General features: G+C 42.5%; 53 protein-coding genes (2 of these 53 running past the window's edge). 13 read left to right on the plus strand and 40 right to left on the minus strand.

What is annotated here, in order from left to right:
• The 9 genes from miaA to cutA all read right to left on the minus strand — a co-directional run.
• A protein-coding gene (gene miaA, locus GZH31_RS15125) for a tRNA (adenosine(37)-N6)-dimethylallyltransferase MiaA (RefSeq protein WP_074989208.1) crosses the window boundary here: on the minus strand, nucleotides 1-133 show its beginning. Its footprint begins 785 nt before the window's first position; only the first 133 of its 918 coding nucleotides appear in the window; it begins with the start codon at nucleotides 131-133; the stop codon falls past the left edge of the window.
• A gap of 6 nt (nucleotides 134-139) precedes the next feature.
• Entirely contained in the window at nucleotides 140-1,993 is a 1,854-nt protein-coding gene (gene mutL, locus GZH31_RS15130) for a DNA mismatch repair endonuclease MutL (RefSeq protein ID WP_180311205.1), read from the minus strand.
• 23 nt (nucleotides 1,994-2,016) lie between these two features.
• Nucleotides 2,017-3,360 carry an N-acetylmuramoyl-L-alanine amidase gene (locus GZH31_RS15135; RefSeq protein WP_065979395.1) on the minus strand — a complete coding sequence of 448 codons (1,344 nt, stop codon included), beginning with the start codon at nucleotides 3,358-3,360 and terminating at the stop codon, nucleotides 2,017-2,019.
• A 35-nt stretch (nucleotides 3,361-3,395) separates the two neighbouring features.
• Nucleotides 3,396-3,866: a tRNA (adenosine(37)-N6)-threonylcarbamoyltransferase complex ATPase subunit type 1 TsaE gene (tsaE, locus tag GZH31_RS15140; protein ID WP_036973356.1), complete on the minus strand. Its 471-nt coding sequence runs from the start codon at nucleotides 3,864-3,866 to the stop codon at nucleotides 3,396-3,398.
• A 143-nt stretch (nucleotides 3,867-4,009) separates the two neighbouring features.
• A complete protein-coding gene (gene accC / locus GZH31_RS15145) occupies nucleotides 4,010-5,350 on the minus strand; it encodes an acetyl-CoA carboxylase biotin carboxylase subunit (protein WP_036973357.1) in 1,341 nt (446 codons plus the stop codon).
• Between the two features lie 23 nt (nucleotides 5,351-5,373).
• On the minus strand, nucleotides 5,374-5,835 hold the full coding sequence (accB, locus tag GZH31_RS15150) for an acetyl-CoA carboxylase biotin carboxyl carrier protein (protein WP_036973358.1): 462 nt from the start codon (nucleotides 5,833-5,835) through the stop codon (nucleotides 5,374-5,376).
• Nucleotides 5,836-5,865: 30 nt separating this feature from the next.
• Nucleotides 5,866-6,318 (minus strand): type II 3-dehydroquinate dehydratase, encoded by a 453-nt coding sequence (gene aroQ, locus GZH31_RS15155; RefSeq protein WP_036973359.1) that lies wholly within the window; start codon nucleotides 6,316-6,318, stop codon nucleotides 5,866-5,868.
• 350 nt (nucleotides 6,319-6,668) lie between these two features.
• Nucleotides 6,669-8,510 (minus strand): protein-disulfide reductase DsbD, encoded by a 1,842-nt coding sequence (locus tag GZH31_RS15160; protein WP_180311206.1) that lies wholly within the window; start codon nucleotides 8,508-8,510, stop codon nucleotides 6,669-6,671.
• Nucleotides 8,510-8,830, minus strand: coding sequence for a divalent-cation tolerance protein CutA (gene cutA, locus GZH31_RS15165; RefSeq protein WP_036973361.1), 321 nt, complete (start codon nucleotides 8,828-8,830; stop codon nucleotides 8,510-8,512). The genes GZH31_RS15160 and cutA overlap by 1 nt, the downstream gene beginning before the upstream one ends.
• 161 nt (nucleotides 8,831-8,991) lie before the next feature.
• Between cutA and GZH31_RS15170 the strand changes: the two genes are divergently transcribed.
• From GZH31_RS15170 to groL, 3 genes are all read left to right on the plus strand, one after another.
• Nucleotides 8,992-9,468 carry an FxsA family protein gene (locus tag GZH31_RS15170; protein ID WP_036973751.1) on the plus strand — a complete coding sequence of 159 codons (477 nt, stop codon included), beginning with the start codon at nucleotides 8,992-8,994 and terminating at the stop codon, nucleotides 9,466-9,468.
• 143 nt (nucleotides 9,469-9,611) lie between these two features.
• Nucleotides 9,612-9,899: a co-chaperone GroES gene (locus tag GZH31_RS15175; RefSeq protein WP_036973362.1), complete on the plus strand. Its 288-nt coding sequence runs from the start codon at nucleotides 9,612-9,614 to the stop codon at nucleotides 9,897-9,899.
• A 51-nt stretch (nucleotides 9,900-9,950) separates the two neighbouring features.
• A complete protein-coding gene (groL, locus tag GZH31_RS15180; protein ID WP_075594292.1) occupies nucleotides 9,951-11,597 on the plus strand; it encodes a chaperonin GroEL in 1,647 nt (548 codons plus the stop codon).
• Nucleotides 11,598-11,662: 65 nt separating this feature from the next.
• Here the strand turns inward: groL and GZH31_RS15185 are convergent, their stop codons facing one another.
• Both GZH31_RS15185 and GZH31_RS15190 read right to left on the minus strand, forming a co-directional pair.
• Nucleotides 11,663-13,165, minus strand: coding sequence for a S41 family peptidase (locus tag GZH31_RS15185; protein WP_180311207.1), 1,503 nt, complete (start codon nucleotides 13,163-13,165; stop codon nucleotides 11,663-11,665).
• 242 nt (nucleotides 13,166-13,407) lie between these two features.
• Complete coding sequence (locus tag GZH31_RS15190; RefSeq protein ID WP_180311659.1) at nucleotides 13,408-14,883, minus strand: NAD(P)H-hydrate dehydratase; 1,476 nt, start codon at nucleotides 14,881-14,883, stop codon at nucleotides 13,408-13,410.
• Between the two features lie 145 nt (nucleotides 14,884-15,028).
• Between GZH31_RS15190 and GZH31_RS15195 the strand changes: the two genes are divergently transcribed.
• The gene (locus GZH31_RS15195) at nucleotides 15,029-16,357 is read left to right on the plus strand and encodes a M24 family metallopeptidase (protein WP_036973369.1); all 1,329 of its coding nucleotides are present in this window, start codon (nucleotides 15,029-15,031) and stop codon (nucleotides 16,355-16,357) included.
• A gap of 52 nt (nucleotides 16,358-16,409) precedes the next feature.
• Here the strand turns inward: GZH31_RS15195 and speD are convergent, their stop codons facing one another.
• The 9 genes from speD to GZH31_RS15240 all read right to left on the minus strand — a co-directional run bounded on the left by speD (nucleotide 16,410) and on the right by GZH31_RS15240 (nucleotide 24,717).
• Nucleotides 16,410-17,222: an adenosylmethionine decarboxylase gene (speD, locus tag GZH31_RS15200; protein ID WP_036973370.1), complete on the minus strand. Its 813-nt coding sequence runs from the start codon at nucleotides 17,220-17,222 to the stop codon at nucleotides 16,410-16,412.
• Between the two features lie 88 nt (nucleotides 17,223-17,310).
• Complete coding sequence (locus GZH31_RS15205) at nucleotides 17,311-17,724, minus strand: OsmC family protein (protein WP_036973371.1); 414 nt, start codon at nucleotides 17,722-17,724, stop codon at nucleotides 17,311-17,313.
• An 88-nt stretch (nucleotides 17,725-17,812) separates the two neighbouring features.
• Nucleotides 17,813-18,160 (minus strand): DUF3802 family protein, encoded by a 348-nt coding sequence (locus GZH31_RS15210; RefSeq protein WP_065979400.1) that lies wholly within the window; start codon nucleotides 18,158-18,160, stop codon nucleotides 17,813-17,815.
• A gap of 130 nt (nucleotides 18,161-18,290) precedes the next feature.
• Nucleotides 18,291-19,760, minus strand: a complete 1,470-nt coding sequence (astD, locus tag GZH31_RS15215) for a succinylglutamate-semialdehyde dehydrogenase (protein WP_180311208.1) — start codon at nucleotides 19,758-19,760, stop codon at nucleotides 18,291-18,293.
• A gap of 18 nt (nucleotides 19,761-19,778) precedes the next feature.
• Entirely contained in the window at nucleotides 19,779-20,795 is a 1,017-nt protein-coding gene (gene astA / locus GZH31_RS15220; RefSeq protein WP_036973377.1) for an arginine N-succinyltransferase, read from the minus strand.
• Between the two features lie 81 nt (nucleotides 20,796-20,876).
• On the minus strand, nucleotides 20,877-22,082 hold the full coding sequence (locus tag GZH31_RS15225) for an aspartate aminotransferase family protein (protein WP_180311209.1): 1,206 nt from the start codon (nucleotides 22,080-22,082) through the stop codon (nucleotides 20,877-20,879).
• 368 nt (nucleotides 22,083-22,450) lie between these two features.
• The gene (locus tag GZH31_RS15230) at nucleotides 22,451-23,611 is read right to left on the minus strand and encodes an HDOD domain-containing protein (RefSeq protein ID WP_036973752.1); all 1,161 of its coding nucleotides are present in this window, start codon (nucleotides 23,609-23,611) and stop codon (nucleotides 22,451-22,453) included.
• A gap of 47 nt (nucleotides 23,612-23,658) precedes the next feature.
• Nucleotides 23,659-24,237, minus strand: a complete 579-nt coding sequence (locus tag GZH31_RS15235) for an aminodeoxychorismate/anthranilate synthase component II (protein ID WP_036973380.1) — start codon at nucleotides 24,235-24,237, stop codon at nucleotides 23,659-23,661.
• Nucleotides 24,238-24,318: 81 nt separating this feature from the next.
• Entirely contained in the window at nucleotides 24,319-24,717 is a 399-nt protein-coding gene (locus GZH31_RS15240; RefSeq protein WP_036973381.1) for a thioesterase family protein, read from the minus strand.
• 36 nt (nucleotides 24,718-24,753) lie between these two features.
• On the opposite strand from GZH31_RS15240, the gene GZH31_RS15245 reads away from it, so the two are divergent.
• Nucleotides 24,754-25,458: a 2OG-Fe(II) oxygenase gene (locus GZH31_RS15245; protein WP_065979402.1), complete on the plus strand. Its 705-nt coding sequence runs from the start codon at nucleotides 24,754-24,756 to the stop codon at nucleotides 25,456-25,458.
• A 74-nt stretch (nucleotides 25,459-25,532) separates the two neighbouring features.
• Here GZH31_RS15245 and envZ read toward each other — a convergent pair whose 3' ends face one another.
• Both envZ and ompR read right to left on the minus strand, forming a co-directional pair.
• The gene (gene envZ / locus GZH31_RS15250; RefSeq protein WP_118844720.1) at nucleotides 25,533-26,828 is read right to left on the minus strand and encodes a two-component system sensor histidine kinase EnvZ; all 1,296 of its coding nucleotides are present in this window, start codon (nucleotides 26,826-26,828) and stop codon (nucleotides 25,533-25,535) included.
• 5 nt (nucleotides 26,829-26,833) lie between these two features.
• A complete protein-coding gene (gene ompR, locus GZH31_RS15255) occupies nucleotides 26,834-27,562 on the minus strand; it encodes a two-component system response regulator OmpR (protein ID WP_193329316.1) in 729 nt (242 codons plus the stop codon).
• 157 nt (nucleotides 27,563-27,719) lie between these two features.
• On the opposite strand from ompR, the gene greB reads away from it, so the two are divergent.
• From greB to GZH31_RS15275, 4 genes are all read left to right on the plus strand, one after another.
• Nucleotides 27,720-28,202 carry a transcription elongation factor GreB gene (greB, locus tag GZH31_RS15260; RefSeq protein ID WP_036973385.1) on the plus strand — a complete coding sequence of 161 codons (483 nt, stop codon included), beginning with the start codon at nucleotides 27,720-27,722 and terminating at the stop codon, nucleotides 28,200-28,202.
• A gap of 280 nt (nucleotides 28,203-28,482) precedes the next feature.
• Complete coding sequence (locus tag GZH31_RS15265; protein ID WP_180311210.1) at nucleotides 28,483-28,788, plus strand: hypothetical protein; 306 nt, start codon at nucleotides 28,483-28,485, stop codon at nucleotides 28,786-28,788.
• A gap of 52 nt (nucleotides 28,789-28,840) precedes the next feature.
• A complete protein-coding gene (locus GZH31_RS15270) occupies nucleotides 28,841-29,422 on the plus strand; it encodes a CBS domain-containing protein (RefSeq protein WP_065979404.1) in 582 nt (193 codons plus the stop codon).
• Nucleotides 29,423-29,558: 136 nt separating this feature from the next.
• Nucleotides 29,559-31,874: a Tex family protein gene (locus GZH31_RS15275; RefSeq protein WP_065979405.1), complete on the plus strand. Its 2,316-nt coding sequence runs from the start codon at nucleotides 29,559-29,561 to the stop codon at nucleotides 31,872-31,874.
• 90 nt (nucleotides 31,875-31,964) lie between these two features.
• Here the strand turns inward: GZH31_RS15275 and GZH31_RS15280 are convergent, their stop codons facing one another.
• The 5 genes from GZH31_RS15280 to bioH form a co-directional block, all read right to left on the minus strand.
• Nucleotides 31,965-37,505, minus strand: a complete 5,541-nt coding sequence (locus GZH31_RS15280; protein WP_180311211.1) for a S8 family serine peptidase — start codon at nucleotides 37,503-37,505, stop codon at nucleotides 31,965-31,967.
• Nucleotides 37,506-37,787: 282 nt separating this feature from the next.
• Nucleotides 37,788-38,519: an outer membrane beta-barrel protein gene (locus GZH31_RS15285; RefSeq protein ID WP_180311212.1), complete on the minus strand. Its 732-nt coding sequence runs from the start codon at nucleotides 38,517-38,519 to the stop codon at nucleotides 37,788-37,790.
• 106 nt (nucleotides 38,520-38,625) lie between these two features.
• Nucleotides 38,626-39,486 carry a putative metalloprotease CJM1_0395 family protein gene (locus tag GZH31_RS15290; protein ID WP_074989202.1) on the minus strand — a complete coding sequence of 287 codons (861 nt, stop codon included), beginning with the start codon at nucleotides 39,484-39,486 and terminating at the stop codon, nucleotides 38,626-38,628.
• A gap of 5 nt (nucleotides 39,487-39,491) precedes the next feature.
• Nucleotides 39,492-39,800 carry a hypothetical protein gene (locus GZH31_RS15295; RefSeq protein ID WP_036973397.1) on the minus strand — a complete coding sequence of 103 codons (309 nt, stop codon included), beginning with the start codon at nucleotides 39,798-39,800 and terminating at the stop codon, nucleotides 39,492-39,494.
• Nucleotides 39,801-39,900: 100 nt separating this feature from the next.
• Nucleotides 39,901-40,638, minus strand: a complete 738-nt coding sequence (gene bioH, locus GZH31_RS15300; RefSeq protein ID WP_036973398.1) for a pimeloyl-ACP methyl ester esterase BioH — start codon at nucleotides 40,636-40,638, stop codon at nucleotides 39,901-39,903.
• Nucleotides 40,639-40,696: 58 nt separating this feature from the next.
• Between bioH and GZH31_RS15305 the strand changes: the two genes are divergently transcribed.
• Complete coding sequence (locus tag GZH31_RS15305; protein WP_074989201.1) at nucleotides 40,697-41,398, plus strand: ComF family protein; 702 nt, start codon at nucleotides 40,697-40,699, stop codon at nucleotides 41,396-41,398.
• On the opposite strand, the gene GZH31_RS15310 is transcribed toward GZH31_RS15305, so the two are convergent.
• A complete protein-coding gene (locus GZH31_RS15310; RefSeq protein ID WP_180311213.1) occupies nucleotides 41,395-43,944 on the minus strand; it encodes a M14 metallopeptidase family protein in 2,550 nt (849 codons plus the stop codon). The two genes, GZH31_RS15305 and GZH31_RS15310, sit on opposite strands and share 4 nt — an antisense overlap.
• Before the next feature lie 144 nt (nucleotides 43,945-44,088).
• On the opposite strand from GZH31_RS15310, the gene nfuA reads away from it, so the two are divergent.
• Nucleotides 44,089-44,664: a Fe-S biogenesis protein NfuA gene (gene nfuA / locus GZH31_RS15315; RefSeq protein ID WP_036973401.1), complete on the plus strand. Its 576-nt coding sequence runs from the start codon at nucleotides 44,089-44,091 to the stop codon at nucleotides 44,662-44,664.
• A gap of 12 nt (nucleotides 44,665-44,676) precedes the next feature.
• The gene (locus GZH31_RS15320; RefSeq protein ID WP_118844723.1) at nucleotides 44,677-44,946 is read left to right on the plus strand and encodes a hypothetical protein; all 270 of its coding nucleotides are present in this window, start codon (nucleotides 44,677-44,679) and stop codon (nucleotides 44,944-44,946) included.
• A 4-nt stretch (nucleotides 44,947-44,950) separates the two neighbouring features.
• Here the strand turns inward: GZH31_RS15320 and dinF are convergent, their stop codons facing one another.
• Complete coding sequence (dinF, locus tag GZH31_RS15325) at nucleotides 44,951-46,222, minus strand: MATE family efflux transporter DinF (protein ID WP_231387291.1); 1,272 nt, start codon at nucleotides 46,220-46,222, stop codon at nucleotides 44,951-44,953.
• Nucleotides 46,223-46,261: 39 nt separating this feature from the next.
• Here dinF and GZH31_RS15330 point away from each other — a divergent pair, with 39 nt between their 5' ends.
• Nucleotides 46,262-47,293, plus strand: a complete 1,032-nt coding sequence (locus GZH31_RS15330; protein ID WP_036973405.1) for a polysaccharide deacetylase family protein — start codon at nucleotides 46,262-46,264, stop codon at nucleotides 47,291-47,293.
• Here GZH31_RS15330 and GZH31_RS15335 read toward each other — a convergent pair.
• The 11 genes from GZH31_RS15335 to GZH31_RS15385 all read right to left on the minus strand — a co-directional run.
• A complete protein-coding gene (locus tag GZH31_RS15335) occupies nucleotides 47,283-48,314 on the minus strand; it encodes a chemotaxis response regulator protein-glutamate methylesterase (RefSeq protein ID WP_118844725.1) in 1,032 nt (343 codons plus the stop codon). The genes GZH31_RS15330 and GZH31_RS15335 overlap by 11 nt on opposite strands.
• An 8-nt stretch (nucleotides 48,315-48,322) precedes the next feature.
• Nucleotides 48,323-48,940 (minus strand): chemoreceptor glutamine deamidase CheD, encoded by a 618-nt coding sequence (gene cheD / locus GZH31_RS15340; RefSeq protein WP_036973407.1) that lies wholly within the window; start codon nucleotides 48,938-48,940, stop codon nucleotides 48,323-48,325.
• Nucleotides 48,924-49,754 carry a protein-glutamate O-methyltransferase CheR gene (locus GZH31_RS15345; RefSeq protein ID WP_036973409.1) on the minus strand — a complete coding sequence of 277 codons (831 nt, stop codon included), beginning with the start codon at nucleotides 49,752-49,754 and terminating at the stop codon, nucleotides 48,924-48,926. Before GZH31_RS15345 ends, cheD begins: the two co-directional genes overlap by 17 nt.
• A 258-nt stretch (nucleotides 49,755-50,012) precedes the next feature.
• On the minus strand, nucleotides 50,013-52,340 hold the full coding sequence (locus GZH31_RS15350) for a methyl-accepting chemotaxis protein (protein ID WP_065979414.1): 2,328 nt from the start codon (nucleotides 52,338-52,340) through the stop codon (nucleotides 50,013-50,015).
• A gap of 29 nt (nucleotides 52,341-52,369) precedes the next feature.
• Complete coding sequence (locus GZH31_RS15355; protein WP_065979415.1) at nucleotides 52,370-52,855, minus strand: chemotaxis protein CheW; 486 nt, start codon at nucleotides 52,853-52,855, stop codon at nucleotides 52,370-52,372.
• The gene (locus GZH31_RS15360) at nucleotides 52,852-54,930 is read right to left on the minus strand and encodes a chemotaxis protein CheA (protein ID WP_118844726.1); all 2,079 of its coding nucleotides are present in this window, start codon (nucleotides 54,928-54,930) and stop codon (nucleotides 52,852-52,854) included. The genes GZH31_RS15355 and GZH31_RS15360 overlap by 4 nt, the downstream gene beginning before the upstream one ends.
• Nucleotides 54,931-54,945: 15 nt before the next feature.
• The gene (locus GZH31_RS15365) at nucleotides 54,946-55,308 is read right to left on the minus strand and encodes a response regulator (RefSeq protein WP_036973415.1); all 363 of its coding nucleotides are present in this window, start codon (nucleotides 55,306-55,308) and stop codon (nucleotides 54,946-54,948) included.
• 9 nt (nucleotides 55,309-55,317) lie between these two features.
• The gene (locus tag GZH31_RS15370; protein WP_036973417.1) at nucleotides 55,318-55,590 is read right to left on the minus strand and encodes a lipid asymmetry maintenance protein MlaB; all 273 of its coding nucleotides are present in this window, start codon (nucleotides 55,588-55,590) and stop codon (nucleotides 55,318-55,320) included.
• A gap of 172 nt (nucleotides 55,591-55,762) precedes the next feature.
• On the minus strand, nucleotides 55,763-56,377 hold the full coding sequence (locus tag GZH31_RS15375; RefSeq protein WP_118844727.1) for an SCO family protein: 615 nt from the start codon (nucleotides 56,375-56,377) through the stop codon (nucleotides 55,763-55,765).
• Nucleotides 56,374-57,282 (minus strand): heme o synthase, encoded by a 909-nt coding sequence (gene cyoE, locus GZH31_RS15380; RefSeq protein ID WP_074989193.1) that lies wholly within the window; start codon nucleotides 57,280-57,282, stop codon nucleotides 56,374-56,376. Before cyoE ends, GZH31_RS15375 begins: the two co-directional genes overlap by 4 nt.
• A gap of 9 nt (nucleotides 57,283-57,291) precedes the next feature.
• A protein-coding gene (locus GZH31_RS15385; RefSeq protein WP_074989192.1) for a heme A synthase crosses the window boundary here: on the minus strand, nucleotides 57,292-57,671 show its end. 610 nt of this gene lie beyond the right edge of the window; 380 of the gene's 990 nt are visible here — the last part of the coding sequence; the start codon falls outside the window, past its right edge; the stop codon is at nucleotides 57,292-57,294.

A 57,671-nucleotide genomic window follows, 5' to 3' on the forward strand; every position in this document is an offset into this window, starting at 1 on the left:
TCATATCTTTATATACAAGTGCGGAGTCAACACTGATAATTTCAGTGTTAAGGTGCTCGCATAATGCAATTGCCAGTTCGGTTTTCCCTGCAGCTGTTGGTCCCATTAAAAAAATGACGGGTAAGTTATTCAAGCCTGATTACCTTGCTTCGTTTAAAAACTGAGATAGTTCTATTTTAACTGCTTTTTCACGCAAACGTTGCATTGTTTGTGGATTATTTTCTAGTCGCGATATTTGTTCCAAAAAGACTTGGCTTGCAAAATACCGGGTCGGTATTTGGCTATCAAGCCAAATAAGCCAACCGTCTAATGTGCTATCAACACTCTGACAGGCACTAATAAGTCGAGCTATTGCATCACTCACATCTAATAAATACAAACAGGGCGGCAGTTTTTTCACCATCACAAAATGTTTTTCAATAACGAGGTCAAACCCTAATAACGTAAACCAAGATTGCTGCGCATTAAGCGCATTGACGTCATCATCACTCACATTAACACGCACAGGCAACAGCAATGCTTTGCCTTCAAGGTTTCCTGCTTGTTCAACCTGAGTGTGCCAGTCGAGGCTCAGTGCGTGCTTAAAGTGAGCTGCAAATAACTGGTTATCTTCACAAAATACACACTGCCCCTCTTGCACATGGATAAGCTGGGTCAATGCGGGTTGTGTGTCGGTTACCGCTGCAACACTGGGCTCAGGGCTAACATGGTCAAAATGTGCCGCGTGTTGCTCGCTAATTCCTTGATAAAACGCATTAACATCGTGATGAGTCGTTTTAGTTCGGGGCTCACTTGGCGCACTGCCCCCTGCACGCGATGCCCCACCCGACGATGAATACGAAGGGTGACGCGTTGGCTGTAATGCCGACTTAGGGTAATCATACTGCTCAGAATAGCTTGTAGCAGGGCGACTCACTGGCAACGTACTTGATTGAGTGAAATTAAGCGGCGTGTCTGCAACAGAGTGCGTGTTATTAGCACCTGACTCAAAATCGACGTCATGCTGAAGCGGCACGACCACTTGTTTAATCGCTTGTAGAATAAAATCATGAACCAAGCGCCCTTGGTGAAAACGCACTTCGTGTTTGGCCGGGTGCACGTTAACGTCAACTTGGCGCGGGTCAATATCAATATAAATAACGAAGCCTGGTAGCTCCTCAGACCCTGCGACCTCTTCAAAGGCCTGACGAATTGCATGCAGAATCAACTTATCGCGCATCATGCGATTATTTACATAGGAGTACTGCGTACTGTTGCTTGACCCTACAGGTAAAACCCAACCTCGCAGCATCAGCCCCGCTTCACCAGATTGAATATGTAAAGCGTGTTCGCTAAATGCTCTACCAGCGACTTGCGCAACACGGGTAATCGCATCCTCAGGGTTTGGTTTAGCACGGTACTGACGCACGACCTTGGCATTATGCGTTAACGTAATCGACACATCGAAGCGACTTAAAGCGATTCGCTTAATGAGCTCATCAATATGCGAAAACTCGGTTTTTTCGGTGCGTAAAAATTTACGTCGTGCTGGGGTGTTAAAAAATAAGTCTTTCACCTCAATGGTAGTGCCATCGGGGTGGGCTGTTGGCTTGACTTGCACCGCCATATCACGGCCTTCAGCAAACGCTTGCCATGCAGCCTCTTGCTCTTTTGGCTTCGAGCTCAATGTCAAACGTGATACTGAGCTGATCGAGGCCAACGCTTCACCACGAAAACCTAGCGAACAAATATTCTCCAGATCATCGAGTGACTTTAACTTACTGGTTGCGTGGCGAGATAATGCCAACGTGAGCTCGTCTTTATTAATACCCGAGCCATTATCTCGAATCCGAATAAGCTTATGACCGCCACGTTCAATATCTATTTGGATTCGCGTCGCACCGGCATCCAAACTATTTTCAACCAGCTCTTTAACGACTGACGCGGGACGCTCAACCACTTCACCCGCTGCAATTTGGTTAGCCAGTCGCGCGGGTAATATTTCTATACTCATAGTGTTCCTAACACGCTAATTGACTAGCTTTGGGGAATATCAAGCTCTTGCCCGATAAACAAAGTGTTCGATTTTAGGTTATTTACCGTTTTAAGCTTGCTCACAGATGTGCCATAACGACTCGCCAACATGCTTAGCGATTCACCCGGGCGTACCTTATGCTTGGTTGGGTATTGCGCTTTTAATTTAGCAAATAAAGAGTCATCAGGTGGATTTTGTAAATAATAGCTTTTAATTGATTTAAAGATTGCTTTAGCTAATCGCTCTTGGTGATTGGCTGTTTTTAGTAAACGTTCTTCACGCGGATTCGAGATAAACCCTGTTTCGACCAAAATAGAAGGAATATCTGGCGATTTAAGCACTGCAAGGCTCGCTGCTTGTGGTTCTTTTTTATGTAATTTAGCCACTTTTTTCAGCTCTCTAACCACCTCTTCAGCGACGTTAAAACCCGTTTTCATTGAGTGGTCCATCGACATATCAAGCAATGCTTGCGCTAAATACTTTTCACTAGCGGTGTCTTTTAACACCCCAGCTGCACCGCCTAAAAGCTCCGAATGCTTTTCTTTATCCTCAATCCATTTACCAATTTCTGAGTTTGCACGGCGCAGCGACAACACCCACACAGAGGCTCCATTCGGTTGCGGACTGGTGAAGGCGTCAGCATGAATAGACACAAAAAAGTCTGCTTTTTTCTCGCGTGCAATATTGGTACGCGTATTCAGGTTTACAAAATAATCACTGCGGCGGATCATACGTGAAATCATCCCGCGCTCAGCATCAATCATTCGCTCCAAGCGTTTAGCGATTTGCAACGTGATGTCTTTTTCATAGGTGCCTGATGGCCCTATTGAACCGGGGTCTTCCCCACCGTGCCCTGCATCAATCGCAATCACAATATCACGTTCTTGATTAAGCTCGCGCTTTTTGACACTGCTATTCGTACTCGCTATCGGCTCCGCTTTTGGTGTTTTATCAACAAGGTCAACAACTAAACGATGCTTATAAGGGTCAGTAGGTAATAATGCAAATACCACGGGCTTCGTCGCTCGGGTTAATTCAAAGACAAAGCGCACACTTTTGCTGTCTTTTGGTTTCGAATAACGCAGCTTAGAAACTATTTGGTGTTTATTTGGAATACTTGGCAGTGTATCTAACTTATCGGTGTCTTTGAGATCAATCACTAAACGCGATGGATTTTTCAGCATAAAGTAGCTGTAATCGGGTTTGTCGTTTAAATCAAACACAACCCGAGTACTGTCTGGAGAGGGCCACACACGCACGCTATTAATGGAATTTTGTGCCAGCGCAACATCACTAACAATCAAAAGCATCCAAAAAATTAATAGTTTAAATGTACAACGACCCATTTTTGATAACACACCTTTTATTGTTATTTATTTTATTATTGCGCGCTCTTTAATTGTCTAACTATAGACTGACCACGCTCAGTTAAACTCTTTATTTCAATAGCACGTGCCTCACCTTCATAGCGTAACGTGACATCTAAATCGGGCGTAGGGATAAACTCGCCCCCTTTCTCGGGCCATTCAACCACACAAATTGCCTGTGGTGAAAAATAGTCACGAATTCCCATATACTCAAGTTCTTCAGGGTCACCTAAACGATATAAATCAAAGTGATAGACATCTGCTTTCGTTAATTGATAAGGCTCTACTAATGTATACGTCGGACTCTTAACCTTACCTTGATGACCAAAACCTTGAACAATACCACGCGTTAAAGTCGTTTTGCCGGCTCCTAAGTCGCCGTGCAAATAAATTACCGCGCCTTGCTCCATTAACGCCGCAAGTTGCTTACCCATGTTTACCGTTGCAGCTTCATCAGCCAGTGGAAAACCAACACTGTCGGTCATTATTACCTCATGAAAAACTAAAAACACACTACTTTGTTAATCATACCAGATTATTTATGTAAGGCGAGAATCAGCCATGCCTTGAATTTGACACAAAAAAACCGGCAAAGTTGCCGGTTTGTTTTAGGTAAACATTATTATGTTTAAAGACCGAGCTTCTTCTCAAGGTAGTGGATATTAGTACCACCGTTTTGGAAGTTTTCATCTGCCAAGATTTTCTTATGCAGTGGGGTGTTGGTCTTAATGCCGTCGATAACTAATTCGTTTAACGCATTACGTGAACGCGCAATCGCTACATCACGGTTTTCACCGTAACAGATCAACTTACCAATCATTGAATCGTAATGAGGTGGTACAGTGTAATCAGCATAAATGTGGCTGTCCCAACGAATACCTAAACCGCCAGCTGGGTGGAATCGTGTGATTTTACCCGGTGAAGGAATGAAGGTTTCAGGGTCTTCTGCGTTAATACGACACTCAATGGCGTGACCACGAATAACCACATCTTCTTGAGTGAATGATAATGGTTGACCCGCAGCAATTTTTAGCTGTTCTTTAATTAAGTCAACACCTGTTACCATCTCTGTTACAGGGTGCTCAACTTGAATACGGGTGTTCATTTCAATGAAGTAGAACTCACCGTTTTCGTATAAGAACTCAAAAGTACCTGCACCGCGATAACCGATTTCGATACATGCACGTGTACAGCGATCACCGATGAACTTACGCATTTCAGCTGTAATGCCCGGTGCGGGTGCTTCTTCAACCACTTTTTGGTGACGACGTTGCATTGAACAGTCACGCTCACCAAGGTGAACAGCGTTACCTTGGCCGTCAGCTAATACTTGTACTTCGATATGACGTGGGTTTTCTAGGAATTTTTCCATGTAAACCATACCATTACCGAAGAACTGCTTCGCTTCTTGTTGTGTTAATGCGATTGAATCTACTAACTCTTTTTCGCTACGCACAACACGCATACCACGACCACCGCCGCCGCCTGCTGCTTTAATGATTACAGGGTAACCAATGCGCTTAGCGATTTGAATATTGCGTTCATTATCAGCCGTTAATGGACCGTCAGAACCTGGTACACATGGTACGCCAGCTTTACGCATTGCTTCAATTGCAGATACTTTGTCGCCCATTAGACGAATTGTGTCGCCTCTTGGACCGATAAACACAAAGCCGCTTTGCTCTACTTGATCAGCAAAGTCTGCATTCTCAGAAAGAAAACCATAACCTGGGTGAATCGCCACCGCATCCGTTACTTCTGCCGCCGCAATAATGCGCGGAATATCTAAGTAACTTTCAGACGCAGCAGGTTTACCAATACAAATTGTTTCGTCTGCCAGTAACACGTGCTTAAGATCACGGTCTGCCGTTGAGTGCACAGCAACAGTTTTGATCCCAAGCTCTTTGCAGGCGCGCAATACACGAAGTGCAATTTCACCTCGGTTTGCAATGACTACTTTATCTAACATAGAGTTGGCCTTTTGTTGCGCTATTATTCAATGATGAATAAAGGTTGATCGAATTCTACTGGCTCGCCGTTTTCAACTAAGATAGCTTTTACTGTGCCCGCTTTGTCTGATTCGATTTGGTTCATCATTTTCATTGCTTCAACGATACACAGTGTATCGCCAACATTTACTTTTGAACCTACTTCTACGTACGGCGCTGCTTCTGGTGATGCTGCTGAGTAGAAAGAACCTACCATTGGTGATTTAACTTGATGACCGGTTGGTGCTGCTGGTGCTGCTTCTGCCGCTGGTGCTTCAGCCACTGGAGCAGGTGCTGCTGCCGGCGCTGGTGCCGCAAAATGTTGAGGTGCATAATGCATTGCAGGACCTGCACTCATATTATTACGGTTAATGCGTACTGATTCTTCACCTTCAGTGATTTCTAATTCAGCAATACCAGATTCTTCTACTAGTTCGATAAGTTTTTTGATCTTGCGAATATCCATTAAACGACCCGCCTGTTAGTTTATTTAAAATTAATGTGTGTTTTGCAACCGATTAACCGCAGCTTCAAGTGCTACTTTATAACCCATTGCTCCTAATCCAACGATAACGCCTTGTGCCACATCCGAAAAATACGAATGATGACGAAATGCTTCACGTGCATGTACATTACTTAAATGCACCTCGTAAAAGGGAATGTTTACACTGAGTAATGCATCTCGTAAGGCAACGCTTGTATGTGTAAATGCTGCAGGGTTGATAATAATACAATCAACCGCTTGCCACGCTGCATGAATTCGCTCAATAAGCGCCGCTTCACTGTTACTTTGAAAATGCGTTAAATCAACATGGTAACGCGTCGCGACCGTGCTTAGTTCAGCCATAATCTCGTCAAGAGATTGTGTGCCATACTTTTCAGGTTCACGCTTGCCAAGCATGTTTAAATTTGGCCCATTTATAACTAAAAGTCTGAATTTTGCAGCCATAATACGCGATATATCCTTTAAGTAACTAGTTTAAACATATTCAACATAAACCCCTGCTTAACTTAAGAGGGTAAATGTAAAATAGCAACTATTTCTCACGTTAACCAACTATTATAGATATTTCGACGTAAATAGCAGCAAAATACTGGTCTAATCACTCTTAAACAAGGCGCATCGTACGTGTGACAAGGAGCTGCGACAAGTTATCCTTGTTGTTTTATTAGGGTGATTAATTATTCAAACCGTTTAAAATTAAACCTAATGTATTAGATTTTACATGAAGTGCTCTTTTAAAAATAAAAACGCCACTCAATTGAGTGGCGTTCAGCTTGTTCGATGCAATTAACCGTTTATTTTGCGTTATTTCGTACTTTTGCTAAATGTTCGGCAAAGTCTTTCGCATTTAAAAAGCCCGTGACTCGTTGCTCGGCTAACTCGTTACCTTGGGTATCAAAAAACAAAATACTTGGTAAACCAAACACCGTGTACTCTTCCATTAACTCAATGGTTTTTGCATCACTTTCGGTTAAATCAATTTGAATTAACTCAAAATGAGCAAACTCACTTTGCACATTGGCATCTGGAAAGGTGTAATGCTCAAATTCTTTACACGCAACACACCAATCGGCATACAGGTCCACCATCACTAAACGGCCTTGGCTATTTGCATCACTAATTTTATCTTTAAGCTCTGCTAGGTTCGCCACTTGTGTAAAGCCGTGGTTTTGCTCTACCACATTAGTAACCACTGCTTTAGTCGGCCAAAAGTAGTTTTTCGTTAACGAAGCCCCTGTAATGACTAATAACGTTGCCGCAAACCATAAAACCGTTTTTAGCTTACTTTGCGACTGACCACTTTGCCAATGGTGTAAATACAACGCGGTTGCAAGTGCAAGTAAACCGGCCATCAACCAAATGATTTCAATATCAACAATTCGCTCTAATAAAATGAGTGGCACAACCAACATAATAAAGCCGAACAAGATTTTAACCTGTTCCATCCAACCGCCAGCTTTAGGAAGTAATTTACCACCTGACGTGCCAAGTAATAATAACGGTAAGCCCATACCTAAGCTGAGTACATAAAGCGTCAAGCCGCCTACCAAGTAGTCGCCACTTTGTGCAACATAAAGCAGGGCTGCTGATAACGGTGCCGTGGTACAAGGTGACGCGATTAAACCCGACAACACCCCCATCATAAACACGCCAACATAGTTGCCGCCTTTTTGCTGGTTACTCACCTGAGTGAGCTTATTCATCATGCCGCTTGGCAATTTAATTTCGTACCAACCAAACATCGACATGGCCAGCAATACAAACAAAATACTAAAGCTAATCAGTACGGTTGGGTGCTGTAAATACCCTTGAACTTGTCCACCCAGTGAAGCAACCACCAAACCTAACGCAGCATATGTCACCGCCATACCTTGTACATAGACAAAAGATAATGAAAATGCTTTTTTCGTTGAAAGGTTTTGCTGGCCTGCTATTAAGCTCGATAAAATTGGAAACATCGGAAAAACACACGGCGTAAAGGCCAGACCCACACCCACCAAGAAGAAAATCACTAAATTAGTCAGTAATCCCTGTGAGGCTAATTTATCTGTATAAGACTGCTCCCCCTTGGGAGCTGCAGATGTATTTTTTTGTTCTGTTTTCGAAGGCTCTACATTTTCTAAAGACTCAGTATTGGCTGTTAATGCCGCTAATGCATTACCCGCAGATGCACTGTCGGTAACCTGCTCACCGGCGATGACTGAAAGAGGGATGGTTCTAACTTCTGGCGGATAACATAAGCCAGCCTCTGCACAGCCCTGAAATCGCACTTTTACAACGGCATCTTCTGTCACGTTGCTTAATTTTGAGATGATACTTAAGGAATCAAAAAAAACCTCGGTTCTGCCAAAAAACTCATCTTCGATTATTTCACCTTTGCCAAGGTCTGGAATTTCAATATCAGCTCCTTTGGCAATTATTTCGACTTTCTTTTTATATAAGTAATAGTCTGGCGCTATGTCCCAGCCAATGAAGAGGGTGTTACCTTGCTGATCAAAATCAAAAACAAAGGCCTGATCCACAGGAAGAAAAGTGTGTTCTGCTGGTTGTTGCAGTAAATTTCCGAGTAAATTGCTATTACTTGCACTGGCTGGCAATAACCACAGTGCGCAGAGTAATAAAAAGAACGATCGCATTAATTAAGTACCTCATCCATCCAATTAAAATAGGCTAAATTGCCTGTTGCGACATCAACGACCTGAATTTCTGGCACCTCATAACTATGCAACTTCTTGATAGTTTGGATCACCTCATTCATTTTTTCTGATTTTGTTTTGATCAGTAACTTACTCTCTTTGGCTTGAGTCACTTCACCTTCCCACATGTAAATAGATTCAATGGTCGGCAAAATGTTCACACAGGCCGCTAGCTTTTCTTTAACTAGGTGCTGAGCCAGCAGACGCGCTTCATTCTCATTTGCACAGGTAGTAAAAATTAGTCGAAAATGCGTAGTCATAAGGAACCTTTATTTGATTACATGAGTCGCACCATAGTAGCCGATAGTCACTACAATGTGTAGCGGCCTCAATGATCCTTGGTTCTACCTTGAAAAAAGACCTGATCACCCATATTTATATTTCACTGACTCAAAAAAGAGCGACATTTTTAGAGAGCGTTATGTTTAGATTTTTGTTTTTATTATTTATTTTAGTGCCGATTGTTGAGATTGCACTGCTCATTCAAGTGAGTGAAGTCATTGGCGGCTTTGCAACCATAGCGCTTGTCATTGTCACCGCGATTGTCGGTGCAAAACTTGTAAAGCAGCAAGGTATCGGTGCTATTCAAAACGTACAACTGCAAATGGCGCAAGGGCAAATGCCTGCAAAAGAGTTATTTACCGGTCTGTGTGTGATTATCGCCGGTGTCTTACTGATGACCCCTGGTATTATGACCGACGTGTTTGGCTTTTTATTATTAACGCCAGTAGTGCGCAATAAATTGGCGGCAGGCCTTGCCAGTCAAGCGACTGTGCGTATGAGCTCACAAATGAATCAAGGCGCTGCACACTTTCAATATCATAGTAAAACCAGCCAACATGAAGAGCCAACTCACCAGCCAACAACCATTGATGGCGAATTTGAGCGAAAAGATTAAAAATTTTTAATTTTTATACTTGGATTTTTTTAAGCCACCCCCATTATTGAAGGCAATGAAACGCAACGGGTGGCTTTAGCACTCCCCTGCATAACACAAGATTTTTTCTGTACTGTTCAGAAACTGTTAGGAGAACTAAATAAATGAACATTCGTCCTTTACATGATCGCGTCATCGTTAAGCGTCTAGAAGAAGAAACTAAGTCTGCTGGCGGTATTGTTTTAACTGGCTCTGCAGCTGAAAAATCAACGCGCGGAGAAGTTATCGCTGTTGGTAATGGCCGTGTATTAGACAACGGTGAGGTAAGAGCATTAGAAGTAAAAGCCGGTGACACTGTGCTGTTTGGCTCTTATGTTGAAAAAGCTGAAAAGATCGAAGGTCAAGAGTACCTGATCATGCGTGAAGATAACATTCTAGGCATTGTAGGTTAATCCTACTTTTCGTTTAGCAACCCGTTTACAGAATTTAAGAGGAATTAAATCATGGCAGCAAAAGAAGTACTTTTTGCAAGTGACGCACGTGGCAAAATGCTAACAGGCGTAAATATTTTAGCAAACGCAGTAAGAGTAACTTTAGGCCCTAAAGGCCGTAATGTTGTTTTAGACAAATCATTCGGTGCGCCAGTCATCACTAAAGATGGTGTGTCTGTTGCAAAAGAAATCGAGCTTGAAGACAAGTTCGAGAACATGGGCGCACAAATGGTTAAAGAAGTAGCGTCAAAAGCGAATGACGCTGCAGGTGACGGTACAACAACTGCAACCGTATTAGCGCAAGCTATCGTAAACGAAGGCTTAAAAGCAGTTGCTGCAGGCATGAACCCAATGGATCTTAAGCGCGGTATCGACAAAGCGGTTACAGCAGCTGTTGAAGAGCTTAAAGCATTGTCTGTTCCTTGTGCTGACACAAAAGCGATTGCCCAAGTAGGTACTATTTCTGCTAACTCTGATAGCGAAATTGGTAACATTATTGCTGAAGCAATGGAAAAAGTGGGTCGTGATTCAGGTGTTATCACTGTTGAAGAAGGTCAGTCACTAGAAAACGAATTAGACGTTGTTGAAGGTATGCAGTTTGACCGCGGTTACCTGTCTCCTTACTTCATCAACAACGCAGAAAAAGGCGCTGTAGAGCTTGATAACCCATTCATTCTACTTGTAGATAAAAAAGTATCTAACATCCGTGAGTTACTACCTACATTAGAAGCGGTTGCTAAAGCAAGCAAGCCTTTATTAATTATTGCTGAAGACCTTGAAGGTGAAGCACTTGCAACGCTTGTTGTGAACAACATGCGCGGTATCGTTAAAGTATCTGCAGTTAAAGCACCTGGTTTTGGCGACCGTCGTAAAGCAATGCTACAAGACATCGCAGTCTTAACGGGTGGTACTGTAATTTCTGAAGAAATCGGTTTAGAACTTGAAAAAGCAACAGTTGAAGACCTCGGTACAGCGAAGCGCGTTGTGATCACTAAAGATGACACAACAATCATCGATGGCGCAGGTGAAGAAGACGGTATCAATGGCCGTGTTGCACAAATCAAAGCACAAATCGAAGAAGCAACGTCTGACTACGATAAAGAAAAACTACAAGAGCGTATGGCTAAACTAGCTGGCGGTGTTGCAGTAATCAAAGTTGGCGCAGCAACTGAAATCGAAATGAAAGAGAAGAAAGACCGCGTAGAAGATGCATTACACGCAACTCGCGCAGCGGTTGAAGAAGGTGTTGTACCGGGTGGTGGTGTTGCATTAGTGCGCGCTGCAAACAAGCTGGTAGACTTAATTGGTGACAATGAAGACCAAAGTCACGGTATTAAAGTTGCACTTCGTGCGATGGAAGCACCACTGCGTCAAATCGTTACAAACGCAGGCGACGAAGCATCTGTTGTTGTTAACAATGTGAAAGGCGGTGAAGGTAACTACGGTTATAACGCAGCGTCTGGCGAATACAACGACATGATCGAAATGGGTATCCTAGACCCAACTAAAGTAACGCGTTCTGCACTACAGTACGCTGCTTCAATCGCGGGTCTTATGATCACAACTGAAGCAATGGTTGCTGAAATCCCAAAAGATGACGCTGGTGCCCCTGATATGGGTGGCATGGGCGGCATGGGTGGAATGGGCGGCATGATGTAGTCCACTCCAAGCACTTCGCTTAAAAAACCCAGCTTCGGCTGGGTTTTTTATCTCTACAGATCACTTTACTTTATAACACGCTCAATGTGTTCTAATAAAACCTCTGTTGTCCAGTCAACGCCATGGTATGGAATATCAGGCCAGTAAAAATCCCCCTTACCGCGCGCTCTGTTTACATAAACTTTGTTAGGGATTATCACTTTGCTTAATCCTGAGGGAGTATCAACAAATCGAACATCCATATAGGTTGAATCAGCACTGCTCGGCGCACCAAATAACACTGTATTTGAAAATAACTTAAAAGTATCGATTGCATCTAGACACGCACTGGCACATTGTCCGGGCACTATAACGATGGCTTTAGTGTTAAAATCGCTTTCAGATATTTCATCTAAGACCGGTGTCGTTGCTGGCTTCTTCTCAATATAAAAAGGTTCACCCATATCTAACGCCGTCTGCATACCTGCTGAGACTTGTTTTACTATAGCGAAGACCTCGGGCTGGTCTTGCACTTTTGTTTTTAATGACTCAAGGTATTGCGTATTATCTTTGGATGCTCGCCACCAAACGCGTGTATTTTTAACTAACTGCTCTCTTCGCGATGTCACATGCTGCGGCCCCCAAAGTTGCTCAGCAATTTTCATACTCCAATATGTTGAGCCGCCTTGATTATGGCGAAGATCGAATATCACCGCTTTAGCCGTTAGCAACTGTTCACGCTGCTCGGCTAAATCAGTGAAGAGTTGTCGGTAACGTGCTTTTTGTTCTTCATTTGGTGAAAATGAAGGCATTGCTACCCAAGCAATCTCTTGAGTTGCCCAGTGTAGGCCTACCTCGAGCTCATCACCATTGTAAGCATTTACTAAGTGCTGGCGAACATTTTTTGGGCGCTCAGACCATTCAAGTCTAATGCTATACGTCGCGCCACTGACTTTCACAAAATCACAACTTTTAAAGGGGGTTAGAAATGGGTTTCCATCATCCACTAATAATCGCCATCCTTGGTTCCACCAATGACCGGGTTGATCAACTTCACCATAAAATTTAAACAGGGTATCGCGCATTAAGGGTTCAATAGGCGTGTTATTACAGCGCACTATTTTATCCCCTTTCGTTACTTTATCATGCTCGCTGTAATACACTTTTAAGCCATCACCACGCCATACTGCAGAAAATCCGGGCCAGCGTCGTGGCAACTTAACGTCGTCAGGTAACAGTGCAACTGCCCCAGCGTGACCATCTTGCAAAACCGAATTAAAACGTGCAATTGCGGCTGCGTAACCTTGTGCATTTTCTACTTGGTCGGCAAGCATTAAAGCGTGTTGCTTGGCATTAAACAGTAATTGTGGAAACCCTGGGTTATCGCTATCAAACATGCCGGGGTGATTATCGACTGATTGCTGATAAGCAGCTTCAATATCTTTTTGTGTTGTGGCTTTCCACTGGGTTGCTGTTTTTGGAAAGTGTTTTACGGGATGAGAGCTGTCAGCTTGCACACTCACACTTGCAGTGACTAAGGCTATGCCACTCACGAGTAGAGGCAAGTATAAATTAACCGCTTTATTCATATAAATCCTTTTAATTATTTTAATCCAAACAGTGGGTATACATGTAATAGCAACGCGACGTTTAATCGTGCTACTTATTGTTTAATTTATAACTAATGACTAAAAAATAAAACCCACACTGTCGACACAAGAGCCCATCATTTTGAAACACTCTGATACAACCCGCAATAATACTCAATGATTGTGAGCTGTTTATGAGGCGAATGGGCATAAATGAAATTGGCCCTTTAATTTATGGCTTGTTAAGGTGAATTAACTAACTCTCTGACTATCATAAACAAATCACTTGGCAACATACCACGCTCACCATCGCGCTCAGCGGCGATATCACCCGCTTTTGCATGTAAGCAGACCCCTAGGCAGGCTGCTTGCTGAGTATCTAGCCCTTGTGCAATTAGGGCTGCAATAACGCCAGTGAGTACATCTCCACTCCCCCCAACAGCAAGGGCTGGATTACCATCTGTGCAGACCCAGGTTTTATTGTTATTGCTAATTAATGTGCCAGCCCCTTTTAGTACGCAGGTTGTGGTATAGCTGTGCGCTAAACGTTTGACCGCTGCAAAACGGTCAGTTTCTATGTCTGAGGTGCTGCAATTAAGCAGCCGTGCGGCTTCACCGGGGTGAGGAGTGATAACCGTGTTTGTCAGTGGAAATGACGACGCATGTTGGGCAATTAAATTAAGTGCATCGGCGTCAATAACTAAGGGTTTATTATTGGTGAAACAGTACTGCATGACTGTTTCAAAAGTAGCCTCAGACCAACTATCAAGCCCCAAACCGGGGCCTATGGCAATACAGCTTGCCCATTCAAGAGAAGCAATTAGATTAGCGTCTGTGACCATTAACTCTGGCCTTCCCATACTTACACTGAGAATTGAGCTGGTATGCGTATACACCTTAACCATACCCGCACCTGTTCTCAGTGCCGCTTCTGCCGTTAAGCGAATAGCACCTGCTGTACCTGCATTACCCCCAATGCACAATAACTTACCATGGCTGGTTTTGTGGCTATTGTTATCACGCGCTGGTAGTGAGTTGATTGTTTGCTGATTAATAAGCCAAGCACAGGGTGAGCACAGCAACGCAAATGCATCAGCAATGCCTAAATCTGCAAACTCACATTGCCCTGCATGCGCGCGCCCTTGCCCCGTTACCAAACCTTGTTTAATACCCACAAAGGTCACAGTAACAGTCGCTTTAATTGCAATACCTTGAACGGCGCCAGTATCGGCATGAATACCAGAGGGTAGATCGATAGCTATAATGGGCGCTTGGCTATTATTCGCCGCGTTTATCAGCTCACTAAATGGCGAGCGAACGTCACTTTGAATACCCGTACCAAGCAAACCATCAACGATAACATCAGCCTGTTCAAGCACAGCAAAGTCTGTCACGATTTCGCCTGTGGCATCTAACCAAGCTTGTTGTGCGGTGAGTGCATCTCCTGACAAGGGTTTGTCAGGTACAGCGGCTATCACTGTCACGTTTTTTCCTGCTTGTTTAGCCAAATTTGCAACGATGTAGCCATCACCAGCATTGTTTCCAACGCCGACCAACACCACGTAATGCAACGCGTCCGCAAAGTAGTTCACGCTATGCATAAACACAGCCTGACCAGCACGTTCCATAAGCGTGTACATCGCAACACCACAACGTTTAGCCGCAATGGCTTCATTCGTTCTTATTTGTTCGGCTTTAAATAACTGATGTTCAATCATTGGTTTAGTCATTCTTGAGCAATCTATCAATTTACTGTAGCAAGCAACCCCGTAGATATAAACCTGTTATTCATCTTAATCTTATCGTCTTGTCTATTTATTATTGCTATGTTCTAAAGACACTGACAATAAAAAGAGTTAACCCATGACTAATAACAAAAAAACGGTTATTTCATTATTTTGTGCCTTATTAGCCCTGCCATTAAGCGCAAATACGGTCGATATTTTACCAATGAAAGCGCGCGCTGAATTTATTGATAAAATGACTGAATTACGAGTAAAAACGTTACTGCCCCCATTAATGAAGCAGCATAATATTGATATGTGGCTGCTAATCAGTAGAGAATATAACGAAGATCCTATTTTAAAAACAATGCTGCCTGCGACTTGGTTATCAGCCAGACGCACCACCATTTTGGTGTTTGCTCGAAACCAACAAGGTGGGGTTGATGCGCACGCTATCGCGCCATATAAAATAGGCAAGGTATTCAAAAAGTCATGGGATAAACAAAAGCAACCTGATCAATGGCTTGCTCTAAATGACATAATTGAAACATACCAACCTAAAAATATTGCCCTAAACACCTCTCAAAACTGGGCACATGCCGATGGTCTTGTCGTCGGTGATTTTAATAATCTTAAAAGCGCACTCCCTAAAAAATACCTTGATAAGCTCATTTCTGCTGAACCTCTCGCTATTGAGTGGCTCGAGCAACGTTTACCTGAAGAAGTAGACATGTATAAAAAGGCAGTGGCTATTGCGCATCAAATTATTGCTGAGGGCTTCTCAAGCAAAGTGATAAAGGTAGGTGAAACAACCACAAACGATTTAGCCTGGTGGTTTAGAGAGCGGGTAAGAGAATTAAAACTGCAAACATGGTTTCACCCCAGTGTCAGTATACAGCGTGCCGATAAAACAACGTTTGATCATGAAACAAGCTTTAGCAAAGATAATGAGCACATTATTCAAGCGGGTGATCTACTGCATGTTGATTTTGGCATTACCTATTTGCGCTTGAACACTGACACTCAACAACATGCTTACGTGTTAAAAGAAAACGAAACGCAGGCACCAGACTATTTAGTGAATGCCTTAAAAAGTGGCAATCAATTACAAGATATTTTCACCTCACACTTTGCAGCCGGTAAAACGGGTAATGAAGTACTAAAAGAGTCTCGTGCAGAGGCGATTGCTCAAGGGTTAAAGCCCACAATATACACCCACCCTATTGGTTACCATGGCCATGCTGCGGGAACAACGCTGGGCATGTGGGATTCACAACAAGGGGTTGCTGGCGATGGCGACTATCCACTGCACTTAAATACCGCGTATTCGATTGAATTAAACAACGCCGTTTTTATAAAACAATGGAATAAAGAAATTCGAATTATGCTCGAAGAAGATGCGTTTTTCGATAAATCAGGGGTGTGGTATCTAAATGGCAGACAAACTGAGTTACTGCTTATAAAATAAAAAACGGCGCATAATAATTTTATGCGCCGTTTTTTTAATACGTTACCAGTGACTACTCAGTGTCAGGTAAGTTACGACCGTAGAAGATTTCTTGCATCTCGCGTGTTAGCTTAGAGCGGATCTCTTCTTCTTCGTCTTCTGACAAATCAGATGTAGATACACCGAATAAATAGGTATTTAAGTCGGTTTCTTTTAACATCATTTTAGTGTGGAACAAGTTTTCTTGATACACGTTTACGTCCATCATTTGGTACGCTTCTTTTGTATCTTCAGTCATGTAATTCTGAATAGAATTGATCGCATGGTCGATATAGTGTTTCACACCATCAACATCACGCGTGAAACCACGAACACGGTAGTCAATTGTTACTACATCTGACTCAAGGCTGTGAATTAAGAAGTTCAACGCTTTCAGTGGCGAAATAATGCCACACGTTGATACTTCGATATCAGCACGGAAAGTACAAATACCATCATCAGGGTGCGCTTCTGGGTAAGTGTGAACACAGATATGACTTTTATCTAAGTGTGCTACCACAGTTTCAGGAAGTGGACCCGGCGCTTCATCAACGTCGTACGTTGTTTGCTGCTCAATTGGCTCTTCTGAGATCAGAATTGTTACACTGGCACCTTGCGGATCATAATCTTGGCGAGAAACATTCAAAATGTTTGCACCAATAATGTCCACTACTTCACCTAAAATATCGGTAAGGCGATCAGCACTGTACTGTTCGTCGATATATTCAATATATTCTTTACGCTGTTGTTCAGTCTTCGCGTAGCAAATATCGTAAATACTGAAGCTTAAGCTCTTAGTTAAATTATTAAAGCCATGAAGCTTAATTTTATCGAAGGGTTTATTCATGCTAAACCAACCTTTAAACGAGTGAAACCTGCACCAGCAGAAATAAAAGTTCGCGGATTTTATACGAATTTTGCGTTTGGAAAAAGCGTTATTTTACTTGTTCTTCCACAACTTCATGGCTATGTGTAATTTCTACTGTTTTATCAAGCATTAAGGCTACAGAACAATACTTTTCTGCAGACAATTGAACAGCACGCGCAAGGTGTTTTTCAGACACGTTATCGCCAGTAACCACAAAATGTAGATGAATCTTGGTAAACACACGAGGAGCAGATTCAGCACGCTCAGCACTGAGCTTTACTTGCACGTCAGAAAATGATTGTTTCGCTTTTTTAAGAATACTAACAACATCAACAGATGAGCAACACCCTGCCGACATTAATACCATTTCCATTGGACTTGGTGCAGCACTGTCACTACCCGCATCAAAAACGACATTGTGACCTGAATTTGAAAGGCCAATAAAGGTATCACCTTCTACCCATTTTACATTCGCTTGCATTTATTTTATCTCTAAAAGTTATTTTGCTTGATTGTAAGCAAGTCACACTCAGATGCAATCGAAAAACGATATTAGGTGTTAAAGGAGATTACGCACTTTCAGCAACGGCTGTATCGAATAAGTTTTTTACAAGTCCAGCAAACTCATCTATAAAGGCGTGTTGCTCAACAGTAACAGGTTGATTTGTGACACTGCTTAGTACTTCTTGTAAGTCATAAACGATGCCATCGACTTCGCGAACGATTTGGCTGCGTTGTTCGGTGTTCAATTCTGTATGCTGTTCGCAAAGCAGCATGACATTCTCGGCAATCACGTCTTCAATTAGCTCTAGCACCGTTGGAGCTCCTGGCTTTATTTGACCTGGCTTCTCAAATAGCGCTAAATTTTGAGTGAGATACATGACAAGATCATCGTACCCTTGCCTATCTAAAACCATACGACTGCACACCTAATAAAATGACTAACTCTATAGATTTAAGCAGAAAGCGCTTTTAATTGCTACCTTTGCTATAAAGCCAATACAAAAAAAGCAGCCGAAGCTGCTTTTTATAATCATTAATACTGATTTAGTCTATTTTTAAGCCTGGGCTTAATGTGGCTGGCATAGCCACTTTTTCAAGCTCAACTGACGCAACAGGGTATGCACAGTAGTCTGCTGCATAATATGCGCTTGCTCTGTGGTTACCAGACGCACCAATGCCACCAAACGGAGCCGCACTCGATGCACCCGTAATTGGGCGGTTCCAGTTAACAATACCAGCACGAATACGACGTAAGAAGTGGTCGTAATCTGCTGCATTGTCACTTAATAGACCCGCTGATAAACCAAAGCTTGTGTCATTTGCTTTATCAATGGCAGCATCAAAATCAGTAAAGCGGAAAACTTTAAGAAGTGGACCAAAGTGCTCTTCATCAGGGAAATTAGTCACGTTTGTACACTCTAAAATGCCTGGCGTTACAAAGCCGGTATTTTCTGTATGCGTTAACTCAACTAATACGTCAGCACCTAGTTCTACTAATTGCTGTTGTGCTGCAGCCATACCCGCGGCAGCCGCAGCTGAAATCATAGAGCCCATGAACGGCTGTTCATCAGCATCATATTCACCTACTTTAATCGCTTTGGTTGCTTTTATTAGACCCGCTAAGATGGCGTCACCTTGCTCGCCCACAGGTAAGAATAACTTACGCGCACAGGTACAACGTTGGCCTGAAGAAATAAACGCAGATTGAACTATATCGTGAATAGCAGCTTTAGTATCCGCAACGTCAGTCACGATAAGCGGGTTATTCCCCCCCATTTCTAAAGCAAGGATTTTACCCGGTTGACCTGCAAATTGTTCATGTAGGATATGACCTGTACGCGATGACCCCGTAAAGAATAAGCCGTCAATGCCTTTATGCGCCGCAAGCGCCTTGCCTGTGTCAACTTCACCTTGAACAAGGTTAATAACCCCATCAGGTAAACCTGCTTTTTGCCACAGTTTTAAAGTCAGCTCTGCAACAGCGGGAGTAAGCTCAGAAGGTTTAAATACAACCGTGTTACCCGCTAGTAATGCTGGAACGATATGCCCATTTGGTAAATGACCTGGGAAGTTATACGGACCAAAAACGGCAACAACACCATGTGGCTTATGACGGATCATCGCACGGCCTTGTGGCATGGGGTTTTCAACGTCGCCGGTACGCTCTAAAAACGCTTTTTCAGAAATCGCAATTTTACCCACCATGGCGCCTGCTTCAGTGCGAGTTTCCCACAACGGTTTACCTGTTTCTTGCGCAATGATCAGCGCTAACTCTTCGCTATGCTCTTTAAGCGTTTCAGCGAACGTTTTAACAATAGCTAAACGTTCTGCAAATGATTTATCCGCCCAACTATAAAAAGCTTGGCGCGCGGCATTTACAGCGCTGTCTACTTGCTCAGCCGTGGCTGTATTTGCTTGCCAAATAACATCATTATTTGCAGGGTTTACAGAGTTGAATGCATGACCAAGGCCTGCTTGCCATTGACCATTAATAAATTGCGCTGCATGCGTCATTACTGTGTCTCCTAAATTCTATAGTTTTGCAACTGATACGGTGTCGCCAGCTTCTAAGTGAAGGGCTTTTGCAAGCTCACTTGAAAGGGTAATTGTATCGACATCACACGGTAGATTAATTTGTGTCACTGTGGCTCTAAAGTCAGTCAATTTATCATTAGCGAGCATCACGGTGGTGTCGCCTTGGCTTTGACCTATTTCGACCTGCACCTTTCTTGAATTACGAATCGTAGCGATATTATCCACTTTAGCTTCAACCGTAGGACCCGCATCGAAAATGTCAACGTAGCCGTTAAAAGTGAAACCTTCACTCTTCAACAGCTCAATAGCTGGGCGAGTATTATCATGCACATGACCAATAACAGCTTGCGCATCTTTGCTTAATAGATTCACGTAAATTGGGTATTTAGGCATTAACTCGGCAATAAATACTTTTTGACCTATTCCCGTCAGGTAATCGGCTGTTGGAAAATCCATTGAGAAAAAGTGCTCTTCAAGCCATTGCCAAAATGGGCTTTCGCCATTCTCGTTTGACACACCACGCATTTCTGCAATAACAGTTTCAGCAAAACGTTCTTTATGTTGATTAATAAACATAAAACGTGCTTTTGATAGTAATTTACCATTGTTATTTTTGCGGTAACCATCTCTCAAAAACAATGTACATAGCTCTGTTGCACCGGTGTAATCATTACATAGCGTTAAGATATCAACGGCTTTATAAACGTTAAGTGTACGCGATGAATGAATCGCTTTACTTAAATGATAATGATAAAACGCGTCATCTAAACCCACGGCGGCTTCGATGGCTGAAGTACCCACTACTTCGCCTGTTTCGCTATCTTCAAGAACAAACAGGTAACCTTCATCACCAGGCTGCTGGGCTACTTTTGCAAATGAGCTCAGTGAATGATCGATTTTCTTTTGTAACAACTCTTCATTATTAGGCAAAGATGTAAAACCATGCCCTGATTCATGGGCAATTTTAAGTAATGCTGGGTAATCACTTTGCTGGATTGGGCGAAGGATCATCATGAGTCCGCTTGCTCCCTTATAAATAACGGTAAATTATGAACGCGGGCAAGCAGTGCTTGCCCTGATATGTCAGTTGAATGATTAGCCGTTAACGACTTTAGCAACTGCTTTTTCGAAACGAGCCATACCTTCGCGGATATCAGCGTCAGGGATAACAAGTGAAGGAGTAAAGCGAACAACATCTGCACCCGCTACTAATGACATGACGCCTTCTTCGGTCCCTGCCACTAAAAACTCTTTTGCACGGCCTTTGAATTGCTCAGTAACCACTGCACCCAATAGTAGACCTTCGCCACGAATTTCACTAAATACGTTGTACTTGTCGTTGATTGCAGTTAATAGTTCGCGGAATAAAGCCGATTTTTCTTTAACGCCACTTAATACCTCTGGTGTATTCACCGTATCAAATGCAGCTTCTGCAACAGCACACGCAAGTGGGTTACCACCATAAGTAGAACCGTGTGTTCCTACTTTTAAGTGCTGAGCAATATCAGTTGTGGTGATCATTGCACTAATAGGAAAACCGCCACCTAACGCTTTAGCTGTGGTTAAGATATCAGGCGTGACATTTAAACCTTGATACGCATAAAGCTCACCAGTACGGCCGACACCTGTTTGTACTTCATCAAAAATTAACAGCGCATTGTGCTTAGTACACAGCTCACGTACACCTTTTACAAACTCTTTTGTTGGTGAAATGATCCCGCCTTCACCTTGTAGAGGTTCCATCATGACTGCACATGTATTGTCACTGATCAGTGCTTCGAAAGCCGCTAAATCATTGTAATCACAATGTACGATATCGCCCGGCTTAGGACCGAAGCCGTCTGAATAGGCAGCCTGGCCACCTACTGTTACAGTAAAAAATGTACGACCGTGGAAACCTTTATTGAATGAGATAATTTGTGATTTTTGCTCACCAAAGTTATCAAGTGCAAAACGACGCGCAAGTTTTAATGCGGCTTCGTTTGCTTCTGCACCAGAGTTAGCAAAATAAACTTTTTCTGCGAACGTTGCATCGGTTAACTTTTTAGCTAAACGCAGTGCTGGCTCATTGGTCATCACATTTGATAGATGCCAGATTTTCTCGCCCTGCTCTTTTAATGCACTTACTAAGGCCGGGTGACAGTGGCCAAGGCAGTTAACAGCAATACCACCTGCAAAATCGATAAATTCACGACCTTCTTGGTCCCAAACTCGAGAGCCTTCGCCTCGCACAGGAATAACACTTGATGGTGCATAGTTAGGAACCATTACGTGATCAAATAATTCGCGATTGACTGTCATTTTATATCCTCTTTATCGTAAGCACACGCCATCTTAAGCGGCGCTATAAAGCTAAACTAAGCTATTTTACTAAGCTAATTGAGCTTAGAGTAAAATCACCTTAATTACTCTTTGGTTCAATTTTCATTCATCCATTATTTCAGAAAAAAATCCATCTGTCTCTTAGAAAACTTTCATGCAGCCCTTGAAAATAAAGGGTTTGAGATATTTTTTCATGGATAGTGAATAACTATTTGAGGGGTATTTTTTATACAAAATACACTTAAAAGGCGCGCTGCTAGCAAACCACGCATGGGCACGTTATCTAAATATTGCTATCGCTCAGCATTTACAATGAATGAATAGTCGCAAAAAAATTAACAATTATTTTAATTAATTTGGATATGGAAGTTCTCAAAGTTGCATTTTGCCAGTTCATCAAGCTCATTTTGTGTAAAACCATAATGCGTAAACCAGCGTTGAACTTCATCTTTCTCAACTAACTGATGTTCGTTCAAGCTTAAAAACTGCGCATAGCACCGTGCTTTTAAAATCACTTGGGTCAGAGGAAGGTATTCATCATTTTTAGCAAGGGGTGTCGTTAATTGCTGCAAAACGGCGTTAAACGGCAAATACCGAAATGCCATTTGCTCAATCACGGTGGCTGTCACTTTAAGTGACAATTTGCTTAATAACGAACTTAAAAATAAAGGATCGGGTTTTAACTCTAATAATGCAGTATGCAAATCTTTCTTTTGTTCTTCGCGCGCCATTGCCACCTTGCGTTGCCACACTCGCTCAAAAGTGCGCAAATAGAGCCTTACTAAGGCAATTTTCCCTACATCCAATAACATGCCTAAAGTAAACGCGTGTTCTTCATTAACGCCGTTTAGCTTTGCTATTTCTTGTGCTGCAATAGCGCATGCCATTGAATTATCTCGTAAGCGGCGCTTTAATAAAGGAAAGGGTTCTGTGCTGTGAGGCATCCAGTGACGTACTGCGAATGTCGGGACCACAAATTTCAGGTTATCAAGACCAATATAACGCAATGCGAGTAACGGGTTATCAACTTTAACGGAAGTGTGTTTACTGCGTTGCTGGCGATAGTATGGCAAATTAACAAACGCGACGAGCTCACGCCCAAGCCAAGTTAAATCTTTAATTAACGGCTCTAAGCGACCTACCGATGCTGACCGTGTCGCAAGAATATCTAAAATAGCGGGCACACTGTCTTGAATGCCAATGGTTTCATGTACCACTGAATCAATATCTTCCAGCTGCTTGTTCATCGCATTTTCAATCACTTGATGTAATTGCTGACTCGCTTGAGCACGATACTTATGGTGCGCTGTACTGCTTTTTTGGCGTTTCTTTTGCGCTGCAACTTCAACTTCTAATAAAGTTCGCTGCTCCATTTGCTCGCCATAATCAATTTCTAAAGTATGAATATAGCCAATCTGACGCTGTGCAAAACTGTGGCCAAGCAAAAGATCATGCGCACGCTCATTAAGCACCATCGCAGTCCTTTGTTGTCGGATTTCATCGGTCATTTGCACAGCAGTATTGTCGTTCATATTTGTAAATAATTAGCTTAAGATTAGAAGCGAGTTAAAAAGTTGGCAAGTAATTCAAGCCCTTGTTGCGTCAAAATTGCTTCAGGATGGAATTGCACACCTTCAAGTGCGAGATCCTTGTGCATTATTCCCATTATTTCATCAAAATGCGTATTGTGTTCGGTCCACGCTGTAATACTCAGCTCACTGGGAAGACTCTGTTTATCAACCACCAGCGAATGGTAACGACATACCGTCAATGGGTTGGCTAAGCCTTTAAAAACACCTTGGTTTGTATGGTGCACTAAGGAGGTTTTACCATGCATAACCTGTCGTGCTCGTACGACCTCACCTCCCAATGCTTGCGCAATTGTTTGATGTCCCAAGCAGATACCTAAAATAGGCAGCTGCCCTTTAAACTCTTCAACCACTTGCAGCGAAATACCGGCTTCATTTGGTGAGCAAGGCCCAGGAGAAATGACAATATGTTCGGGCTTTAATTGCTTGATGTCGGCAACACTTATCTCATCGTTTCGTTTAACCAATACCTCTTGATCCAAGCGCTGAAAGTATTGCACTAGGTTGTAGGTAAACGAATCATAGTTGTCGATCATTAACAGCATTGCGTGTAACCCAAAATTACTCAGTCAAAATAATGAAGCGACATTTTACCCCAAGCGCCCAGAAATGTCGGCAAAAAACGGCTACTCAGAAACGAATAAGTGTGCAGAAAGTGCTGCTTTTTCTTGCTCATCTAACTTTTGCGAACATTTATTGGCAAAATCATACCGTACCAAGACCGTTTTACCCACCGCACAACATGTGCCTTGCTGCCACGCTTCTTGACGTAATACAAAGGAGCTTGAACCAATATGCTCAACACTCGTTTTTATCTCAACATCGTGGCCATAAAACAACTCTCCGACAAAGCTTACTTCAACCTTGGCTATAATCAATTTCCACTGATGTGGATTTAAATCCGGTGTAAAAAATCTAAAAATAGGCGCACGGGCGGCTTCAAACCACACGGGGAGTACGGTATTGTTGATATGCCCTAAGACATCCGTTTCGCTAAATCGGGGCGTGATTGATTCAATAAACATAGTAACCCTATAAAAAATATAAACTAAAGGTAGCTCATGACGGACTTTATTCGCGTATACGAAAACGCCCTTAGCAAAGAATTTTGCGATAATTTTATCACGGTATTTGAACAAAGCCCGCATTTAAAACAAGGCATTACCTCTGGTGGCGTTGATTTATCTAAAAAAGACAGCCGCGATTTATACCTAAATAATCACCCAGAATACGCCGAACAATTAAAACATATTCAACAAACCACCGCAGGGTACATCTTTAAGTATCTCGAAGAGCATATTTTTATGATGATTGGCGCGTTTGGATTAAAAGTCTATCACCCAAAAACCGGTCAACCCGTTGACTTAAACCAAGACAACTTTGAAGAAGTCGGCAAGCCGCAACTGCCTTTACTAGTCCAGCAAATCTTTAGAATGGGTAACATTCAGGCGCAAAAATACGACATCAATAAAGGGGGCTATCCATACTGGCACAGTGAGGTATACCCGCAAGTAGGTCATAACGAAGCGCTTCATCGCGTATTGTTGTTTATGTTTTACTTAAACGATGTAGAGGAAGGTGGTGAAACCGAATTTTACTATCAACAACGTAAAATATCGCCCAAGAAAGGAACGATGGTGGTGGCTCCTGGCTACTTTACCCACACTCACCGTGGCAATAAGCCAATCTCAAACGATAAGTATATTTTGACCTCGTGGATATTGTTTAATCGTGCCGAGCAAATTTACGGCCAACCACAGTCATAACGTTCAATAAGATAAGTGCGACACCCCTGTCGCACTTTTTAAGCAATCAGTCTTAATCTGTCACGTTATTTCATCTACAACGGTAAATAGATTTGTGCACTTAAGCCACCTTCGGGGCGATTAAGCAATTGCACTTTTCCGCCATGCATATCAACAATACGTTTGATTATTGCCAGCCCTAAACCGCTACCTTCACTACCACGCGCCGCATCACCTTGTTTAAACGGTTCAAACACGGTTTCAAGTTCACTCTCAGGAATACCAGGGCCTTGATCATTTACAACCACCATCGCGAATTTTTTATTGCTACTCAGGCGAGTTTCAACCTCAATATCACCCTGTGAATAACGTATCGCGTTTTCAATCATATTAGTGACAACACGTTTTATTGCCACCATGCTCACTGGTACATCATGAATACTGGGGTTTTCTTTAAAGGTGATGCTGCGATGATGCTTTTGCTCTGCTTCGACGACTTCTGCAACAATCGCATTTAAATCTTCAAGCGCAAGCTCTTCGCGCTTGTGATGACGCAAGTACTCTATAAATTGGTCAATAATCGCATTCATATCTTCGATATCATGGATTATCCCTTCGCGAAGGTAGTCTTCATCATCTGACATCATTTCTGTGGCTAAACGAATGCGCGTAAGCGGCGTTCTAAGGTCATGAGATACCCCCGCCATTAGTAAACGACGGTCGTTTTCTAATGCCGCAATACCCCGAGACATCTGATTAAAAGCACGCGTTACTTCAATGACTTCGGTTGAGCCCTGCTCTTCGAGTTTGGTGGAGAAGTCGCCCACCCCCACTTTTACAGCAGCTTGTTGTAGTGCTTTTAAAGGACGGTTCAAGTGACGCGCAAACAACCAGCCACCTAGCACACTTAAAAAACCTATACTGGACAAGTAAAAAGTTAAAAATTTCAGGTTGTTTTCTTGCAAACCTGTTAAGGGTACGCGCACCCAATAACCAGGGGCTTGCGGTGCTTCAACCCAATATACAAGCGGATCCGTTTGGCTAATGCGCACACGTGCTGAACCATTTAACTCTTTAGACATGCTGCGCGAAAGCATTGAATACTCACGTGTTTCAGCCAGCCCTTCGCGCATTGCTTGGCGCTGGGTCATGACTTCTATCCCTGTTATTTCAAAGAACTTTTCAGAGGCTTCTTTGCTCACTTCAACGCCTTCTTCCCACTCGATAAACACTGTTTTAATTTGCTTAGCGAGGATCAGATTTACTTGCTCTATGGTTGGCTTTACAACATAAAAGCTGACCGTGATATATGACACGATCTGGTTGATTAAAAGCAACGCTGCGACTAAAAATACGGTTTGCCCAAATGCGCTTCGCGGAAACATACCCATTATTGCTACTTTTCACCATCTGGTACAAATACGTAGCCTAAGCCCCATACAGTTTGAATATAACGAGGATTAGCAGCGTCAACCTCAATCATGCGACGCAAACGCGAAACCTGTACGTCGATACTACGCTCAAGTGCGCTGTAGTCTCGGCCTCGCGCAAGGTTCATTAACTTATCACGACTTAACGGTTCACGCGGGTGTGTGACAAGCGCTTTTAATACCGCAAACTCACCACTGGTTAATGACATGGTGTTATCACCTTGCGTCATCTCACGCGTGGCTAAATTTAATGTGAATTCACCAAAACTAATTTCGTTTTCCTCTGCAGCAGGCGCGCCTGGTACTTCTTTAGCGCGACGACGTAAAATCGCTTTAATGCGTGCCAATAGTTCGCGTGGGTTAAACGGTTTAGGAATATAGTCATCAGCACCGAGCTCAAGACCTATTATACGGTCTACTTCGTCACCTTTAGCTGTTAACATCACAATGGGTATATCGTTTTCTTTTTGTCGTAAACGGCGACAAATGGATAAACCGTCTTCGCCGGGTAACATTAAATCGAGTACGATTAAGTGGAAATTTTCACGCTCGAGTAAGCGATCCATCTGCTCTGAATTTGCTGCTGTACGAACAATAAACCCTTGCTCTACCAAATAACGTTCAAGCAAACTGCGTAAACGCATATCGTCATCAACAACCAATACCTTTGTCGTTTCGTGTCCCATAACTTTCATTCTTGTTGTAATGTGTTACTTGTTAATATAAATGAAAAACTTAAGAATAAAAATCGAATTGCACGCTTAGATTGTTACGGAACATTTCAAAATCCTACTCGACAAAGACAAAAGACTTTTATACCGTGCGGCAGGTTTTCTTGTGAGGCTAAGTAAAATGGCAAAAACAAATTTAATTACGCGTGAAGGTTATCAACAATTACAACAAGAACATGACTATTTGTGGCATGAGAAGCGTCCTGAAATTACCAAAATTGTCACGTGGGCAGCAAGCTTAGGTGACCGTTCTGAAAACGCCGATTATCAATTCAATAAACGTGTTTTACGACAAATAGATCGCCGCGTACGTTACCTAAGAAAACGTATGCCAGACCTAAAAATTGTTGACTACAATCCGCAACAAGCAGGCAAAGTATTTTTTGGCGCTTGGGTCGAAATTGAAAATGAACAAGGCGACATCAAACGATTTCGTATTGTGGGCCCAGACGAAATTTATGAGCGTAAAGATTATATTTCTATCGACGCACCTATGGCGCGTGCGCTATTAGGTAAAGAAGTGGATGACGAATTTTCGGTCATCACACCCGAAGGCACAAAAGAATGGTTCGTCAATGAAATAACTTACCCTAACGCACCCTAATTTATCTTTAATACCATTAACGCTTAATTAAGTGGTCTATTTTGAGGCAATAAAACCGCGTTGATAACAAGGCAAAAATTTAGTTATTTAGTTGTTCTAAATCAGAAATTTTTAACGCAGGTAGCGACTGGTTTAATCACTCAAAATGATTAAGTATTTTTGCGGAATGGTATAAATATTCAGAAAATATTAATTAGTGATTGTCTACTCTAAAAATGTGTTCTATAACTAAAGAGACTCAAGACGCATTTAGTGCTTGAGGTTTTAGAAGGTAGTAAGTATGTCAAACCTAATACATCGCATCATGAGTAATGCCATTGTATTCGCACTTTTAATGAGTGCGAGTTTGATATCTTACGCCAATGACATTGAAAGCCACTCAGACAGTGTTACGCCAACCGCACATTTCATTGCGTGCGACAGTACAGACCCAGCCAATACAGATACTGACTTTGACAAACATACCCCATCGCTGATTGCCAGTGCAGCTCAACCACTGCCAGATGGCCGTGTTGCGGTGTATGTTAATCCTTGTTCTGTTATTTCTGTGTTCAGCGCGCATCAGCGAGGTCCCCCTGCTTTTTAATTAACTCAAAATTGTTTCAATTAAAGTTTTATTAAAATGTATGGTGATCAAAATGAATAATTTCAAAGAATTACGTCTACAAGACATTTCAAATGGCGCATTATCTAATGCTGTAAATGAAGTTGAGCCAACCCTAGACCTAACCTCTCCGGCGCTTAAAGTATTAAATAGCTTCACCAGTAAAGACCCGTTACGCGCTCATTACGACACAACGATTGTTAATGCGCTGAAACAAACTAGCAATCACTGTTCTGACTTTATCTTAGTAATTGATAGTGAAGATAAGTTACTGGGTATTACATCAAGTGCTGACCTGCAAAGCTCTAAGATTATGATGCTTGCACAGCGCTTAAACCTGCACCGTGACGAGATTACATTACACGATGTAATGACACCGCTTAGTAATTTAGCGGGTGCAAGCTTACAAAGCATTAGTTACGCATGCATTGGCGATGTACTACAAACAATGGAGCATCAAGGTATGATGTTCTTGCTAGTCACCAGTAAAGAGCATGAAATTTGTGGGCTAATTTCTGCGCGTCAAATTGCTAAAAAGTTACATATTCCTGTTAATATCAACCCCATTGCTAATAGCTTCAGTGAAGTGATGCAACACATCGATCACCCTCACTAAGTATTAAAATTTGCGTTGTGAAGAACTATTTCAGCGGGCCTTAAAAGCAGTGCTTTTAAGGCCTTCTTATTGTGATATTATTCAGGCAATTAATCTTCAGTTTTACTGATTTTCTATTTTTTAAAAAGGTTTATGCATGAGCAATATCTCTGCACGCTTAGCGACTGAGCTAAATGCCCAGCAACCACAAGTTGTTGCTGCAATCAAATTACTTGATGAAGGTGCCACAGTACCTTTTATCGCGCGTTATCGTAAAGAAGTAACGGGTGGCTTAGACGACACGCAACTGCGTTTACTTGAGCAACGCCTATCGTATTTACGTGAACTAGAAGAGCGCCGTAGCTTTATACTTGCCACGATTAAAGAGCAAGGAAAACTAACAACCGAGCTCAGTGCGGATATTAATAACGCGGACAGTAAAACGGAGCTTGAAGATTTATATCTGCCTTTCAAACCTAAGCGCCGTACCAAAGGGCAAATTGCAATTGAAGCAGGTATTGAACCACTTGCTGATGCCCTGTTTAATGATCCAAACTTAGACCCTGAACAACACGCCACTGACTACATCAATGCCGATGCTGGTTTTGCTGATACGAAAACAGTACTCGATGGGGCTAAGTTCATTTTAATGGAGCGCTTTGCTGAAGATGCTAAGTTGCTTGCAAAATTCCGCAGTCATATAAGTCAACATGGTCAAATTGAGAGCCGCGTTATTGCTGGCCAAGAAAATGATGGCGCAAAATACCGTGATTACTTTGAACACCAAGAGCCACTAAAAAAAGTGCCTTCTCACCGTGCTTTAGCCATGTTAAGAGCACGAAATGAAGGCGTATTGCAGCTCAATATTAACCCTGAACCCAGTGCTGAAAATCCGGCACAAATCTGCGCACAAATGATTGCCGATCATTATCGCTTAGATGTTAGCAACTCAGCAGCGAGTGCATGGTTAATGAGCGTAGTGCAGTGGGCGTGGAAAATTAAATTAAGCTTACATCTTGAAAATGAGTTTTTAGGGGCGATGCGCGAAAAAGCCGAAACCGGTGCCATTGACGTATTTGCAAAGAACTTAAAAGACTTATTAATGGCAGCTCCGGCTGGTCCTCGTACAACATTGGGCCTAGATCCAGGTTTACGTACGGGCTGTAAAATAGCTGTTGTAGACAGCACTGGTAAACTATTAACGACACAAACTATTTTTCCACATGCCCCTCAAAATCATTGGGAAAAATCACTGCGCACGCTTGAACAGTTATGTCGCCAGCATAAAGTTGAGTTAATCGCCATTGGTAATGGCACCGCATCTCGTGAATCAGACAAACTCGTCGCAGAGCTTATAAAAGCAAACAGCGAGCTTAACCTTAACAAAATTATGGTCAGTGAAGCCGGAGCATCTGTTTACTCTGCCTCTGAGTTTGCTGCGAATGAATTCCCCAATCTCGATGTATCGTTACGTGGTGCTGTTTCAATTGCACGTCGTTTACAAGACCCCCTTGCAGAGCTTGTTAAAATTGAACCTAAGTCAATTGGTGTGGGCCAATACCAACACGATGTGTCACAAAGTCAGTTGGGGCAAACTTTGACTTCGGTGGTTGAAGACTGTGTAAACTCTGTCGGTGTTGATTTAAATATGGCTTCAGTGCCGTTACTTACTCGTGTATCGGGTTTAAACAAAACTCTGGCACAGAACATTGTTAACTACCGTGATGCGAATGGCTCATTCAGCAAGCGTTCTGAGCTTAAAAAAGTAGAGCGTTTAGGGCCAAAAGCATTTGAACAAGCCGCGGGCTTCTTACGTATCACTAATGGTACAGACCCTCTTGATAAGTCATCAGTTCACCCTGAAGCCTACCCGATTGTTAAGCGTATTTGCGAAAAGAACAACCTGGATGTCAATAGCTTAATCGGTAACTCAGATATACTAAACAAGCTTGTTGCGAACGACTATATTGACGACAAATTTGGTTTACCAACCGTCACAGACATCATTAAAGAACTTGATAAGCCAGGCCGCGACCCGCGCCCTGAATTTAAAACGGCCGAGTTTAAAGCCGGTGTTGAAACAATTAACGATTTAAAACCGGGCATGATTCTAGAAGGTGTGGTGTCAAACGTAGCAAACTTTGGTGCCTTCGTTGATGTAGGTGTTCACCAAGACGGTTTAGTGCATATTTCTGCTATCACGAATAAGTTTATCTCAGATCCGCGTGAAGTAGTCAAAGCGGGTGACATCGTAAAAGTAAAAGTGCTTGAAGTGGATGCTGCTCGTAAACGTATTAGCTTTACCATGCGCTTAGACGATGATGTTGATACCAGCAATAAAGCGGCAACTACAAGCAAACCTGCCGCGGCTCAAAAGGTAAAAAACACCTCTAAACCAAAACGTGACTTTGGTAATGCAGCCATGGGCAATGCCTTTGCCGATGCCTTTGCCAACGCTAAAGTTAAAAAGTAGCCATTATATTAGGCTAATAAAAAACCGCGTAAGTTAAGCTTACGCGGTTTTTTGTTTTTAAAGGCTCACTAAAATGAGCCTTTAAAGCGATTACTTACGACGACGTAGTGCAAGTAATGGAAGGAGTAACACGATGAAGTGACCGAATGAACCACTGTCATCATCTTCTTCTACTTCTGGGTATACACAGCTACCATCATCAGTATTAGCATTCGCATCGTAGTTTGTTGCAGCGGTATCTGTACAACCTAATTCAATACCGTCTGAAACAACTGTAAGTGCAAATTCTTCCATCAATGATTTTTCACCACTGGTTAAAGTGACTTTAACTGTCGTTGTACCATAGTAGTTAGCATCAGGCGTTACGCTGAATGACATGCCATCGACTGATGTCGTCGCATTATCAGCATCAACAGACAGTGTGAACTCTTCAGCTGTCTCACGCGTTAAACTAACCATAATATTGTCAACTGACTCGTTTTCCATCACCGACATATCTTCTAGCGCAACAATCGCAAGATCAACGGCGGTTACTGTAACCATAAAGTCAGTTGAGATAGTAGTATCTGTGCCCGTTAATGTCACTGTTACAGGGATCTCACCATAGAAGTCAGCGTCAGGTTTAAGGCTAAATGTCATGCCATCAACCATTGATGTCGCATTATCAGCGTCTACAGTAAGAGTGAACGCTTCTTCTGTTTCACGTGATAAAGAAACAGCAATACTTTCTAACATATCGCCTTGCATCACAGTCATATCTTCAATGTCGTTAACCATCACGGGGGCTTCTTCACCATCAGACTCAACAGTCAGTAAAAACTCTTTGCTTACTTTATCTGTTGGGTTTGCTTTGTCTTGCACTGTAACAGTTACAAAAGTTTCACCGAAGAAATAAGGTTCAGGGATCAGGTTAAACGACATACCGTTCACCTCAGCTGACACATGTTCACCCGTGATTACTAGCTCATTTGGCGATTGATCAGCATCAATAACCATCACTTCAATGCCATCAATACGACCATTTTCAGCAACCGTCATATCAGCAATATCTGCCATTTTAAGATTGCTTTGTACACCAATCGAGTGCATTAATGTACCTGACTCTTGACTACCTAATAGATAATCAAGCGCGATGTCTTGCATGGTACCTTTCGCTTCTGGCTTTATTGTCGCTGTAAAGTTAAATTCAACTTCACTTTGCTCAGGGCCCACGTAATCAAAACAAATGACTAAGTCATCTTGTAAGATTTTACCAAGGTCATCGAAACCGATCACATTGCTTAGAGCACCGTCTTTGTAGCCCGCGGTTGTAGCATAAACACTGTCACCACCTTCAATAAAGATAGTGCCTGTATCAATATCAGAACCTAGATTGTCGTATGCAAAAATCGCTTCAAACTTACCTTCATGGTCATCAATACCACTGCGTAAGATCACTTCATAATCATAAGTATCACCCGTATTCTTGTCGGTAACATTATCAAATTCCATGAACAGAAGGTCACCAAGATCAGGACGTTCTTCTGCATATTGACTTGCAATTGTTAACCCTGTTGGATCGCTTGGATCACGTAGATTAGTGATTTCAAATGAACCACGCCAGAACGGGGCTAATGCTTCAACTAAGAAACCTGGACCACGGTGCGCACTCATCATCCACCAAATTGGTGTAAATTGCATAGCACCTGTTGGGTGTAAACGTACTTCGTTGTTGTTTGCTTGATTATAAACTTCAAACTTAGCGCCTTGTTTGTAGAATAACCAATCAATTGGTACATCAAAGTAAACATTTGAGCCACCTTCATACCAAGAAGCATCTGGTTGAATGCGGAAGTCACCCCATAAATCGATGTAGCCACCTGTTGAGTACTCATCGATCATTGGCGTTTTACACATTTCATTGGTGATGTTATTCGTGACAACATAATCACGCTTCACATTGCGAGTAGCCTCTTGAGTCCCTTTAATTGTTAAAGTGTTGCCCTCTACTTCCAATGAAGCAGCAACTGACTCGTTGTTAGAAGTCAATGTATCAGGCCAAACTTCCATGCCCTCAGGAATGGTTAACGCTAAAGTGTAATCGCGCGCGTCAGATTCATAGTTAGCTTTGAGTTTCACGTTAACATTTACAAGATCCATAGCGCGTGCTGAGTCTTGATCAATATTAAGGGTTAACGCTTCAGCGTCACGTTTAAAGTTAACTGATGTAAACCCTAAAGTCCCTTCAGCACCTTCTGAATCACCCAGTTCAAAACCACCGTAATACACATCGTTTAGCTGCGCTTCTGGTAGGTTCCAATTAATCGCAATTTCATAGTTGCCATTACCTGAATGTTGTTGTGGAGCCGACACACTGAACTCACCCGTATTTTGCTCTTTCACAAATGCATAGTGAGTCACTGTTTGATAACCCACATCGCGTAAACCAGCTAACGCTGCGGTAGCGAACCAGTATTTACCAGGCTTAGGATCGATAATATTACAGTAGTTATCCTCAACACTGCTTGAAGAATAACAAATCATCTCTTCGTTCAGTGCTTTAATTAATGCATTTGGATCTTCAGCAATGTCTTCATCCGACACCATGAACGAGCCACTACCATTCGCATCATAACCCACCACTAAGTGTGCTTTTTTAATTTGCCAACGCGGTTCAACGATATCTGATAAATCAGTCGTTTGCTCTGTTGATGCCACTTTAATCATCAGGCGTTTTGTACCTTCAGGTACCTCAATTGCCTGAATATCCCATGCTTTTTCTACACGGTCTTTCGTTACATAAGGTGATACACCTAAGATATTGGCTGTTACTTCAGTCGGTTTTACAAGGCCATAATAAGTTGGTGTAAACTCACTGTAGCTGTCAGTATTCACAACGATTGACTCTGATGCATTGGCACGAGCCATATCGATATCAACCATGGCTGGAAGCTCATCAATGACATTTTTAGCCGCTAATGTGAAGTGAGCATCAGGTGAATTACCATCGGTATTTTTAAAAAGTACTTTACCGTTAAACCACGCATTTTTGTTTATAATGCTGTCCCATGGTGCGCCGGGTTCTGCTGGGTCTAGTTTAGACTGAATGATATTCGGTAACTTCATCGTTACCATCACGTCTTGTGTTTCACCCGCTTTAAGTGTGAAGTTACTTGGTGTAACACTCACTTCGACACCCGCACTTTCTTGCTCGCCTTCAATACCCCAACCATAGGCTGTTGCATCCCACGAACCATCTTTAGTCGCTTTCACTGTGCGCATCCAAGAACAGGTCAGTTCACAGTCTTGGTTTACTAATGTCGGCAGGTTTAACCACTCCACTAAACCGCCATTACGCGGGTTAGCATTGTGATAGTTTTCGATTGTCTCATCCATGATAAGACCTGCATTTGCCGCTTGCGCAACATCAATTGAGCCACTTCCCGTCATGAAGTTGTAGTAAGGGTCAACTAACGTAACACCGTTAGAAATGCGCACTTTATTCGCCGTCATCATCAGAGCCGATTGTACTTCAGCAGGCGTCCAATCTGGGTGCATTTGCATCAATAAAGTCATGGCACCGGTTACATGCGGAGTAGCCATTGACGTACCACTCATGAATGTCCAGTCTGATGCTCTAGGATTGGCGGTGAATGGTTGGTCATCAGCATTCGCAGCATAAATATCAACACCTGGTGCCGTCAAATCAGGAACAAGGTTGTTAATATAATAACTTGGGCCCATAGAGCTAAAAATAGCGAGCTGGTTGCCAGCTTCTTCGTCAAACGAATAGTTATTTTGCGGCTCACCAATAGTCGCAATTGCAGCGCCATCAGGGTTAGCATTCACCCAGTTGCGAATAGCAAAACGCGCACTTGAAGATAAGTGAATACCTGGGATCACATAGTTATCTGCAACAACGTTCTCACCAAAAGCAATATTTTGCAGGATAAAACCACCTGCGCCACCCGCAGCTACGTTTTTCGCTTTATCAACACGCGCAATATCACCCCGTAAACACACCACTATTTGGTCTGCGGTGAAAGTACCCGCAGGGAATGGGGCATTACAGCTAGCTGCATCATAGCCATCGTCAGCATTAGGGTCGTCGTAATTCTCAGCTAAAACAACCTCACCAGTAATTCCACCAGCGAAACTCTTACCTGCATACTCACCAACAGAAGGTGCACGTGTACCTTGGAAGTTGTTAATGGTTTTAACACCTAATTCCATCACGCGATCATGCGTTGATGCCCCCACTGTCGTCACCCAAGGTGATGTATGATCCGCAGACATATAGTACGGACCTGAGTTACCCGCAGCAGCGGCAACAGAAATACCGGCCTCACGTGCGCTTAAAAATGCCATTTCCATTGGGTCTTCCCACGGGAAGCTTTCACCGCCACCGATTGAGAAGTTAATCGCATCAACGCCATCTTCAATTGCATCTTCAAAAGCAGATAAAATCGCCGACTCAGGACAACCAGCGTATAAGTCGCCCGAGTTGCCCGCGCGACATACTTGGTATGAAATAATGTGCGCGCGCGGTGCAACACCACTGGTGTGATCAAAGGTAAATGGCAAGTTTTCACCATCACTCACTTTCTCACCTGTGGCTGCTTGAAGTGGCGTATTCTCTATGTAGTTACCCGCGGTTGTGCTTGCAGTATGTGAACCATGACCGTTGTAGTCTTCACCATTCTCTGGACGACGATCAGCACGTGCAAATCGATAGTCTGAATTCGCAGCCGTAATTTCAGGGTAAGAGCGAACACCAATTAACTTGTCATTACATAACGTAGGATCAGCTTCACAATCACCAACGAAGTTACCTGCACCAAATGGATTTGATTTGCTGTACTCTTCATCGCTTGCAAACGCAGGGTGGTCAGTATTGATACCTGTATCAATAATACCTACAACCATGCCTTCGCCTTTAACACCCACTGATGATGCAGGTGTAGCGCCTTGCCATAATTGATCTGCGCCAATAAACTCTGGGCCACGGTCTGTACGTAGTTCGAAAATACGGTTTGGTGTGATGCGTTTCACACCCGATTGCTTAGCCAGTAGCTCAGCATCCGCCTGCGTCATTTCGACAACAACGGCATTGTTTGCTAACGTAAATTGCTTTTTAACATCAATGCTAGCACCCACGGCACGTGCTTTGCTTAATACAGATGTTTGGCGCTGCTTCAAGAAACCCTGATAAGCACGCACCTTATGTGCCGATGTATCCAAGCGCTCATTAACCATTAACGAACGAGATTCAGTAACCGCTGTTGCAGTAAAGCCCTGAATGTCACCTTGGTAACTCGCGACTGGCTCTTCAGTCATTTGAACGATATAAGTTTGAACACCTGTCACACCCTCTTGAGGCTGGAACACATGTTCTGGTTGTTGATTTTGATAATGTTGATTTAAACGCTCAACACTGCCCTTTAATAAGCTTGGATGATCAGCAATTTGTTTTTGTTCTTGATACTTTGCGATATCTTCAGCTGTAAATGTTGGCTGATAAAAGCCTTTGTCTGACACTTTATTAAAGCCCGGCTCTGCCGCAGCATAACCTGAAGTACCTACATACAATGCTGTAAGTACTGCAACTGAGCTCTTTTTCAAGTGTGCTATTTTATTATTGCTAGGTTGCATATGATTCCCACTGATTTAATTTAAAACAGCTTTGCTTACGCAAAAGCTGAGACACTAAATTCTATTAGCAGACAGACATATACAGGCGGCGTTATGAAGGGTCAAACTGTGAGGTATACATTTCAGACACAAAATTAACACCATGTAAACATTGAAGTGGTGATATATAAAGCGTTGCGGATTATTTATACAAAATGTAGCTTTTTGTAGAAAACACTATTGCAGGAACAGAAATAATATATAAAAAGAAGCTAGCGAAAGGTTCGCTAGCTTGCTAATTAACTAAAAATTATAACGAATTGAGAAGGTAAGATCTGAATAGTCGTTTACATCTCGATACGCTGCGGTCACTAACCAATCAGCTGTAATCGCATAATTTGCACCGACATGAAGCACGGTATTATTTTCGCTTTCTTCATCATGCAGACGCTCGTAACCGATACCCGCATTTAGCTCTATTGAATCGGTTAATAAGTGCCTAATTTGTGCATTTACAGATAAAATATCAGCTGTATCTGAATCAGAATATCTCTCAGAGTTGGTATCGAGTACTTGTTCTTGATAAGTGATATCTTGCTTGTACAGTACGTCACCTTCAAATTTTAGCTGGCCCAGCTTCGCTGAATAATCAATTTTAGTCACATCAGACAGAGAGTAAATATAGCCTAAAGCTAACTCATAACGCGTGATATCTAACTCTGTACGATAAAGATATTCAGTCTGCCCCGTACCGACTGGGTTGTTGTTCATATCATAAACAGTCACATTGTCGTAGATATCTAACTCTGTAAAGTCATCAGATACTTTTGAGTAGTGGCCATGCACATACCAGTTTTGTGCAAATTGTTTACTGACGTTGATACCATAGCCCGTGAGAGAAAGATCATCAGCATCATCAATTTTCATTTTCTGATAGCCAGCATCAACATAATCATAGCTAAGAGGTGTGGTGTTTTGTGCCATAACAGCTGTTGATACAAGTGAAAGTGCACCGATAAGTACAGCATATTTCATGTTAAATCATCCTTATTTAAAATCGTGGACAATCTAACAGAGCTAATTTTTTACCACAATAGGAACAACCCTATTTATAGTAAGTAATGTGTAAGAAAATATGAGGTTAAATAACCGCAGAAAATTGGTTTTGAGCCGCAGCAGAGGTTGCCGCTTGATAGAAATTAGCAATTCGTTGAGCGCGTTGATCTACTTCCACGTCACGCTTTGCTGTTTTAGTCTCCGATGCACTCACTTGCGGGCTATCTTCATTGGCAAATTCACGGTTAATTTTAAATGACGCTTGCCCATTTTGCTGCTTATCGTCATCAGACTGAGTCGCTAACTCAGCTTGAGCCGCCGCAAGTTTTTGCGTTGCATCTGCCGCTATAGCACGGTCAGCACCTGAGGGTTCTTGTGGAGCAAGCGCTGCTGCTCGTACAGTTTGCATTTTTTCAATGGTGGCTTTTGGATCCCCCTCGATTTGTGCAACATCGATTTGAACCTCTCCACCAACAGCGTAATTAGTACCATCGGGACCGCGCTGATACTCATAACTTGGCGCACCCGCATATTGCCCACCGACAGATGCATGTGCTTGCTCGTGAATGCGCACTTCAGTATCACGGGCTTTTAATTCCTTTATTTGTTCCGCATCTTGCTGCTCTTGTTCAGCAACTTGTTGCTCTTTTTTTTGTTCTTGCTTTGTTTCTTGTTGCTCTTGTTCCGATTGCTCAGAATCGCCTTGTTGGCGTTCTTGAACTACGGTGTTGTCATCAAGACGGCCTTTCGCATCATAGGTGCCAGCGTCAGTGCCTGGTTGTCTGGCTTTTTCGCCATCGTTTAAAGTTTTATTTTCAGCGTTACTGGGTTTGGTTGCCGTAGGTGCGGGGATTACCTCGCGCAACTGGTTATCACGGCGCGCACTTTCTGTATGCACATTCGCAGTGTTTAAGTTAATGGCCGGATAAGGAGTAACGATGTTCATGATATTTATACTTTAATATCGATTAAAGTGCCCAGTACCTCATCCGCGGTTTGAATGCTATTGATATTCGCCTTGGCATTAAACTCTTCTACTTTTAAGTTGACCAGCGACTCATCAATACGCGCGGGTTGTGATACAGGAGGCGTGACTGCTTCATCGGGGCGAGCGGCTTGTAATTGGCGCTGCTGCGCAAGCTGAGCATCATCTTGTTGATCTATTGAGGCACGGCTAATCTCAGCGCTTGCCTTTTCAATACCTTGGCTAGCACGGTTATAACCTTCTACCGCATTATTAAAAACAGAACCGATTGCCATGATGGTCTCCAACAGTGAGATCTAACCGTAATTATCGCTCACAAAACGAACAAAATAAAGTATAATCCCGCTATTTTTATGGCCTCAAGCTAGGTTTTGTTTAACACACTGATTTAAGAGCTGTTATAAATGCCTCTTTGTGAGAAATAAACGGGGCATGGGATGCTTTATCAATTACCTCGTAGTCAAAATTAGGCTGCAGCGCCTGCATTTTCTTAAGAGCACGATAAGGCACTAACGCATCTAAGCGACCAAAAATGCCGACTATAGGCACCGTTAACTGTGCAAACATAGCGCGTAAATCATCGTGCTGTAGTATATCGAGTCCTGCACTTAGCGCCTGCTCTTTGGGAGCGGGGTATTGATTCAATAATAATTTTAGCTGCTTTATATCATCACGAGCAGACTCACTGCCCATAGCTTGAATAGCGAGAAAGCGTTCTATGGTTTTTTCTCTATGGCTCACTAACTGATCTTTAAACGCATTCAGGACGTCCGGCTTAATACCCGGCCAATCATCGTGCTGGGCAAAAAATGGGGTTGATGCTACCAGCACAACTTTGGCCACTTTGTCAGGCCAGTGCGCAGCAATATACAAAGCAAACAGCCCTCCCAGTGACCAGCCGACAAGTATTGATCCTTCATTTAATTCGCTACTGAGCTGCTCTGCCGCAGCATGCAAAGTGTAAGGTGTTGGTATTGACTGTGCGTTACCAAACCCAGGTAAATCTAAGCAGCGAACTGCGCCATCATGAAAAAACGTAAGTTCAGGCATAATGACTTGCCACACACCTTGATTCATTCCCCAGCCATGTAACAACACCATTTCATTTTGCATATTTATAAACTCTCAACCACACTTAGCGCTCATAATAGCGTTTAAAGGAATGAATGCAATGGCGGGCTTAATTCAGGCGTTTAAAGTCGCTTTAGATGCGCTGTTCCCAAATTTTTGTTTGGGTTGCAGGGGCCACATTGAAAGTAATCAGTCACTCTGCCCACACTGTATGGATGACCTTGCACTTTTTGACTTAGCACGTCATCCAAACCTTTTACATCGCCCCGATATTTGTGACGCTTTTCCTGACTGTCATTTTGATCATCTCATTGCCTGTGCGTGGTATCAAGCACCCTATAAACAATGGCTCATACAGTTAAAATTTAACAATCAACAGCATTATAAAGTGGCTTTACAGCAAATCATAACCAAACAGCTGCAACATGCCCTTGCAGCAAACACACACTGGCCTGATGTATTTATCATAATGCCGTTACATAAAAGGCGTTTTTTATCGCGTGGCTATAACCAAGTAAGCCAAACGTGGTTACCGGTTCTAGAGGGCTTACAGCAAGACGTTATTACGCCTCTTCATAAACAAAAAGCCACCCAGCCACAATCAAAACTAAGTAAAACAAAACGGGTAAAGAATGTAAAAAATGCGTTTGTATGTCAGCAAGATCTGACAGGGAAATCGGTGGCTATTGTTGATGATGTGATGACCTCTGGTGCTACATTAAACGCAGCAACAGAGGCATTAAAACAGGCAGGGGCCAAACAAGTATGGGCAATCCTTACATGTTTGACTCCCCTTAATTAGTCACCCGATGCACTAAATGCATGACCAAAGAACAATGCATTACTTAGTAATCGGCTTGTTCCATACCAGTAACCACGAAAAACGGGGTTATCAGTCATACCGATCACACTGCCTTTTCCGTAAGAGTGCGCAATTAAACCTGCAGCACCGGCTACCTGCTCCACATTGACATCATCAGTAAAGCCTGCAAGTAATGGCGTGTCTGTATAAGTAAGCACATTAACAAATGGTGCCTCCGATTTTTCAAGTAACCAAGTGCTATTTTTAAATACAGGTAAGTTATTGCGCTCAAGCGAGAACGTCAGTGGGTGCGATAAGTCAACGTGAGTATTAAAAATGGCACCTGCAATGCGTTGGCGCCCTGCTAAGTCATCTTTATCGGCATAAGTAAGGCCTTTTGTATCAAATGCACTTGCAACATCACGGCGTGACAAATAATTCGCTTTTAATAGTTGCTGATCCGCTAAGAATTTAGCACCGCCTTTATGGCCCCAGATTACCCCGCCTTTACGAACCCACGCTTTTATTGCAATTTTAGTCGCATCATCAAGGCGATTATAATTACCATGCGCAAGCACAATATGGCTGTACTTATCGAGGTTAATATTATCTAAACGCTCCATTTCAATAATACTCGGGGCAATGTCAACAAAGCGATCAAGGTAATACCACACTTCGCCAAGCTCATACTGGCTGGTTCCTTCGCCACCAATAAGCAGTACCTTAGGTGCTTTAACAACAGCCATAGAACGAGACCCTAAATCAGCCCCTTTCACTGTTAAACCAGAGCTGATGGGAACAATTTCAATACCGAAATCTGTTTGTGCTTGGTTTAAATAACGCACCCAATTAGGGTCTGTTTGAATACCGGCTGGTAATAAAATACTGCCTGGCTCAAAAGCAACCTCACCTGCGGGTGTTTTTGCTGTAAGTGAACTAAGCGCAACACGTGCTTGAACACCTTGCTTAAGTAAGTTATTTAACATTTTAGGAGCAAGGTAGTCATCCCACTTAAATGCATAAGCATAGCTTTGTGGTAACGCAGCGAAGCTTGATTTAACCGTTTTCTGCCACGGCATTTTTGCAATGTTTAAGCCCCAATTGCTGCTCACTTTGGCAAACTCTAAATTAAATGCATGGGCCAATGTCCAGCCCGAAACATCATAAAAAGTATTGTCAACAAAGCGTTGTTGCTCGCTAAAAATCGCTTTTACTAAACGAAATTGTGGCTGTGCTAATGGCACGTAGTAGCTTTTTTCAGAAAAGCTCTGACCATTCACTTTTAAGGGCTCTTCAAGCAAATACGCATTGATTTGGTGTTGCTTTAACACGTCTAAAAAATACGCCATACGGCTATTATCAGCGCCGCCTTTTACCACATAGCCTTTAAAATCTTCATCGCCAGCAAGATCCGTAGCTTTAGTGTAAAACTCAGCTTGATAGTCTAGTAAGTCTTGGCGATTATCAATCGCTGCTTGGAATGTAGATAAGCTCGTTAACAGTTGATTTTTAATAGTAAATGGAAAACTCAACGGGCCGTTAATTGTTTCTTGTAAGTGCCCACGAGAACTGGCTTGTTCAAATAAAATACCCACGCCACCATTTACATCTGGGTAGGTTGACCCCTTGCCATAGTAAAAATCGTCAAAGCTTTCTTCAGTAAAATACAGCGCATTATGCTCATCAAGCGTCTTTGCATGATAATTTGCAATTGCTTTCGTTAATGTCACATTTTCTTCTGGTGTAATTGGGTGTTTACGCGTTGGTATTCCCGGTTGAAAGAAGAATGTGCTATTTGGGCCCATTTCATGAAAGTCAGTTAAAATATTAGGCTTCCAGTGATGGAACTGGGCAATACGCGCACGTGACTCAGGGTGTTGTAGTAACAACCAGTCACGATTTAAATCAAAAAGATAATGGTTAGTACGACTGCTCGGCCAGCTTTCACGGTGCTCACGTGTTTCAGGGTCCGATGATAAGTTCATGCCTCGATTGCTATTTGCCCAATTCGCAAAACGCGCTAAGCCATCAGGATTCAAAGAGGGGTCTAATAAAATAACGGTGTTGTTTAATAAGGTGTCAATTTCAGGCCCTTGTGCCGCAGCAAGATAATAAGCAACTAATAGCGATGCGTTGCTACCTGAAGACTCATTGCCATGCACACTGTAACCCATCCACACAACCGCAGGTTGCTTGCTTGAGTCAGTATTTCCACCGCTTAAGCGAGCTAAATGTGCTTTACGAATTTGCTCTACTTGGCCTAATTTATCTGGCGCAGTAATCGTTAACATGACCAAGGGTCGCTGCTCGTGCGTCCGGCCAATTACTTCAATGTTAATACGCTCACTTTTGTCTGCCAATATTTGCATATACTGAACAAGTTGATCATGGCGTACATGCCACTCGCCCACTTCGTAGCCTAAAACCTCTTGCGGGGTTGGAATAAGCGGATCAAATTTCACATCTTCTTCAAAATAATAGGAAAGTGGTTTTGCTAATGCTGAAAAACTCACTAGCATGGTTAATATTGTTATTATTAAACGCATAGATAGCACCTGTTATTGTTTGATGTTTTCACGCTACCATTCGATAAAATAGATGCAACTTTTTACGCTCAACACTGGCGACAACACGATGAGCGGAGTATGATAGGCAGTATCCGAGTAATTTAGTCAAGTATAGTTCGTTTTATGATTTCTATTTCTGAATCTGCACAATCTCATTTTGCTAAACTTTTAGCAGACCAAGCTGAACAAACTAACATTCGTGTGTTTGTTGTAAACCCAGGTACTTCGCAAGCTGAGTGTGGTGTTTCTTACTGCCCTGAAGACGCAGTTGAAGCAAGCGACATTCGTTTACCATTTAATGGTTTTGATGCCATTGTTGATGCAGAAAGTGCTCCTTTCTTACAAGAAGCTGAAATCGATTTTGTGACTGACAAAATGGGTACTCAGCTAACGCTTAAAGCACCGAATGCAAAAGCACGTAAGCTGACCGACGATGCGACGCTTCAAGAACGTGTTCAACATATGCTTGAAACCGAAGTTAACCCGCAACTTGCTAACCACGGTGGCCAAGTAAGCCTTGTGGAAATTACAGCCGATGGTATTGCAGTACTGCAATTTGGTGGTGGCTGTAATGGTTGTTCAATGATCGATGTGACGTTAAAAGAAGGCATCGAAAAAGAAATGATCGCTAAATTTGATGAGATCACAGGGGTGAGAGATATTACTGATCACAACCCGGGTGAGCACTCATACTACTAATTAGCGCTTAAGATGCTTAAGCAGTGGGTTTTTCGCTTAGGTAGCGACCCCAAATTAAGCCTAAAACGCTTTCTTCGCGGCTTAGCACTGTTTGTGCTAGCCGTGATATTCATTGCTATCGGCTATTATGGACCCGCAATTTTCCAGCTTGTGGGGCTTGTCATTTTAGCTGTTGCATTGTTTTTTGCATTTTGGGGCTACTTAGGTATTTTTGCGAACCGTTTCGCACAAGTGCTTAAGCGTACATCCCCTAAAGATGATGATCTTGACCTGTGGAAATAACCACTCAAATTAACAACTGTTGTTGCTTAACCATTGCGCGATAACGTAGCCATAACGTAACGCCACGCAATAACATAAAGCTTGTCATAGCGAACCATAATCCATGATTTTGCCAGTCGCTTACCAACCAAAATAACCCAAAGAAACCAAATGTCGCGCTTATTAGCATGGTATTTCGCATGTCTTTTGCGCGTGTTAAACCAACAAATACACCATCGAATAAAAAGCACCCCATGGCCGCAATGGGCAATATAATGACCCAAGGTAAGTAGTGTGTAGCCAGACTGACAACCTCAGGCACATCGGTTAAAAGGCGAATAATAGCGCCACCAAACACTAAAAAAATCAGGCTATAAAAGAGCGCAAAGAGTCCTCCCCAGAACAAGCTTAAATTCACCCAAAGTTTGATCTGTTCAACACTCTGCTCCCCTTTGGCTTTGCCTACTTTTGCTTCGCTCGCATAAGCAATACCATCTAAAGCAAAACTCACCAACATCAGAAAGTTCAGCAATACGGCATTAGCTGCTAATGTTGTTTCACCGATTCTAGCGCCATAAAAAGTCATAAAGCTAAAGCACAATTGCAGTGCCAGTGAACGAATGAAAATATCGCGGTTTAAATTAAGCAGCTCGCCTATTTTAGCTACGCTTAACCATGCTTTAACGGCCAAATTAATACCTTGCTTTTTAGCAAGTTGTAACACCAGAAAAACAGCAAAACCGAATGCGATATAATCGGCAATAAGCGAGGCCCAAGCCGCGCCCGCCACTCCCCAATTAAGAAAAACCACAAAGTAAATATCGAGCACAATATTTGTGATATTGGTAATTAATAATAAATAAAATGGACCTCGTCCATAATGTACACCGAGCATCCACCCTAATAGCACCAAATTACAAAGGGCCGCTGGCGCACTAAAAATACGAACAGAAAAATAGCTATACGCCTGTTCTAAAACAGCTTGATTGGCATTTGACAAGTAAGCCATTAAGGATTGAATTGGTGTGCTGAGCGCGATTAATAACAACGCAACCCCAGTTGCAAGCAACAAACTACGCTTTAACAGTTCACCTAGCAAAGTAAGGTCATTTTTACCGTAAGCTTGTGCCACCAGCCCCGTCGTACTCATTCTTAAAAAGCCTGCCAGCCAAAATAGTAACGAAATAACCGTAGAGCCTAACGCTATCCCCGCCAAGTAGTGAGCACTTCCTAAGTGACCAATCACGGCAGTATCAACTAATCCTAACAGTGGGACAGTAATATTTGATAAGATCATTGGACCGGCTAATAACAGCAAACTTTTATGGTGTGCCTTATGACGTTTAAGAAAATGTTTCATGTAATTTTTGCAGTCCTGTTAGGTTTATCAATGCGTGCCCACGGCGCCGTTATTTTACAGTATCATCATGTGAGTGAAACCCTTCCTGCGGTCACCAGTGTCAGCAGTGAAACATTTATAAAACACATGCAGTATTTAAAAGATCATCACTTTACTGTAGTGCCATTAAATGAGCTAATTAGTTCACTGCAATCTGGCAAAGAATTAACCGATAAAACCGTCGCAATTACCTTTGACGATGGTTATAAAAACAATTATGAACAAGCCGCGCCAATTCTTGAGAAGTTCGGCTACCCCTACACTATTTTTGTTAATCCAAAACTGATTGATGAAGGTAAAAGCTATGTCATGACATGGCAGCAATTAAAAGCGCTTTCTAAAAAAGGGGCACTTATTAGTAATCACACCCAAGCGCATAATTACATGCATTTAAAGCAACAGGGTGAAACTGACGCACAATGGCAAGCACGGACTAAAAACGACATTCTCGCAGCACAAAAGCGTATCAAAGAAGAGATTGGTCATGACTATAAATACGTAGCCTATCCCTATGGCGAATTTAATAATTCACTTCAAGCACTGGTTAAGTCAATTGGCTTTGTTGGTATTGGTCAACACTCAGGTGCGGTGGGTATTCATTCTGACTTTACCCGTTTACCACGCTTCCCTGCATCAGGCTTTTACTCCAAACTTGATACATTATCGACAAAATTAGCGTCACAGGCTTTCACTATCAAAGCGTTAAATTACTCAGACAGTGTTACTAACGAGAATCCACCTAGCTTAAGCATTCAATTTGATATGCAAGACTTTCATAAAAGCCAATTTGCGTGCTATGTCTCGGGGATTGGTCAAGCAGACTTAAATTGGACAAGCAAAGACACGGTGCAAATTATCTCGCCAGCTAAATTGAAAAGTGGCCGTTCACGTTTTAATTGTACGGCCCCTTCGATTGAGAAAAAAGGCAGCTATTATTGGTTTTCACAACCTTGGGTGATCACACCTTAACGGCCTGCTTAAGCATTTGCGCGGTAATTTTATCAAGACGCACAATTTCATGAGCCGCATCCAGTTCGATAGCGGCTTTTGGCATGCCCCACACCACTGACGATAACTCGTCTTGTGCAATTGTATAAGCCCCCGCTTGTTTTAATGCCAGTAACCCTTTCGCGCCATCACTCCCCATGCCTGTGAGTAACGCAGCAATCGTGGCTTTTGGACACGCAACCAATAACGAATTAAACAATACATCCACTGCAGGTCGATGGCGATTAACTAATTCAGATGTATCGAGTTGGCAATACAAAGCAGAACCTTGTTTTACAATACTTAAATGTTGATCGCCCGGTGCAATGTAAGCCCAACCGGGGCGTAATTTATCACCGTGCTCTGCCTCTTTGACATTAATTTTACAGGTACGATCCATACGCATAGCAAACGAAGTGCTAAATACTGGCGGAATGTGCTGCGTAATGACAATAGGTGGACATTGCTCAGGCATACGCACCAAAACCTCTTTAATTGCCTCGGTGCCACCTGTCGAAGCACCAATCGCCAGCACACTATTTGCTTTAAATTGTAAGGTTGATAAGGCGCTATCGGCTTCTAGGCTCTGCTCCTTGAATGTGCGAACCCGAGCACCAGCCGCTGTACGTATTTTTTGATGTAATAAATGCGCATACCGTTGCAAACTTTGAGACACGTTAGCGGTCGGTTTTGCTATAAAATCAACCGCTCCCGTTTCAAGCGCTTCGAGGGTAATGGGCGATCCCTTTTGTGTTAATGTTGATATCATTACCACCGGCATAGGCCGTAGACGCATTAAGTTTTTAAGAAAACTTAAACCATCCATTTTGGGCATTTCAATATCAAGCGTTAACACGTCAGGGTTGAGGCGTTTTATTTGTTCTCTCGCTTCGTAGGGGTCTTCTGCAGACCCCACAACGTGAATATCATCTGCTTGCTCAAGAATCTCTTTAAGCAATCCGCGTATCAAAGGAGAATCATCAACAATAAGGACTTTGATCATATGCTCTCCTAAAATAGCTCAATATCCGTTTTTGCATCTTGTTGCTCAATTTCGTGTAAGTATTTAACTTCACGTTCTTCAAGTTTATCTGTATGTAGTTCACGTAGCTTTTTCACCTGTGCTTTTCCCGTTTGCGGATCAAAGATGATCTTACGAGGCCAAGGTCCACCTACATCGTGAGATACTAAATCTAAACCCTCTTCAAGTACATAAGCATTTGCAAAACGAATATTACCCACCCCGATATCTGTCATTGAGCGAATAATTTTACCCCCGCCGAATAACTTTACTTTTAAGTTTCGTTTTGAGGCTCCATTTTTCAGAATTTCATTGATCAAGTACTCCATAGCCCAGTTGCCATAACGGCAATTAAGGCTATGCGCATTGGCGGGATCAACGCCTTTTTCAATCGGTAACATAAAGTGATTCATGCCACCAATGCCTAACCCATCATCGTAGATACACGCTGCAATACAAGACCCTAACACCGTGGTGATGAGTTCATCCGATTTTGAAACATAGAATTCACCCGGCAATACTTTCGCTATCACCTTTTGCCTGCGGTTATCCCAAAAGCGTTTTACATGCTCAAACCCTGGTAAAACTGCTTTATAATGAGTGTTCATAGACCACCTTTTGGTAGATCGTTTGGCCTAAATTCTTAAATTCTCTGTGATCTTTACCGAGTGTCTCTGAGTGCCCCAAAAATAAATGGCCTGAGTTACTAAGTAACTCATAATAGCGTCGAAAGAGTGTATCTTTGGTCGACTTATCAAAGTAAATCACCACATTGCGACAAAAAATCACATCAAAAGGACCTTTCATTGGCCAACTTTGCAGTAAGTTTAAGCGTTTAAAAAAAATGTTTTTTTGTAGCGCTGGTTTCACTTTATAAAGCTGTCCATCGTGGCTTTTTAGAAACCAACGTTTAAGCTGACTGTCTTCTAAGCCATTTACATTCGCAGCCGTGTAAGTGCCTGCTTGTGCTTTCGCAAGCACATTAGAGTCAAGATCGGTGGCCAGTATTTTCACATCCCAATCTTTTGGAAATAAATCACTTAGGGTCATTGCAATTGTGTAAGGCTCTTCACCTGTAGAGCACCCAGCCGACCAAACACGTACTCGCTTGCTCTTCGCATTAGAAACGAGCAGCTTAGGTACAATGGTATTTTTTAGGTAACTAAAGTGATGAGGCTCACGAAAGAAAGAGGTTAAGTTGGTGGTAATTGCATTTATAAACTCGCTAAACTCATGCTCTTTATGCTCTTCTAAGTAATCTAAGTACTCTTTAAAGCTTTTAAGCTTATGAAGCCGTATACGCCTTGCTAGGCGTGAATACACCATTTCTCGTTTATGTTCAGCAAGCACAATACCGCAAGCATCATATACCTGTGACGAAATGTTTTTGAAATCACTGTCTGTCAGTAAAAACTCTTTCATGTCTGGACCCACTAGCCTCAAAGAGTGCGCGCATTATAGTCAAACCATTAACTTAAGTGGTTAATCAGTCCCGCGGGTAAAAACAGCGAGACGATCATAAGCGTGTTAAGCATGATTGCACCGATACGTAAGGTAACCCACTGCAGGTAAGCGGTTACTCATGATCCCCTTACTTTGGTCACCTTGCCGTGTCTTTTTGCTCAATAAGCTTTGTTAGTTCACACCATTGACATTCACTATGGTGAAACGGCAAGCGTATTAAAACTCTTCCCACTCATCGCCTGGGTCAACAAAGTTATTTCCTTTGGGAGCTGAGCGCCCAGACGGGCTCGATTGTTTAATCGGTGACGCTGTCACTCTGCTTGTGATGTCTGTTTCCTCTTGATTCGATAGCGAGAAGAAGTTAAGCAAGCGGCGCATATCATTGGCTTGTTCTGCCATTGATTCACCTGCTGCAGATGCCTGCTCAACAAGCGCCGCATTTTGCTGTGTCATTTCATCCATTTGTGCAATGGCTTTATTTACTTGCTCAATACCTGAGCTTTGCTCTTCCGATGCCTGCGCAATATCCGAAATCATGGCCGTTACGCGTTGTACCGCTGTGACAATTTCTTGTAACGTTGAACCTGATTCATTCACCAATAATGTGCCATCTTCAACTTTGCCGACACTGTCGCGAATAAGCTCTTTAATTTCTTTTGCCGCAGCAGCTGAGCGCTGTGCAAGATTACGCACTTCACCCGCAACAACCGCAAAGCCACGCCCTTGTTCACCAGCACGTGCAGCCTCTACCGCGGCATTTAATGCAAGTAGATTAGTTTGGAAGGCAATTTCATCAATTACACTGATGATATCTGCTATCTTCTTACTCGATTCATTAATAGCCGACATACTCGTTACGGCACGGTTGACAACCTCGCCTCCTTTTTGTGCCTTGCTACGAGTCTCTTCGGCAAGCTCGTTAACCTCTTTTGCATTATCGGCATTTTGACGAACTGTACTGGTCATCTCTTCCATACTTGATGCTGTTTCTTCAAGCGAAGATGCCTGCTCTTCAGTACGTTGACTTAAGTCTGCATTGCCTTGCGAGATTTCTTCTGCACCACTGGCCACCAATGTCGCTGATGTATTTATGCGGTTAATAACCTCCGTTAACTTATCAGCCGTGGCATTCGCATCGCGTTTTAATTTATCAAATGAACCTTGGTACTCTTGTTCAATACGCTTAGATAAATCACCATTAGCCATAGCATCAAGCATATTAGCAGTGTCTTTTACGGCATCATCTACAATACCCACTAAGCTATTTAGGCCCTGTGCTAAACGTAAGAAGAAGCCTGTTTTACCCGCAATTTCAACTCGTGCCTCTAAATCACCTTTACCTGCAGCGGTTACCAGACCAGCGATTTCTTTCTCGATAGCAACTTCTGCGGTTCTATCTTCCCACTCAACAACCGTTCCAATTCGTTCGTTTTCAGGGGTAAAAATAGGGTTAGCTACCAAACCAAAAGTACGTCCACCTACTTGAATCTCAGTGCTGTAGGTATCACTCAGTTTTGATAATAAATTACGTTGATGTGCAGGGTTTTTATGGAACACATCAATATTCTGACCGAGTAAATTACTGCTGTTAAAGTTAGGCAGGTCTTTTCGAAGATCGCTCTCTGCCACTTTCATCATATTGAGCACCGCTTCGTTCATATAGATGATGTCGTTATTCGCATCGGCAATCATGGTGTTAGTGCCTACGCGGTCAAGCGCGCGACGTACCCGTAGATTCTCTTCAGCTTCACGCTTTTCGGCTTCTGCTTTATTGACACTGTCAGTGATATCTTGCCATTCAACAATTGTCCCTAAACGCTTACCCGACGAATTAACCCAAGGGGTTGCAATCAAGCTAAAAATAAGACCCGCTAAGCGCAGTGTCGTTTTATAGGGTTCAGATAAATTCTTTAGTAATTCACGTTGATGTGAAGGATGCTTATGAAAATCATCAACACAGGTGCCAATTAAATTTTCAACAGAAAAGCTAGGCAGCACTGTTTTCAATGCGGCTTCACGTGCTTTGAGCATTTGCTTCACTTGCTCATTTACAAACACTATTTCTAAATCATTGTTAGCCATCATCACATTTGCTTGGCATACACGCAGTGCATTTGACAGGTCAGCATCACGTTTAGATTGTTTTTCAAGCTCCTTCTGTGCAGTGATATCGCTGGCGAATTTAATCACTTTGACTACGCTACCATTGCTATCAATAATTGGGTTATAGGTTGCTTGGATCCAAATTTCTTTGCCGTTTTTACCGAACCGTTTAAATTCATCCGAAATAAATTCACCGCTGCGCAAGCGCTGCCAAAACTGTTGGTATTCGGGACTTTGTGCATCTTCTTCTGCAATAAACATTGAATGATGTTGACCCTGAACTTCTTCTAGCCGATAGCCCATGGCATTTAAAAAATTTGCATTGGCAGTAATGATCGACCCAGACGGTTGAAACTCAATCACTGCAAGCGATTTATTTAATGCTGCAACAACCAAATCATTATTTGACTCAACATTTTTAGGACTGCTAAACCATCCCATACCCTTCACCTTCTTGTTAATCTACCCAATTAAATGTCCATTGTTTTTTGTAGGTCGAGTAACGCGACCATTTTTTCACCCACATTTACTAACCCCGCAACGTACTGTGCGTTATCTGAGTCAGATAGATGTGGCACTGCTTTTGCCTCATGCTCAGCAATGCTATAGACATCCGAAACAGCATCAACAACGATGCCCATAATTTTACTTGCGTTCTCTAACTCTACTTTCAGTACAATCACCACTGTGAGTGGCCCATACTCAATAGCCGGAATACCAAATCGCAACCGCAAATCAACAATAGGCACTATCGTGCCACGTAAGTTGATCACCCCCTTGACGAAATCGGGTGAGTTTGGAATAACCGTTATTTCTTCCCAACTGCGTATTTCTTGCACAGTTAAAATATCTACACCGTACTCTTCTTCAGCCATAAAGAAGGTTAGAAACTGTTTAACATCTTGGTCTTGCTCAATATTCAGCTTATTATGTAGGTCATCGTGTGCTGCAATCATGACGCCTCCAAGTTAGCTTTTGACTCTATTATTAGCTCTTGACTGCCGGGCTTTCTAAGCCCTGATAACTTAATTAAGCCACTAATATCAACAATCAGTGAAACGCGGCCATCCCCTAAGATTGTTGCCCCTGAGACGCCATCGACCTTTTGATAATTCGCCTCTAAGCTCTTAATAACAACCTGTTGCTGGGATAATAAGTCATCAACCAATAAACCAATTTTTTGGTTATCACTTTCCACCACCACCAGTAAGGTTTTATCCAGTGTTTCAATCGCACCTTGATGATTAAAAATACTGTATAGACGTAAAATCGGGATGTATTCATCGCGTAGCCGCAACACATCCAAATCTTTTCCAACTCGACTGACCTTCGTGATATCGATTTGCAACGATTCAATAATCGAAATAAGTGGAATAATGTAGGTATGCTCAGCCACACGAACAAGTTGACCATCTAATATAGCCAGCGTGAGTGGTAAGCGAATGGTGAACGTTGAACCAACACCTGGGGCAGACGACACTTCAACGGAACCACTCAAGGCTTCAATATTTCGTCTAACCACATCCATACCAACACCGCGACCCGACAAGTCGCTCACTTGGTCAGCCGTTGAAAAGCCGGGTAAGAAAATTAGTTCGTTAACTTCATTATCAGATAGATCGTCTGCTTCTGATATCAAGCCATTTTTAATGGCTTTTTCGCGTATTTTGGTGGTATTGAGGCCTTGTCCGTCATCCATAATTTCAATGACAATATTACCACCTTGATGAAAGGCATTAAGCGTCACGGTACCAACCGGATTTTTACCGGCAGCAACACGTTTATCGACCGTTTCAAGGCCATGATCAAGCGAGTTTCTAACCAAATGCACCATCGGGTCAGAAATCTTCTCCATCACCGTTTTATCTAACTCAGTTTGCTCACCAAGTAGTTTCAGTTCGACTTGTTTGTCTAGTTTTTGCGAAATATCGCGGACTAAACGAGGAAAACGACTGAACACAAAACTAATAGGCAACATTCTGATACGCATAACACTTTCTTGTAAATCGCGGGTGTTATGTGCAAGTTGAGCAAGCCCCTCTTGCAACGATGCAATCGTGGCTTCAGTAATTTCTTGCTCACCTAATTGAGTCAGCATAGCTTGCGTAATGACTAACTCACCAACCATGTTGATTAAGGAGTCAACTTTATCAATACCAACACGGATTGAGGTGGATTCGGTGTTGGTTGTTGTTGATTTTACAGCAGGGACTTTCTTTACTTCGGCATCGGGCTTGGTGGCTGCTTTTTCATTTTTGTTGTCAGTCTCGACCTGCGTTGATGGCGCCGCGCTCACAGCGACTTCATCACCAAATAAACCGCCGCATAAGGTAATCGTAATATCGGCGTCATCCTCAACCCATTCGAAAATTTCTTCGATACAACTCTGGTCTTTTTCTGTGGTTAAGAAAAAACGCCACGACAAAAAGCAATCTTCGGGGGCGAGGTCGGTAACATCAGGAACAGCATCTTGAAACGCTTGAGTTTCTAAGTCACCTAACTCAGCTAATTCACTGATCATATACAGCGGTTCATTGCCGGTTTTAAATAGGTGATGATGTGGTTTAAAATCGATTTGGAAAGTATTAATACTGTTTTCGCTGAGTGGCTCCTGCACAGGCTCTGCCACTTTACTTGCCGCACGCATACCGAGTATTTCTTCGAATTTGATTCGCAGTTCATCCGCTTCGGTTAAGTCGGGTTGCTGTTCTGCTTGCAATGCTCTAAGTAAAGCTCGTAAACAATCCACTGATTTTAGTAATAAGTTTACATGTTCGGCCGTTAAATCTCGTGAACCTTCCCGAATTTGGTCTAACAGCGTTTCTAAAACATGGGTAAAATCAGCAACAGAATTAAAGCCAAATGTACCACTGCCCCCTTTAATAGAATGCGCGGCGCGAAAAATAGTGTTGATTGTTTCTGAGTCTTCTTCGCCCGGAACTAAGTTTAATAACTCAGCCTCCATAGCATCCAGTCCTTCAAAGCTTTCTTCGAAAAACACTTCATAAAATTGGCTTAGATCTATACTCATGCCCCGCTCCTATTGTTAGCGAATCACTTTTTTTAAAACCGCTAACAATTGCTCAGGATTAAATGGTTTAACAATCCATCCCGTTGCCCCCGCTGCTTTTCCTTCGGATTTTTTATCAAGGCCAGACTCGGTCGTTAGCATCAATAAAGGGGTAAATTTATAGTTTGGTAAACTACGTAATTCACGTATGAGCGTAATACCATCCATCACTGGCATATTCACATCGGATATAACGGCATCGAAACCTTGCTGTTTAGCTATGTTCAACGCCTCACTGCCATCTTTTGCTTCCGTGACTTCAAAGCCTGCTTTTTTTAGCGTAAAACCTACCATTTGTCGCATAGATGCAGAGTCATCAACAGCTAAAATTCTTTTCATAAAAACCTCTTAATTGGTATTCTCAAGTACAAGATAATGACTTAAGCCCAAACTATTTATTGCCTCTTGCAACGGCTTGCTTTCGCCTACCCAAATAATTTTGTGTTGGACTGAAAGCAAATGCTTTTGTAATGAACATAACAGCTGAATTGAGGCCGTATCGGCACGAGTCACCTCACTAATATCAAGGCAAATATCATCGTTTGCTGACAACTCTTGCAACAAATCTTGATGTAGTGATTCGACTTGAGTGATGGCTAATTCAGTAGGAAGCTTCAACATTACTGGCACTTTCCCTGCTTAAAACAATTCATAACAAAAGCTTAGACCGAGTTATTAAAATTGCCATTAATTGAATTAAAAAATTGTAAAATTTTTTAGTAGCTTACATGTTGAAATCAAAAAAGGGAGCAATCGCTCCCTCGAAAATAATCACACTTGTCTATACAGATACTTAGTGATAATAATCTGCAATTTTTTTAAACTCTTCTGTTAACGTACTGGCGTTAATAAGCGGAACATTGCCCTGTTTAAACTCGGGCTTGAAAATTGCGCGTACCGCGCCATCGGGGTCAACCATCACGACTGACGCACTGTGATCAACAGCATATTCTTGCTCATCACTGTCATTAATCGCGTAAATGAGCCCTAAATCTCTAACAAAGGGAAAGAGCTGTTTATGAGGGCCTGATACGGCTAAAAAATCAGGGTTAAAATAATCAATATAGGCTTTGCGTTTTGCGGTGGTATCTCGTTTTGGATCAACCGCTACAAACCACACTTGTACCGTGTAATCTTGGCTCAGCTGCTGTTGCACACTGGTCAATTTAGCCAACGTCATTGGGCAAATATCAGGGCAACTTGTGTAACCTAAAAAGACTAAATTCCAATGACCTTTGAAGCGACTATTATCGGCGGCGTCGCCATGCTGATCAATCAATGTAAATGACTTAACAGGCTTGGCTTGCTGATACACCAGCGCATCCACATCGGGAGGTGATTTTTCGGGGCTACAGCCCGTTAAAAAAAACACCACTCCCAAACAAAGTGCCACTAAAAAACGCGTCATAAAAGCAACCATTTATCAATAAATAAGGCGATAAAGAGTAGCATTAAATGCACAATTGAAAAACGAAATAAGTCCATCGCGGTATCATCTTTCCCACCCAGTTTTAGCTTTAATGCTTTATAAACGAAAATGGCATTTAACGCACTTGCCGCCATTAAGTATATGCCCCCTGACATACCAATTAAATAAGGTAATACACACACCAATGCCAGTAAAACAGAGTAAGCAACCACACATGTTTTGCAAAATTCGATACCATGGGTAACGGGTAACATCGGAATTTTTGCTCGCTCATAGTCACTTTTACGCGCAATCGCTAACGCCCAGAAGTGAGGCGGAGTCCAGGTAAAAATAATCATAACAAGTAGCCAAGGCGCTGCCGCCATATGACCCGTTTCAGACACCCACCCTAATAAGGGTGGCATAGCACCGGCCAGCCCCCCTATAACAATATTTTGCGGTGTGGCACGCTTTAAGAAAGAAGTGTAGATAAATGCATAACCCACTAACGCAAAAAGTGTCAGTATCGCCGTTAAGGTGTTTGCCCAAATGATCAACATCATAAAGCCTGCAGTACCAATAGCAGCTGCAAAACTTAAAGCATGTTGCTTGCTCAAACGCCCCTTAGCGACAGGACGGTGGCGAGTGCGCGCCATCTTGCTATCAATTTCACTATCAACAACATGATTAATCACCGCAGCAGCGGCTGAAAGTAAACCTATACCCAACAAGCTTGCCAATTGAACAAAAAGACCTCGCCCCATATCAGGAGCAAGTGCTAAACCGACCCATGCGGTGAGAACAAGCATCGCAACGACTTTAAATTTGCTAATCGCAAGATAGTCTTTTAACAACGCATGACCATGAGAAAATATTGATTTTTCAGTATGTAATGTTAAGGCCATTATCGCCTCCTAAGTTCTTGCTTTTAAGTGGAAACATAGTCTAACCATTGTTAATAACAACATGGCTGCCATTAAGTTATGAGCAAGCGCTACGCTTAAAGGGAAATGCCAATGAACAACCGCAAGGCCTAAACAGATTTGACACAGTAAGGCTATTAATACGGTGACCGTGCAATGCTTTATTTTTCGAGAATAAGAGTGCGAATAGATACGCCACATAATGAGTGCCAATACAACACAGGTAACAAGGGCCCAAATACGGTGTAATAAGTGAATAGACATACGTGCCTGCTGCGATAAAACACCATATTCATAAGTACTGTGTTCAAGTGGCAGTTGAAAAACGCTCTTTAACGAGAAAGGTTGAGCATAACTGCACAATGGCAACC

It is taken from the genome of Pseudoalteromonas sp. JSTW (assembly GCF_013423925.1).
GTDB classification, from domain to species: Bacteria; Pseudomonadota; Gammaproteobacteria; order Enterobacterales; family Alteromonadaceae; genus Pseudoalteromonas; species Pseudoalteromonas lipolytica.

Bases quoted from the DNA above. Each gene is read 5' to 3' on its own strand.
- GZH31_RS15360 (WP_118844726.1), bottom strand. From the start codon at position 54,930: ATGAGTATAGATCTAAGCCAATTTTATGAAGTGTTTTTCGAAGAAAGC.
- GZH31_RS15270 (WP_065979404.1), top strand. From the start codon at position 28,841: ATGAATAATTTCAAAGAATTACGTCTACAAGACATTTCAAATGGCGCA.
- accC (WP_036973357.1), bottom strand. From the start codon at position 5,350: ATGTTAGATAAAGTAGTCATTGCAAACCGAGGTGAAATTGCACTTCGT.
- greB (WP_036973385.1), top strand. From the start codon at position 27,720: ATGGCAAAAACAAATTTAATTACGCGTGAAGGTTATCAACAATTACAA.
- mutL (WP_180311205.1), bottom strand. From the start codon at position 1,993: ATGAGTATAGAAATATTACCCGCGCGACTGGCTAACCAAATTGCAGCG.
- bioH (WP_036973398.1), bottom strand. From the start codon at position 40,638: ATGCAAAATGAAATGGTGTTGTTACATGGCTGGGGAATGAATCAAGGT.
- GZH31_RS15345 (WP_036973409.1), bottom strand. From the start codon at position 49,754: ATGAAAGAGTTTTTACTGACAGACAGTGATTTCAAAAACATTTCGTCA.
- GZH31_RS15375 (WP_118844727.1), bottom strand. From the start codon at position 56,377: ATGACGCGTTTTTTAGTGGCACTTTGTTTGGGAGTGGTGTTTTTTTTA.
- GZH31_RS15230 (WP_036973752.1), bottom strand. From the start codon at position 23,611: ATGACCGATGAAATCCGACAACAAAGGACTGCGATGGTGCTTAATGAG.
- cheD (WP_036973407.1), bottom strand. From the start codon at position 48,940: ATGAACACTCATTATAAAGCAGTTTTACCAGGGTTTGAGCATGTAAAA.
- GZH31_RS15185 (WP_180311207.1), bottom strand. From the start codon at position 13,165: ATGAATAAAGCGGTTAATTTATACTTGCCTCTACTCGTGAGTGGCATA.
- astA (WP_036973377.1), bottom strand. From the start codon at position 20,795: ATGATGATCCTTCGCCCAATCCAGCAAAGTGATTACCCAGCATTACTT.
- GZH31_RS15290 (WP_074989202.1), bottom strand. From the start codon at position 39,486: ATGAACATCGTTACTCCTTATCCGGCCATTAACTTAAACACTGCGAAT.
- GZH31_RS15190 (WP_180311659.1), bottom strand. From the start codon at position 14,883: ATGATTGAACATCAGTTATTTAAAGCCGAACAAATAAGAACGAATGAA.
- aroQ (WP_036973359.1), bottom strand. From the start codon at position 6,318: ATGGCTGCAAAATTCAGACTTTTAGTTATAAATGGGCCAAATTTAAAC.
- cyoE (WP_074989193.1), bottom strand. From the start codon at position 57,282: ATGGCCTTAACATTACATACTGAAAAATCAATATTTTCTCATGGTCAT.
- nfuA (WP_036973401.1), top strand. From the start codon at position 44,089: ATGATTTCTATTTCTGAATCTGCACAATCTCATTTTGCTAAACTTTTA.
- cutA (WP_036973361.1), bottom strand. From the start codon at position 8,830: ATGACTACGCATTTTCGACTAATTTTTACTACCTGTGCAAATGAGAAT.
- tsaE (WP_036973356.1), bottom strand. From the start codon at position 3,866: ATGACCGACAGTGTTGGTTTTCCACTGGCTGATGAAGCTGCAACGGTA.
- dinF (WP_231387291.1), bottom strand. From the start codon at position 46,222: ATGATCTTATCAAATATTACTGTCCCACTGTTAGGATTAGTTGATACT.
- GZH31_RS15245 (WP_065979402.1), top strand. From the start codon at position 24,754: ATGACGGACTTTATTCGCGTATACGAAAACGCCCTTAGCAAAGAATTT.
- GZH31_RS15170 (WP_036973751.1), top strand. From the start codon at position 8,992: ATGTTTAGATTTTTGTTTTTATTATTTATTTTAGTGCCGATTGTTGAG.
- GZH31_RS15275 (WP_065979405.1), top strand. From the start codon at position 29,559: ATGAGCAATATCTCTGCACGCTTAGCGACTGAGCTAAATGCCCAGCAA.
- GZH31_RS15310 (WP_180311213.1), bottom strand. From the start codon at position 43,944: ATGCGTTTAATAATAACAATATTAACCATGCTAGTGAGTTTTTCAGCA.
- GZH31_RS15335 (WP_118844725.1), bottom strand. From the start codon at position 48,314: ATGATCAAAGTCCTTATTGTTGATGATTCTCCTTTGATACGCGGATTG.
- GZH31_RS15160 (WP_180311206.1), bottom strand. From the start codon at position 8,510: ATGCGATCGTTCTTTTTATTACTCTGCGCACTGTGGTTATTGCCAGCC.
- GZH31_RS15330 (WP_036973405.1), top strand. From the start codon at position 46,262: ATGACGTTTAAGAAAATGTTTCATGTAATTTTTGCAGTCCTGTTAGGT.
- GZH31_RS15280 (WP_180311211.1), bottom strand. From the start codon at position 37,505: ATGCAACCTAGCAATAATAAAATAGCACACTTGAAAAAGAGCTCAGTT.
- GZH31_RS15320 (WP_118844723.1), top strand. From the start codon at position 44,677: ATGCTTAAGCAGTGGGTTTTTCGCTTAGGTAGCGACCCCAAATTAAGC.
- GZH31_RS15210 (WP_065979400.1), bottom strand. From the start codon at position 18,160: ATGGTTTTAGATAGGCAAGGGTACGATGATCTTGTCATGTATCTCACT.
- groL (WP_075594292.1), top strand. From the start codon at position 9,951: ATGGCAGCAAAAGAAGTACTTTTTGCAAGTGACGCACGTGGCAAAATG.
- envZ (WP_118844720.1), bottom strand. From the start codon at position 26,828: ATGGGTATGTTTCCGCGAAGCGCATTTGGGCAAACCGTATTTTTAGTC.
- GZH31_RS15285 (WP_180311212.1), bottom strand. From the start codon at position 38,519: ATGAAATATGCTGTACTTATCGGTGCACTTTCACTTGTATCAACAGCT.
- GZH31_RS15350 (WP_065979414.1), bottom strand. From the start codon at position 52,340: ATGGGATGGTTTAGCAGTCCTAAAAATGTTGAGTCAAATAATGATTTG.
- speD (WP_036973370.1), bottom strand. From the start codon at position 17,222: ATGAATAAACCCTTCGATAAAATTAAGCTTCATGGCTTTAATAATTTA.
- GZH31_RS15240 (WP_036973381.1), bottom strand. From the start codon at position 24,717: ATGTTTATTGAATCAATCACGCCCCGATTTAGCGAAACGGATGTCTTA.
- GZH31_RS15305 (WP_074989201.1), top strand. From the start codon at position 40,697: ATGGCGGGCTTAATTCAGGCGTTTAAAGTCGCTTTAGATGCGCTGTTC.
- astD (WP_180311208.1), bottom strand. From the start codon at position 19,760: ATGACGCATGCAGCGCAATTTATTAATGGTCAATGGCAAGCAGGCCTT.
- GZH31_RS15295 (WP_036973397.1), bottom strand. From the start codon at position 39,800: ATGGCAATCGGTTCTGTTTTTAATAATGCGGTAGAAGGTTATAACCGT.
- GZH31_RS15355 (WP_065979415.1), bottom strand. From the start codon at position 52,855: ATGATTGCAGCACACGATGACCTACATAATAAGCTGAATATTGAGCAA.
- GZH31_RS15225 (WP_180311209.1), bottom strand. From the start codon at position 22,082: ATGACAGTCAATCGCGAATTATTTGATCACGTAATGGTTCCTAACTAT.
- GZH31_RS15175 (WP_036973362.1), top strand. From the start codon at position 9,612: ATGAACATTCGTCCTTTACATGATCGCGTCATCGTTAAGCGTCTAGAA.
- GZH31_RS15365 (WP_036973415.1), bottom strand. From the start codon at position 55,308: ATGAAAAGAATTTTAGCTGTTGATGACTCTGCATCTATGCGACAAATG.
- GZH31_RS15370 (WP_036973417.1), bottom strand. From the start codon at position 55,590: ATGTTGAAGCTTCCTACTGAATTAGCCATCACTCAAGTCGAATCACTA.
- GZH31_RS15195 (WP_036973369.1), top strand. From the start codon at position 15,029: ATGACTAATAACAAAAAAACGGTTATTTCATTATTTTGTGCCTTATTA.
- GZH31_RS15235 (WP_036973380.1), bottom strand. From the start codon at position 24,237: ATGCTGTTAATGATCGACAACTATGATTCGTTTACCTACAACCTAGTG.
- ompR (WP_193329316.1), bottom strand. From the start codon at position 27,562: ATGAAAGTTATGGGACACGAAACGACAAAGGTATTGGTTGTTGATGAC.
- GZH31_RS15135 (WP_065979395.1), bottom strand. From the start codon at position 3,360: ATGGGTCGTTGTACATTTAAACTATTAATTTTTTGGATGCTTTTGATT.
- accB (WP_036973358.1), bottom strand. From the start codon at position 5,835: ATGGATATTCGCAAGATCAAAAAACTTATCGAACTAGTAGAAGAATCT.
- GZH31_RS15265 (WP_180311210.1), top strand. From the start codon at position 28,483: ATGTCAAACCTAATACATCGCATCATGAGTAATGCCATTGTATTCGCA.
- GZH31_RS15205 (WP_036973371.1), bottom strand. From the start codon at position 17,724: ATGCAAGCGAATGTAAAATGGGTAGAAGGTGATACCTTTATTGGCCTT.